The organism is Collinsella sp. MSK.8.10 (assembly GCF_019041915.1).
In the GTDB taxonomy this organism is placed as follows: domain Bacteria; phylum Actinomycetota; class Coriobacteriia; order Coriobacteriales; family Coriobacteriaceae; genus Collinsella.
Genome location: NZ_JAHPYF010000009.1, coordinates 1 through 57,671, shown reverse-complemented (window position 1 = coordinate 57,671; position 57,671 = coordinate 1). Strand labels below are relative to the sequence as shown.

The 57,671-nt window shown below is 60.4% G+C and carries 47 protein-coding genes (1 of these 47 running past the window's edge); 15 read left to right on the top strand and 32 right to left on the bottom strand.

The window, feature by feature from the left end:
- The 11 genes from KTF55_RS09250 to KTF55_RS09200 form a co-directional block, all read right to left on the bottom strand.
- On the bottom strand, nt 1-1,145 hold the 5' portion of the coding sequence (locus KTF55_RS09250) for a zinc-ribbon domain-containing protein (protein WP_117770101.1). 172 nt of this gene lie to the left of the window's left edge; the window shows 1,145 of its 1,317 coding nt (coding positions 1-1,145); it begins with the start codon at nt 1,143-1,145; the stop codon falls past the left edge of the window.
- 149 nt (nt 1,146-1,294) lie between these two features.
- Nucleotides 1,295-2,317, bottom strand: a complete 1,023-nt coding sequence (locus KTF55_RS09245) for a YitT family protein (protein ID WP_117770100.1) — start codon at nt 2,315-2,317, stop codon at nt 1,295-1,297.
- 208 nt (nt 2,318-2,525) lie between these two features.
- On the bottom strand, nt 2,526-3,047 hold the full coding sequence (locus tag KTF55_RS09240) for an Asp23/Gls24 family envelope stress response protein (RefSeq protein WP_217108401.1): 522 nt from the start codon (nt 3,045-3,047) through the stop codon (nt 2,526-2,528).
- A gap of 44 nt (nt 3,048-3,091) precedes the next feature.
- Nucleotides 3,092-3,469 carry a DUF2273 domain-containing protein gene (locus KTF55_RS09235; protein ID WP_226790767.1) on the bottom strand — a complete coding sequence of 126 codons (378 nt, stop codon included), beginning with the start codon at nt 3,467-3,469 and terminating at the stop codon, nt 3,092-3,094.
- A complete protein-coding gene (locus tag KTF55_RS09230; protein WP_217108400.1) occupies nt 3,462-4,007 on the bottom strand; it encodes a hypothetical protein in 546 nt (181 codons plus the stop codon). Before KTF55_RS09230 ends, KTF55_RS09235 begins: the two co-directional genes overlap by 8 nt.
- A 166-nt stretch (nt 4,008-4,173) precedes the next feature.
- Nucleotides 4,174-4,980 (bottom strand): YebC/PmpR family DNA-binding transcriptional regulator, encoded by an 807-nt coding sequence (locus tag KTF55_RS09225; RefSeq protein WP_006234926.1) that lies wholly within the window; start codon nt 4,978-4,980, stop codon nt 4,174-4,176.
- Between the two features lie 165 nt (nt 4,981-5,145).
- Nucleotides 5,146-7,329: a DUF6020 family protein gene (locus tag KTF55_RS09220; protein ID WP_226790764.1), complete on the bottom strand. Its 2,184-nt coding sequence runs from the start codon at nt 7,327-7,329 to the stop codon at nt 5,146-5,148.
- A gap of 143 nt (nt 7,330-7,472) precedes the next feature.
- Nucleotides 7,473-8,294, bottom strand: coding sequence for a prolipoprotein diacylglyceryl transferase (gene lgt / locus KTF55_RS09215; protein WP_217108399.1), 822 nt, complete (start codon nt 8,292-8,294; stop codon nt 7,473-7,475).
- A gap of 109 nt (nt 8,295-8,403) precedes the next feature.
- Nucleotides 8,404-8,682, bottom strand: a complete 279-nt coding sequence (locus KTF55_RS09210; RefSeq protein WP_035137589.1) for a NifU family protein — start codon at nt 8,680-8,682, stop codon at nt 8,404-8,406.
- Between the two features lie 171 nt (nt 8,683-8,853).
- A complete protein-coding gene (locus KTF55_RS09205) occupies nt 8,854-9,378 on the bottom strand; it encodes a dCMP deaminase family protein (protein ID WP_148331927.1) in 525 nt (174 codons plus the stop codon).
- An 84-nt stretch (nt 9,379-9,462) separates the two neighbouring features.
- Entirely contained in the window at nt 9,463-10,314 is an 852-nt protein-coding gene (locus tag KTF55_RS09200; RefSeq protein ID WP_022094470.1) for a type III pantothenate kinase, read from the bottom strand.
- 192 nt (nt 10,315-10,506) lie between these two features.
- On the opposite strand from KTF55_RS09200, the gene KTF55_RS09195 reads away from it, so the two are divergent.
- A complete protein-coding gene (locus KTF55_RS09195) occupies nt 10,507-12,210 on the top strand; it encodes an OPT/YSL family transporter (protein ID WP_022094469.1) in 1,704 nt (567 codons plus the stop codon).
- A 200-nt stretch (nt 12,211-12,410) separates the two neighbouring features.
- On the opposite strand, the gene KTF55_RS10170 is transcribed toward KTF55_RS09195, so the two are convergent.
- Entirely contained in the window at nt 12,411-15,647 is a 3,237-nt protein-coding gene (locus tag KTF55_RS10170; RefSeq protein ID WP_217108398.1) for a CAP domain-containing protein, read from the bottom strand.
- Nucleotides 15,648-16,157: 510 nt separating this feature from the next.
- On the opposite strand from KTF55_RS10170, the gene KTF55_RS09185 reads away from it, so the two are divergent.
- Nucleotides 16,158-17,297: a DUF389 domain-containing protein gene (locus tag KTF55_RS09185; protein WP_217108397.1), complete on the top strand. Its 1,140-nt coding sequence runs from the start codon at nt 16,158-16,160 to the stop codon at nt 17,295-17,297.
- 125 nt (nt 17,298-17,422) lie between these two features.
- Here KTF55_RS09185 and KTF55_RS09180 read toward each other — a convergent pair whose 3' ends face one another.
- From KTF55_RS09180 to KTF55_RS09135, 10 genes are all read right to left on the bottom strand, one after another.
- On the bottom strand, nt 17,423-17,872 hold the full coding sequence (locus tag KTF55_RS09180) for a hypothetical protein (RefSeq protein WP_217108396.1): 450 nt from the start codon (nt 17,870-17,872) through the stop codon (nt 17,423-17,425).
- Nucleotides 17,873-18,368: 496 nt separating this feature from the next.
- Nucleotides 18,369-23,150, bottom strand: a complete 4,782-nt coding sequence (locus KTF55_RS09175; protein WP_217108395.1) for a 2-hydroxyacyl-CoA dehydratase — start codon at nt 23,148-23,150, stop codon at nt 18,369-18,371.
- Nucleotides 23,151-23,161: 11 nt separating this feature from the next.
- Nucleotides 23,162-23,872 carry a TetR/AcrR family transcriptional regulator gene (locus tag KTF55_RS09170; RefSeq protein ID WP_217108394.1) on the bottom strand — a complete coding sequence of 237 codons (711 nt, stop codon included), beginning with the start codon at nt 23,870-23,872 and terminating at the stop codon, nt 23,162-23,164.
- A 121-nt stretch (nt 23,873-23,993) separates the two neighbouring features.
- Complete coding sequence (locus KTF55_RS09165) at nt 23,994-24,851, bottom strand: HAD-IIB family hydrolase (RefSeq protein ID WP_217108393.1); 858 nt, start codon at nt 24,849-24,851, stop codon at nt 23,994-23,996.
- Nucleotides 24,852-24,978: 127 nt separating this feature from the next.
- Nucleotides 24,979-26,229 (bottom strand): MFS transporter, encoded by a 1,251-nt coding sequence (locus KTF55_RS09160; protein WP_217108392.1) that lies wholly within the window; start codon nt 26,227-26,229, stop codon nt 24,979-24,981.
- Between the two features lie 102 nt (nt 26,230-26,331).
- On the bottom strand, nt 26,332-26,994 hold the full coding sequence (locus KTF55_RS09155) for a TetR/AcrR family transcriptional regulator (RefSeq protein ID WP_217108391.1): 663 nt from the start codon (nt 26,992-26,994) through the stop codon (nt 26,332-26,334).
- A gap of 74 nt (nt 26,995-27,068) precedes the next feature.
- On the bottom strand, nt 27,069-27,407 hold the full coding sequence (locus tag KTF55_RS09150; protein ID WP_217108390.1) for a P-II family nitrogen regulator: 339 nt from the start codon (nt 27,405-27,407) through the stop codon (nt 27,069-27,071).
- A gap of 212 nt (nt 27,408-27,619) precedes the next feature.
- Nucleotides 27,620-28,897: an ammonium transporter gene (locus KTF55_RS09145; RefSeq protein ID WP_226790753.1), complete on the bottom strand. Its 1,278-nt coding sequence runs from the start codon at nt 28,895-28,897 to the stop codon at nt 27,620-27,622.
- A 198-nt stretch (nt 28,898-29,095) separates the two neighbouring features.
- A complete protein-coding gene (locus tag KTF55_RS09140; RefSeq protein ID WP_226790750.1) occupies nt 29,096-30,115 on the bottom strand; it encodes a putative ABC transporter permease in 1,020 nt (339 codons plus the stop codon).
- Between the two features lie 3 nt (nt 30,116-30,118).
- A complete protein-coding gene (locus KTF55_RS09135) occupies nt 30,119-30,655 on the bottom strand; it encodes an HD domain-containing protein (protein ID WP_217108388.1) in 537 nt (178 codons plus the stop codon).
- 228 nt (nt 30,656-30,883) lie between these two features.
- Here KTF55_RS09135 and KTF55_RS09130 point away from each other — a divergent pair, with 228 nt between their 5' ends.
- Complete coding sequence (locus KTF55_RS09130) at nt 30,884-32,665, top strand: 1-deoxy-D-xylulose-5-phosphate synthase (RefSeq protein ID WP_217108387.1); 1,782 nt, start codon at nt 30,884-30,886, stop codon at nt 32,663-32,665.
- A 260-nt stretch (nt 32,666-32,925) separates the two neighbouring features.
- Here the strand turns inward: KTF55_RS09130 and KTF55_RS09125 are convergent, their stop codons facing one another.
- Nucleotides 32,926-34,128 (bottom strand): iron-containing alcohol dehydrogenase, encoded by a 1,203-nt coding sequence (locus KTF55_RS09125; RefSeq protein ID WP_217108386.1) that lies wholly within the window; start codon nt 34,126-34,128, stop codon nt 32,926-32,928.
- Nucleotides 34,129-34,397: 269 nt separating this feature from the next.
- Here KTF55_RS09125 and KTF55_RS09120 point away from each other — a divergent pair, with 269 nt between their 5' ends.
- From KTF55_RS09120 to KTF55_RS09100, 5 genes are all read left to right on the top strand, one after another.
- On the top strand, nt 34,398-35,393 hold the full coding sequence (locus KTF55_RS09120; RefSeq protein ID WP_217108385.1) for a glutamate ABC transporter substrate-binding protein: 996 nt from the start codon (nt 34,398-34,400) through the stop codon (nt 35,391-35,393).
- A 138-nt stretch (nt 35,394-35,531) separates the two neighbouring features.
- Nucleotides 35,532-36,191, top strand: coding sequence for an amino acid ABC transporter permease (locus KTF55_RS09115; RefSeq protein WP_138374872.1), 660 nt, complete (start codon nt 35,532-35,534; stop codon nt 36,189-36,191).
- Complete coding sequence (locus tag KTF55_RS09110; protein ID WP_022094658.1) at nt 36,188-37,021, top strand: amino acid ABC transporter permease; 834 nt, start codon at nt 36,188-36,190, stop codon at nt 37,019-37,021. Before KTF55_RS09115 ends, KTF55_RS09110 begins: the two co-directional genes overlap by 4 nt.
- Nucleotides 37,022-37,057: 36 nt before the next feature.
- Nucleotides 37,058-37,822 (top strand): amino acid ABC transporter ATP-binding protein, encoded by a 765-nt coding sequence (locus KTF55_RS09105; protein WP_302052954.1) that lies wholly within the window; start codon nt 37,058-37,060, stop codon nt 37,820-37,822.
- 88 nt (nt 37,823-37,910) lie between these two features.
- Entirely contained in the window at nt 37,911-38,720 is an 810-nt protein-coding gene (locus KTF55_RS09100) for a gamma-glutamyl-gamma-aminobutyrate hydrolase family protein (protein WP_195245874.1), read from the top strand.
- 105 nt (nt 38,721-38,825) lie between these two features.
- Here the strand turns inward: KTF55_RS09100 and KTF55_RS09095 are convergent, their stop codons facing one another.
- From KTF55_RS09095 to KTF55_RS09085, 3 genes are all read right to left on the bottom strand, one after another.
- Nucleotides 38,826-39,182, bottom strand: coding sequence for an Hpt domain-containing protein (locus KTF55_RS09095; RefSeq protein WP_199412370.1), 357 nt, complete (start codon nt 39,180-39,182; stop codon nt 38,826-38,828).
- 23 nt (nt 39,183-39,205) lie between these two features.
- Nucleotides 39,206-41,086 carry a diguanylate cyclase gene (locus tag KTF55_RS09090; protein WP_217108551.1) on the bottom strand — a complete coding sequence of 627 codons (1,881 nt, stop codon included), beginning with the start codon at nt 41,084-41,086 and terminating at the stop codon, nt 39,206-39,208.
- A gap of 211 nt (nt 41,087-41,297) precedes the next feature.
- A complete protein-coding gene (locus KTF55_RS09085) occupies nt 41,298-42,095 on the bottom strand; it encodes an alpha/beta fold hydrolase (RefSeq protein WP_217108383.1) in 798 nt (265 codons plus the stop codon).
- A 225-nt stretch (nt 42,096-42,320) separates the two neighbouring features.
- Between KTF55_RS09085 and KTF55_RS09080 the strand changes: the two genes are divergently transcribed.
- The 3 genes from KTF55_RS09080 (at nt 42,321) to KTF55_RS09070 (ending at nt 45,106) form a co-directional block, all read left to right on the top strand.
- Nucleotides 42,321-43,097: a radical SAM protein gene (locus tag KTF55_RS09080; protein WP_217108382.1), complete on the top strand. Its 777-nt coding sequence runs from the start codon at nt 42,321-42,323 to the stop codon at nt 43,095-43,097.
- 55 nt (nt 43,098-43,152) lie between these two features.
- A complete protein-coding gene (gene map / locus KTF55_RS09075; protein WP_217108381.1) occupies nt 43,153-44,040 on the top strand; it encodes a type I methionyl aminopeptidase in 888 nt (295 codons plus the stop codon).
- 130 nt (nt 44,041-44,170) lie between these two features.
- Nucleotides 44,171-45,106, top strand: a complete 936-nt coding sequence (locus tag KTF55_RS09070; RefSeq protein WP_217108380.1) for a D-2-hydroxyacid dehydrogenase — start codon at nt 44,171-44,173, stop codon at nt 45,104-45,106.
- A 231-nt stretch (nt 45,107-45,337) separates the two neighbouring features.
- Here the strand turns inward: KTF55_RS09070 and KTF55_RS09065 are convergent, their stop codons facing one another.
- The 3 genes from KTF55_RS09065 to KTF55_RS09055 form a co-directional block, all read right to left on the bottom strand.
- Nucleotides 45,338-45,832, bottom strand: a complete 495-nt coding sequence (locus tag KTF55_RS09065) for a PIN domain-containing protein (RefSeq protein ID WP_217108379.1) — start codon at nt 45,830-45,832, stop codon at nt 45,338-45,340.
- Nucleotides 45,825-46,205: a translation repressor RelB gene (locus tag KTF55_RS09060; RefSeq protein WP_118081124.1), complete on the bottom strand. Its 381-nt coding sequence runs from the start codon at nt 46,203-46,205 to the stop codon at nt 45,825-45,827. The genes KTF55_RS09065 and KTF55_RS09060 overlap by 8 nt, the downstream gene beginning before the upstream one ends.
- Nucleotides 46,206-46,423: 218 nt before the next feature.
- A complete protein-coding gene (locus tag KTF55_RS09055) occupies nt 46,424-47,809 on the bottom strand; it encodes a M18 family aminopeptidase (RefSeq protein WP_187364998.1) in 1,386 nt (461 codons plus the stop codon).
- A 161-nt stretch (nt 47,810-47,970) separates the two neighbouring features.
- Between KTF55_RS09055 and KTF55_RS09050 the strand changes: the two genes are divergently transcribed.
- On the top strand, nt 47,971-49,056 hold the full coding sequence (locus KTF55_RS09050) for a carcinine hydrolase/isopenicillin-N N-acyltransferase family protein (protein WP_217108377.1): 1,086 nt from the start codon (nt 47,971-47,973) through the stop codon (nt 49,054-49,056).
- Nucleotides 49,057-49,196: 140 nt separating this feature from the next.
- Nucleotides 49,197-50,276, top strand: a complete 1,080-nt coding sequence (locus tag KTF55_RS09045; RefSeq protein WP_217108376.1) for a 6-phosphofructokinase — start codon at nt 49,197-49,199, stop codon at nt 50,274-50,276.
- A 541-nt stretch (nt 50,277-50,817) separates the two neighbouring features.
- On the opposite strand, the gene KTF55_RS09040 is transcribed toward KTF55_RS09045, so the two are convergent.
- Nucleotides 50,818-53,583, bottom strand: a complete 2,766-nt coding sequence (locus tag KTF55_RS09040; RefSeq protein WP_226790743.1) for an FtsX-like permease family protein — start codon at nt 53,581-53,583, stop codon at nt 50,818-50,820.
- Nucleotides 53,584-53,588: 5 nt separating this feature from the next.
- The gene (locus KTF55_RS09035; protein ID WP_117766550.1) at nt 53,589-54,290 is read right to left on the bottom strand and encodes an ABC transporter ATP-binding protein; all 702 of its coding nucleotides are present in this window, start codon (nt 54,288-54,290) and stop codon (nt 53,589-53,591) included.
- A 271-nt stretch (nt 54,291-54,561) separates the two neighbouring features.
- On the opposite strand from KTF55_RS09035, the gene KTF55_RS09030 reads away from it, so the two are divergent.
- Together KTF55_RS09030 and KTF55_RS09025 are read left to right on the top strand one after the other, a co-directional pair.
- A complete protein-coding gene (locus tag KTF55_RS09030) occupies nt 54,562-55,200 on the top strand; it encodes a GyrI-like domain-containing protein (RefSeq protein ID WP_117766548.1) in 639 nt (212 codons plus the stop codon).
- Nucleotides 55,201-55,385: 185 nt separating this feature from the next.
- Nucleotides 55,386-56,621: a chloride channel protein gene (locus KTF55_RS09025; protein WP_117766583.1), complete on the top strand. Its 1,236-nt coding sequence runs from the start codon at nt 55,386-55,388 to the stop codon at nt 56,619-56,621.
- 206 nt (nt 56,622-56,827) lie between these two features.
- Here KTF55_RS09025 and KTF55_RS09020 read toward each other — a convergent pair whose 3' ends face one another.
- Nucleotides 56,828-57,406: a methylated-DNA--[protein]-cysteine S-methyltransferase gene (locus KTF55_RS09020; RefSeq protein WP_226790740.1), complete on the bottom strand. Its 579-nt coding sequence runs from the start codon at nt 57,404-57,406 to the stop codon at nt 56,828-56,830.
- Nucleotides 57,407-57,671: the final 265 nt, after the last annotated feature.

Below are 57,671 nucleotides of genomic sequence, written 5' to 3'. Positions count from 1 at the left end.
GCCGGGGCAGGCGCAGCACCAGTGGCTGCCGTGGGATTGAATCCCGCAGGAGCAGGCTTCTTCTCACCCGGGAGCACAAAAGTCAAAACGTCGTCCTTGTCCTCATCGGCCCATTCGCTTGCATAACGTGCAGCCCAATAGCCAACGGCACGGTGCTTGAGCATCTTGCCAAAGACCGTAAGGAACACCGTGACGAATGCAATCAGCACCAGGAACAATACGAGCGTGACACCACCGGCGGTAACAATCGCCTCGATACCCGTGGGGCGATAGTAATAGCCGTACGCGCCAATTCCGGCGATGGCACCAAAGACAGCTGTCAAGATCCACGTAATGGCGTTGGAAACCAGGCCCGTCAAAAACTCGGGAAGGAACGAAGCGCAGAACAGCTTGGTCTTGTTGTGCTTAAACGCCGCCCAGACCTTGTCGAGCGAAAACGCGCTCTCAACGCGCCCGGTCACCGCAAAGTGCATCACGGCAATGTCGGCGAACATCTTAAAGAAGACCCCCAAGACTGCCGTGGCAATCATAGCCAGGACAAGCAGGCCGAGCGAACCGAACAGCGCAGCCTCGAGCGCATAGGAGCCATAGTAGGAGTACGAGCCTGCGGCACCAAGCGCCACGCCCTCCACCAGCGAAAGCACTACACCGATAACGGGAATGGCAGCGATAACCTCGAGCACGACCGAAATAACGCTCGAAAAGACTCCGAGACCAAACGACGTGGAACGCATCAGCGGACGATCCATGCCGTCATCGATCTTAAGCGACAGATCGCGACCCCACTCGATGCCAAAGCCGGAACCGCACACGCTCGCAATGCAAGCTGCCAAAAAGCCGATGGCAGCCGCAATGCCGCCAATAACGGGAATAAACAACACGAGCACCGACACAACGCAAATCAGCGCCGGCAAAAACGCGATTTGGCATACACGCTGAAGCACGCCCGGGGTCTTGGTCATATCCTGGAACGCCTGAACCACACAGCCCTTTGGCGCATTCGCCACGGGCGGTTGCGGAACAAACTGCTGGGGCTGAGGCTGTCCCTGGGGAGCGGGGCCAGCGGCACCGGCATTAGGAGCACCACACACGCCGCAGAACTTGTCGTTATCGCCCATGGGGGCGCCACACTGCGAGCAGAACATAGAATCATCCCTTCGTATCTAGAGCGAATCACCTGGATCGCAAACGATGTCTTTGGCATCATTATCACCCAATGTGAGTTCAAATACTCTTAGATGACGTATTTGCAACGCGCGAGGCGCTTTTCGATTGTTTGATGAATGCGTTCGCGCTAGTTCGTGCCGCGGAAACCCTTGCCGACGATCTCGGAACTGTCGACAATCGTGATAAAGGCACCCGGATCGACCTCGCGCGCATAGCGGCGCAGTTGCACGGCCTCGCGACGGCTCAGCACGCTCATGATCACCGTCACGCACTTGCCCGAGAAGGCACCGTAGCCGCGACTAATGGTCGCCGTACGGTTGAGATGCTTGACGATAAACTCCTCGACCTTAAGGGGCTCGGAACAAATGACCGTGCAGACCTTACGAAGGTGAATGCTCTCGATGGCTTTGTCGACCACAAGCGTCTTGGCAAACAGGCCGAGCACGCAATACAGACCGACACGCGGGCCGTACAAGAAGGCCGCGATGGCCACGATGCCGATATCGACCAGCAGCAGGGCGCGGCCAATCTCGAGCGTCGTGCGGCGCTTGAGGATCATGGCAAGAATGTCCGTGCCACCCGTCGAGGCGCCGATATCAAAGACGATGGCGCTGCCGAGCGCCGGCAGAATCACGGCAAAACACAGGTCGAGCCACATATCGCCCGTCATCGAGACACTGGTCGGGATAAAGAGCTCGAAAAGCGAAACATAGGCGGACAGCGCAAACGAGGCGAAGACGCTCCACAGGATTGCCTTGCGCTCCAAAAAGATAAAGCCCAAAACGACGAGAACCGCGTTGATAATCCACATAAAGACGCCGACGGGCAGGGTCGGGAACAGCGTGGACAGAATAACCGACACGCCCGAGGTGCCGCCAAAAGCAAAGTGATTAGGGGTTTTAAACGCAACGATGGCAAAGGCCGTAAGAATCAGGCCCAGATTGAGCTCGGCGAAAAAGCGCGGGAAGCCTGGCTCCTGGCTACGCTTTTGGCCGGCACGCTCGCCGCGCTCGATATCGGTGCGATCAACCACGCGCTCCATCGGCACCACGGGAGGACGATGTACCTCCTCGGCAGCTCGCGATGCCGCCTCTGCCGCGGCAGCCTCAATCGCCCATGCCTGGCTTTCTGTTTCGTGCTCGTCAGCCATTACGGCAACCCCTCGTTAACAATTTGGAAACAATGCGCCCATTAGGGTAACGCGGAACACGACGATTGCAACCCCTAGTTAGACGAGCGGTATGCCTACATCGGGGGGCATACAAATAACGGCCGGCCACGCTTTTGCTTGCGCGGTCGGCCGTTTAACGTTTTCGCAGATAAAGCCTGCCAAAACAAACCTGTCCCTTTTTGGAAGGTTACTCGTGCTGGCTGGTGCGGTGCTCGTACTCCTCGGGGGTGATGACGTCCTCGATGCGCAGGTTGACGCCCGCCACCTCAAGGCCGGTCATCGCGGCAAGGCGCTCGGTGACACGTGCCTTGACATCGTCGAAGATCGCGGGCGCATAGGCGCCGTACTCGATAATGACGGAGATGTTGACGACCACGCGATTGTCATCGGTGACCTCAACCGTCACGCCCTTGGTCAGATTCTCGGCACCAAACTGCTCCTGCACAAAGTGCATAAGGTTACCCTTCATGCCCAGGACGTGCGGCACCTCGCGGGTGGCCATGGCGACGATCTTCTCGATCACACCGTTGGAATAGGTCAGCGAGTCCTCGGACTCGTCTGTTTCCTCATCATCCTCGTCCGCGTCATCGGCGGACTCGGCCTCGACGAGCGCCTCATCCTCGAGCGTCACATCCTCGGCTTCGGCGACGGCCGCCTCCTTCTCCTCGAGCTCGGTATCGGCCACATCGACCTTCGTATTAAAAGCCATGGTTCCTCCTTATGCCTGCCGCGGATGCGACAGTCGAATACATATTAGCGGCCGCTAAACAGACGGCCGAAGAAGTTGACGATCCCGTTCTCGCCGTCGCGAATTTGGCCGATCACGGCGCCGATCAGCACGAAGAATGCAATGACGAGCGTGTCCCACAGGCCGAGCGTGAGCACCAACACGGCGAGGATAAAGCCAGCGACGGCACCGAGCGTGGTGTTGGGATGACGCACAGCATAGCTCCAGATGGCAGCGCCCGTACCCTTGATGAGACCCATAGCCTCGTCAAAATCCGCGGCTGCCACGTCTTGTAACTCGGTTGCCTCTGCTTTGGAATCAACAGGTTCGCTCGCCGGTGTGGCGCTCTGGTCAATCGTCAGGCGCGGCGTACGAGCGGTCTTATCTTGATTGGTATCACTCACCGGAAACCTCCACGGTCTGGACGGTAGTCTTGGACGGCAAAAAACGGACGCGCGTGGTCGTACCCGGCGTGCCGAGCATGGTGTCGCAAGCTTCCTCGATGCGCCGCTGCATCGCGGTAGCCAGAGATGCCACGTCCTTATCGTCAAGCGCGATAGCCTCGACCTTAAATCGGACGTGCGAATCGTCGGGGCCTTGGACGCGGGCCTCGACATGCTCGACCATCACGCGGTCGTCGCGCTCGGCAGCAGCCCTGGCACACGAAGAAAGCGCCGCAAGGGTAACCTCGATATTGCGCTCCCCCGCCGGATGCACGCAGGACGGCTCGCGACGAGCAAACATCAGGCGAAAGAAGCTTACCAGCACGCCGATCGCCACAACTCCGCCGCATGCCGTCACGACAATGCGCGGCATGGGGTCGCGCATCAGCAGCATAAAGCGATACGTATACGGCCCCCAAAACTGGCAGACAAGCGTACCCAGCGCCACGATGGCGGCGGCAAGATACACAATCGCTAGGGCTCGTTTGAGTACGCGCACGTGGCGCTCCCTTCAAATCTCGGCTCTCGAAATGCAAAACGGTTCGCATCATTATAAAAGAGCCGGGTCCGGTGCTCTACGCACGCGGATCCGGCTCATCTATTCCACGAGGCTTGCATGCTCGCTTCATTATGCCCAGATATGCACGGCTTAACCCGTGCGGGCGCTACTCCTCCTCGAGGGCAGCGATAACCTCGTCGGTCATGTCCATGGTGCTGTAAACATCCTGGACGTCGTCGAGCTCCTCAAGACGGTCGATGAGGCGCTGAACCTTCTTGGCGTCGGCGCCGGAGACCTCGGTCGGGGTGGTCGGGACCATGGTGGTCTCGGAGCCCTTGACCTGGACGCCCTGCTCCTCGAGCGCCTTGGAGACAGCCATGACCTCGTTGGCAGTAGTCCAGACGATCCACTCCTCGCCGGCATCCTCGTAGTCCTCGCCACCGGCCTCGGCGATGGCCATCATGAACTCATCCTCGTCACCGGCAGCACCGTTGGCGATCATGGTCTCCTTCTTGGCGTTCTCGTCCAGGATCTCCTTGGCGACGACGATCTGGCCCTTGCGCTCAAACTGGAAGGCGACGGAGCCGGAGGTGCCCAGGTTGCCACCAGCGTGGGAGAAGGCGGAACGGACATCAGCGGCGGTACGGTTGCGGTTGTCGGTCAGGCAGTCGACGTAGACGGCGACACCGGCGGGACCGTAGCCCTCGTACACGATGTTCTCGTAGACGGCGGCATCGGCACCCGAACCAAAAGCCTTGTCGATAGCGGACTTGATCTTGTCCTTAGGCATGGACTGAGCCTTGGCCTTGGCAACGGCAGCGGCGAGGCTGGCGTTGTTCTCGGGCAGCGGGTCACCGCCGAGACGGGCAGCAACGGTGATGTTGCGGCTGAGCTTGGAGAAGAGGGCGGAACGCTTGGCGTCCTGCGCGCCCTTACGATGCTTGGTTGTGGCCCACTTAGAGTGTCCGGACATACGTGTCTCCTATCGGTTTCGACCTAAAGCCCAGCGCAGATGCTCGGGCAATATAAACAAACGTCGTTATGATATACCTACTGGCCTGCGAGATAAACCCCAAAATGAAGGCGTCGTGATGATGTCCCCTTTGGTGCAAAGAAACCTGACCCTCAATGCACCAAGTTAGAACCAGAAGAAGTCGCTGCGGGTGACGGTGGCGCCGATGGCGAAGGGCATGCAGGCGATGACCGGATACAGGTAGCGCATGTAAGTCGAGCCGTTGCACGGGCCAATCAGGCACACAGCGAGCACGCCCAACAGCGGCACCCAGATCGCCAGCGCACGCCATGAATGACGACGCAGCAAGTAGACCACCACGGCGATCATGATCCACACATAGGTGGCCGAGCTCATGGTGAGCGAGATAAAGGGAACACGCTGCACCGCCACACGGTACAAATTGATCAGGTGGTCGCACCAGCGCACCACGTTGCTGTCAACCGGATGGAAGTCGAAGTACTTGAGGTTGTCGGGACGCGCCATGATCTCGGCACTACGCGCCGTGCTGTAGACCCAGGCATCGCGCGCGCTCGGATAAAAATAACCATAGTAGTTATTGATAAGCGCCGAAATATAGCACTCGGGATCCTTCTTAAACATCTGAGCCCATACCTCAAAATAGGCATCGATGTCCTCCTGCGAGGCGTACTCGTTAAAGCAGTTCTTGACGGCATCGGACTTGTCGGGGTTGTAGCGGCGGCCCAGGTTCTCGTACTTGAGTACGCGATCGATCACGGCACGCTCTTCGTCGGTCACCGAACCGTCGCAAGGAGCCTCCACGATGGTGCCGTCCTCCTTAACCGTAGGGTTGACGCCCGAGTTGAGGCCGTCGTGCTTTTGGACGAAACGAGCCGTCTGCTGGAACGGAATCGAGAGGATTTCGCGCTTGGAACCAGGCGTGATATCGTGCGCCGGCATAAAGACCTTGGTGAAGTACATATTAGAGGCAAGGCAGAGCGCGAGCACCGCGAGAACGCCAACCCAGCGGAAACGCGGGATGGCGCCCGAAGGCGCAGCACCAGTCTGCTTGGCTGCACGACGAGCCACATGCACGTCCCATACGCAAAACGCCGCCGCGATTACGCATGCCGCCAGGGGAAACACCAGGCCGCCGTTGCGCAGAAACGTGGAACCCATGGCGCCCAGAGCGAGCAGCAGCCAGTCGTGGCGCGCAAAGAGCACGGGCCTCTGTTCGCCCGCACGCTCGGCATTGGCATCACGACGGGGCAAGCCACATGCCACGAGCTTGACGGTCTGTACCAGCAGCACCAAGAACGCGTCGGCAAAGAGCACGTCTTTGGTGAGCAACGCCGCGTAGTTAGAGAACATCGGCATAAACGCAAAGAACAGCAGGATCGCACCGCGAACCGGCAGGCTCACGCCCAATTTGCGCAGCGACGAAATGGAATAGGCCATGCAGGCAGCCGTGATGACAAATTGAGCGCAGGTGTAGATGGCAAGACCCGCGTTAGCGCTGTTGAACAGCGAAAGCCCCAGCTGAACGCACGAGCCGATAATGGCCGTGTGCACTACGGGATGATGCCCGTTGAGCAGCACGTTGGGGTTGAGTAGGCGCAGGTAGTCGCTCGTGCCGTTGGGATAGTTGAACCACTGGCGAATCTGCGCGCCCGTATCTCCCATAAAAAGGCCGGGCAGCGAAGCGATGAGCGTGGGCGTCCAGGCGATCATAAGCACCAGGAAGGGCCCGGCAAAGGGATGGACCGAGAGCACGGCGTGAGCCACACGCCATACGCGGCCAAAGTGCGCCTCGGAAAACGGAATGCGCCGAGAGCTCAGCCAATCTAGACACTCAAAGGCAAGGTAGAAGGCAACGACCGCCAAGGGCATCCAGCCCGCGCCGCCAATCCAGGCGCAGATGATGCGGGCTTTGTCGCCAAGGACAATCTCGGCCGAGTCGGTGAGATCGTAGCTGCGGCCGAACACCATGCAGATGGCGAAGAACAGCGACGGCAGAATGATCGATGGACGCCAGGTGTCGCCACGGCCAAAGAACACGTAGCGAAACGGCAAGGTGAGCAGGCAGGCAAGCGCAAGCAGCATGACCGCGTCGGTATGGCCGGCAAACGAGAGAAGCACCTCGTAGCACACGTACAGCATGCCCGAGGCTTTGGGGTCAATCGCCAAGACTGCGTTGCTCGACACCGGGGCGGGATCGATGGAAAACGCCGTGGTCGCCAACAGCGCGAGCAAAAATGCGATGAGCGTCTGCTTGGCGGGGTAGCGCTTAAACCAGACAATGCGGGCAGCGTCGCGCGCAGCCGTTGTGGAGAGGTCGGAATCCTTCACAGTCCGAAAGCCTTTCTAGAAACCTGCCAAAAAGGGACAGGTTTATTTTGGCAGGTTTTATCTGGGGAAACGTTACGGTTCTGTCATCGTTGCCCAGCGAACCACCACAAAGGTGCCTGTCCCCTTTGTGGTGGTTTTGGTGGCTAGGCGTCCAGGTAGACGCGCTGGGGTTGGTTGCGGCGACGAGCAAAGATGATGAGCGCCAGGCCCGCGATTACGAGCGGCAGGCTCAGCAGCTGACCCATGGTGATAACGCCACCCAGCAGATAGCCCAGCTGTGCATCGGGCACGCGCACAAACTCAATTAGGAAGCGGACGATGCCGTAACCCATCACAAACATGCCCATAAACGTGCCTTGGGGCAGTAGCGGCTTTTTGCGGCTGAGCACCTGCAGAATGCAAAAGAGCACGATGCCCTCAAGAAATGCCTCGTAGAGCTGGGAGGGGTGACGCGGCATATCGCCCGCGGTGCCACCGAAGACCACGCCCCAGGGCAGATCGGTCGGCTTGCCCCACAGCTCTCCGTTCACGAAGTTGGCGCAACGTCCCAGGCACAAGGCCAGCGGCGCGCCGATGACGGCAAGGTCTGCCAAAGTCCAGGCGTCGAGCTTATACATGCGGCACACGATGATGCCGCCGATAATGCCGCCCACCAAACCGCCATGGAAGCTCATGCCGCCCTCGTTGGTGGCAAAGATCTCGAGCGGGTGCGCCCAGTAGTAGCCATCACCGTAAAAGACGACGTAGAACAGGCGCGCACCGATAATGAGGCCAAAGACCACGCCGACCACGACACTCGTCAGGTCGTCAATCGTGATGTTAAAGCCCCAGCGACGCTGCGTGCGGTACATGACGACTGCTGTGAGCAGGGCGCCGACCACGTAGGCCAGGCCGTACCAGTAGATGGTGATGGGGCCCGCCGAGATTGCGACGGGATCAAGCATATGGTAGAGGTCGTTGAGCATATCGATCCTCCTGCTCCCTACATACAAATGCGGCCGCGGGCCTTGCGCTCGCAGCCGCATATTTGAGCGTAACGTCTATGCGGAGTATGCCGTCCGCAGCTTTCGCAGCTTAGAACGGCGCGTACTCGTCGTACAGGTCCTCGGCCTCGCCGGAGGCATTGACCTGCTCAACGCGGGTAACGCCGGGCACATGCTCCTTCAGGATACGCTCAATGCCCATGGACAGGGTCAGCGAGCTCATGGGGCAGCCGGCGCAGGCGCCCTGCAGCTCCAGCTTGACGACACCCTCGTCGTCGACGCCCACATACTCCATATCGCCGCCATCGGCCTGCAGGTTGGGGCGAATCTCTTCAAGAACCTTCTTAAGCAGCTCTTCGTTAACAGCCACAGGGGCTCCTTTCTCACAATTACGCGGGCGCGCCCGCGGACAGAAGCTATGTTACTACAGCCGTGTACCCGCTCACGAGCCGTCCATGCGCGCAGACGCGACTTTCACGAGTAGTCAATTTGGGACGGGGCTCTTTTAGCTGCTTTTGCCGCCAGCTGGCGTTGCCACGCGCTACTGCTGAGCCTGCCCCTCGGTGCCGATGTGCACATCGACGATAACCTGGCGGTAGCTGATGCCACAGGAGTCGAGGATGCGGCGGCTGATGCGTCCGTCATCGGTGTCGGCGTACTTGTTGTCCAGGTAGACGACCTCGCCCACGCCCACCTGAGCCAAAATCTTGGCGCAGTCGTGGCACGGGAACAGCGTGACGTAGACCGTGGAACCCTCGAGGTCCTTGAGCGAGCCACGGTAGTTGAGCACGGCGTTGGCCTCGGCATGGACCACGTAGTTGTGCTTGTCCTGCAGCGGGTCGTCGCTCGTACCCCACGGAAAAAAGTCGTCGTTGAGCGCCGAGGGTGTACCGTTGTAGCCCACCGAAAGGATGCGGTGGTTGGTGTTGGCGATGCACGCACCCACCTGCGTGTTGGGGTCCTTGCTGCGACGCTGCGCGGCGATGGCCACGCTCATAAAGAACTCGTCCCAGCTAATGACGTCCAGGCGCTTGCCTGACGAAGTTTGATGAAGATCGTCCGACATGGCAGACACCTCCGTAATCGCAATAGTTTGACCCATTGTAGCAGGTGAAAGGTGGAGGCGTTTGTCCCACCGGCGCCCTCACCTTTACACGCGGCGGGGCTTTTGGTTGATGCGGTAGAGCTCGGCGAGACCCCGCAACGTCAGCGCGTCGTCGACCGTCAGACTATGACCGACCAGCGACGCAAGCGCCTCGGCATCGTCGCCGGTAATGACTATGGGCACGTCGCCCTCCCCCGCGGCCTTGGTCGCGCGCATCTCGGCGAGCACCATGTCGAGCATGCCGTCGATGCGGGCCACCTCGCCCAAGACCACGCCCGAGCGCATGGCCTCGCGCGTGTTGCGGCCGATTACATGCGTGGGTGCCGAGGGCTCGACCTGCGGCAGACGCGCTGCTGCCGCCGAAAGCGAGCGGGCGCCGAGCGCCAGCCCCGGCGCGATGACGCCGCCCACAAAGGTGCCGTGCGCGTCGATGACCTCGATATTGGTCGTCGTGCCCAGGTCGATCACAATGCACGGCGAGCCGTAGACGGCACGAGCCGCCACGGCATCGGCGATGCGGTCGGGGCCGATCTCGGCCGGGTCGTCGTAGTGCACGGGCATGCCGGTCTTGAGGCCCGGCCCCACGGTGAGCACGCGCCCCGTGCAGATACGGGAAAGAGCCGCCTTCCACGGGCGCTCGAGCGCCGGCACCACGCAGCTCAGCACGGCCGCCGTGGGTACGAGCGCGCCGGGCATGCCCGCATCGGCCGCCAGCGCGGCCATGACTTGAGCGAGACGCATACGCGCTTCGTCGGCCGTAATGCTCGATGGCGTCGTGATCTCGCACGTCGCAAGCGGGCATTCCTGCGCCGCGGCCGAATCCTCTGCAAACAGACCAAAGCGAATGAACGTGTTACCCACGTCGACCGTCAATATATATGCGCACCCATTAAGCATCGTCGGCGCTCCTTTCGTCTGCCCAGCAGTATATCGCCTACCTAAACCAGTCATCCCAAAATGACTAGCTTACGGCTATACTGGTGCGCGGTCGCGCGCGAGCTCACGCGGCGGCCCTTGGTAACCCGACTTCCCGCGCCGTATCCGTAGCGGCGCTCCCGGGGGAAGCGGATATACGCAAAGGAGTTCAATATGAGCAATCCCTCGAACCGCGCTTCGATGCGCGGGCAACTCACGCTGCGCGGCGTCGTCATCGGCGTCCTTGGCTGCGTGATCATCACGGCAAGCTCGGCCTACACCGCCCTCAAGATGGGCGCTCTCCCCTGGCCGATCGTCTTCGCTGCCGTCATCTCGCTGTTCTTCCTTAAGCTCATGGGCAATGCCAGCCTCAACGAGGCCAACGTCACCCACACCATCATGTCCGCGGGCGCCATGGTCGCCGGCGGCCTAGCGTTTACCATCCCGGGTGCCTGGATGCTGGGCTATGCCGACCAGATCAGCTGGCTCGACATGTTTATCGTGGCACTCGCCGGCACCATCCTGGGCCTGCTGGCCACCGCGCTCATCCACCGTCACTTTATCGTGGACGCCGCGCTTGAGTTCCCCACCGGCAACGCCGCAGCTCAGACCCTGCGCGCCACCGAGGCCGGCGGCAAAACCGGCAAGCAGCTCTTTGGCTCCATGGCCATCGCCGGCATCTATAGCGTGCTGCGCGACGCCCTGGGCGTGGTGCCCAGCATGCTATGCACGCTCAACATCCCCGGCGTGACCTTTGGTATCTACAACTCGCCCATGCTGCTCTCCGTCGGCTTCCTCGTGGGCTTCGCCCCGGTCGCCTTCTGGTTTGCCGGCGCCCTGCTGGGCAACTTTGGCATCATCGTGGGCGGCACCGCTGCCGGTCTGTTCGACGTTATGACTGCGCAAGGCATCGTCAAGTCCCTGGGCATGGGCCTCATGATGGGCTTTGGCGTCGCCGTCGTCCTCAAGGACATCCTGCCGCAGGTCGCCGGTATCGTCCGCGGTCTTGCCGCCGACAGCTCCACCGACACCGACGAGCAGTCGCTCATCTCGGGATCGCTTAAGCTCGACGCCGGCATCATCGGCCTGGGCGCTGCCGCCATCGCCGTGATCATCGCCATCGTGCTTAACCTTGGCCCCGTTCCGGCCGTCATCGTGACGCTATTCACCTTTGTCACCACCATCATGAGCGCACAGAGCTGCGGCCAGACGGGCATCGACCCCATGGAGATCTTTGGCCTCATCGTTATGCTCATCGTGGCCGCCTTCGCGCAGATCGCTCAGGTCAAGCTGTTCTTTATCGCCGGCATCGTAGCCGTGGCGTGCGGCCTTGCGGGCGACGTCATGAACGACTTTAAGGCCGGCGCCGTGCTGGGCACCAACCCGCGTGCGCAGTGGATCGGCCAAGCCATTGGCGGCATCGTGGGTGCCCTGGTCGCTGCCGCTGTCATGGTCGCGCTCGTCACCGCCTATGGTCCGGACGCCTTCGGCCCCGACAAGAGCTTTGTGGCCGCGCAGGCAAGCGTGGTCGCCACCATGGTCTCGGGCATCCCGAGCGTGCCGTGGTTCGCAGGTGGCTTTATCGCCGGCATCGTCATGTACTGGCTTGGCATTCCGGCCATGATGATCGGCCTGGGCGTGTACCTGCCGTTCTACATGTCACTCACGGCATTCCTGGGCTCCTGCGTCAAGCTCGCCTACGACAAGTGGTCCGCCCACCGCGACGCCACCGCTGGTCTTTCTGACGAGGAGAGGGCTGCCAAGGACGCCGCCTTCCAAGAGCAGGGCCTGGTTGTCGCCAGCGGCCTGCTCGGCGGCGAGTCCATCGTCGGCGTTATCCTGGCGTTTGTCTCCGTGGGCTTGAGCCTGCTGGGCTAAGTCGAGCAGCTGCTCGACAGCAACCATATTGCCTACGGCTTGCCCGGTCGGTAGCTTTCGCGGCTGCCGACCGGGCTTTTTGATACCGAAACAAAGAAAGGCCGGCGCGCTGCGTATGACAGCGCGCCGGCCTTATCGTTTGGCTAACGAGACGGTCCCGCTATGAATTGAAGTTCGTTGCAGAATCTACGCTCGAAACGCTACATCTGCTTGCGACGACGATCGCTCAGCGTCACACCAGCGGCCACGAGGGTGATACCGCCGATGACGAACACCTCGCCCGCAAGAGCGGAATTGTCGCCAGTCTGGGCGAGCGCAGCGTTCGCAGCCTTCTTCTTGGCGACAGGAGCCTTTGCAGCAGCCTGCGCAACCTGAGGCTTGGCCTGCGGCTCGGCCTTGGGATGATACTTGTCGTACTCGGCCTGCGCGGCAGCCAGGGCATCCTTGGCATCGTCAAGCTCGGCAAGCGCGGCGGCATAGGCGTCGTTGGCGTCGGACAGCTTGGCATCGGCATCGCTCAGGGCAGCCTTGAGACCAGCGGCGGCATCGACGGCAGCCTTATAGCGAGCGTAGGCAGCGTTCAGCTTGACCAGCTTCTCGTTGCCCGTCGTGCCCGCGGCAAGGGATGCCTTGTGATCGACAGCCTCAAGATCGGCCTTGAGTGCCTCGTCGTTGGCAAGCTCTGCCTTGGCCTTGAAGATATCGAGGTTCGCATCGACGACGGCTTCGTTGGCGGCCTCGAGCTGCTTCTGGGCATCGGCGACACTGGCCACGGCAGCGTCATAGGCGGCCTTGGCGTCGTCGACCGCCTTCTGGGCGCCGGCAAAGCGCTCGAAGGCCTTGTTCGCGGTAGCCAGCTCACCCTCAGCAGCCTTGGCCTTGGCCTGCGCATCGGACACAGCCTGCGCCTTGGCGGCAACCGCCTGCTTGGCGTCCAAAAGAGCAGTCGCGGCCTGGACATCTGCGGCCTGGGCCTTGTCTACACCAGCCTGGGCGGCATCGTCGGCCTTCTTTGCCTCGTCAAGCGAGCCCTGCTTATTCGCAAGGTCCGCCTGGGCGGCATCGCGCTTGGCAGCAAGGTCCTTGACCGAAGCCGTGGCGTTGTCATACGCCTCATTGGCCTGTTCGGACTTTGCCTTGGCGGCATCGTGGGCGCTGCGAGCCTTCGCCTTGTGAGCAGCGGCCTCGGCTGCCTTCGTCTTGCTGTCAGCAAGCGTGGCGTTTGCCTTATCGAGAGCCGCCTGGGCAGTAGCGGCCTCGGCCTTGGCGGCATCGAGGTTCTGCTTGAGGGACTCGATGTCGATTCCGCCGAGCGCATCCTTCGCTGCGTCGTATGCCGTCTTAGCGGCGGCGGTGCCGGACTTGGCCTTCTCGTACTCACCCTTGGCGGTGTTCACGTTCGTGTCGGCCGCGGTATAGGCGTCGCGCGCGCTTTCTTGCTTATCCAATGCGTTAGAATAAGCCGTTCCAGCAGTCCCGAAGTTCTTCTGCGCATCTGCCAGCTTGCTCTGAAGCTGCTTCAGCTGCTCCTTCTGCTCCTGCGTGCCGCCTGCATTGTAGGCGGAATCGATGTAGTCGTTGAGGAGCTTCTTGAACTCGGGGACAGTGAAATCAGCCTGAGTGCTATCAGCGCTGTAATCGAAGATGGTTACCTCGGAATCGGTGTTCTTACCGCTACCGGTCGCGATACCGATGGCTTCCGTGGCTGAATCGATGATGTTGAGATAGTGCCCGCACTCGTGATAGATGCTGTTGTAGTTCTGGTAGATGTAATAGGAATCATATCGGTGGCTGCCGAGTTCGTCGCCATACTGCGCGACGTACTTATCGAATGCCTCCTTCTCCTGTGTGTAGAGGCCGGTGTAGGGCCAACCGAGTGTATCCTCGGTCTCGCCGCCGGTATATGCGCCGCCTCCGCCGGCAAGATTCTCCCCGTTGTCGAAATAGCAGTTCGAGTGTCCCCAGATGTTCGATGAATATGATGTATTAAGGGCTGCCGCCACAGTCATGCGGAGGCTGACGCTGAGCGCCGACTGGCCGTTCGCCTTGCGGAGGTTGTTCTGGGTGTCGAGATATGTCAGGGCGTTGCGCATCTGCTCCAAGGAGAGCGGGTTGGTGTCGCGGGACATGTCCTGATCGACGTACTTGTCATACCATTCGGCCTTGTCAGCGGCGCCGGTCAGCATCGATACGGCGTCCTGGGCGTTCTTTTTCTGCGTGGCTGTGAACTGGCTGCCGCCGATGATGTAGTTCATGAAGCCGAACATACCCTGACTGATGACTTCCTGGTCAACGGTCATGTTGGACTTTAGGTCTGCAATCTGCTGGTTAAGCTTCTCGACCTCGGCGTTTGCGGCGTCGTATGCATTGTGCGCGTCGGTTACTTCAGCACGAGCCTGATCGAACTCGTTGCTCTTCTGCTGACGAATCTCGACGAGTCGGTCGTACTCAGCCTTCTTGTCGGCCTCGGTCTGCTGGGCCTGCTCGTATGCCGTCTTCGCGGCGTCACGCTTACTGGCCGCGTCCTTGTACTCCTTGTTTGCCGCATCGTATGCAGACTGGGCAGATGCCACGGCAGCGTTGGCGGCGTTGGCCTTCTCCTGCGCGGCAGCGACGGCAGCCTGGGCGGCCTGCAGATTTGTCTGTGCGGTGGCGTCGGCATCCGTCGCGGCATTGAGCTCCGCCTGCGCGGTCTTGAGCTCACCAGCAGCAGCTTTCTTGGCGGCCTCAAGCGCACTCAGGTCAACACCCGTACCCGAGACGGCAGCATCGAGCGCGGCCTGCGCCTGGTTGAACTTCTGCTGGGCGTTATCGCGCGCGGTGGTTGCGGCTGCGAGCGCAGCGGCAGTCTCCTGCTTCTTGGCCTGGGCAGTCGTCAGAGCGACCTCAGTGTCCTTCTTTTCCTGCTGGGCGCTAGCCTCGGCAGCCTTGGCCTGGTCCAGATTGGCCTGTGCAGTAGCAACGGCCTTATTGGCGTCATCGAGCTTTGTCTGCGCGTCCTCGACGGCCTTCTTGGCGGCCTCGTACTCGTCCATATCCATGGCCTCGAGCTTGGCCTGGGCATCGTCGAGGGCCTTCTTGGCCTCATCCTGCTTTGCCTTGGCGTCCTTGAGCGCCTGGGTCTTATCCTCGACACTCTTGTTGGCTTGATCGAGCTGATCGTTCAGGTCGCCCAGCTTCTTCTGCTGCTGCTCGGTCTTTTCGACGGCGGCTTTGAGCTCGTCAATCTTCTCCTGGAGCGCGGCGACTTCTGCTGCGTTCTGCTCGATTTCGTTGTCGCTCACAGCCTGCGAGGCCTGATTCTTTTGCTGCTGCGCCTGCTTTTGAGACTGGCCCGCCGCATCGGCGTTCTTCTGGGCGGCATCGTAGGCGGCCTGAGCGTCCTTGAGCTGCTTTGCCGACTCCTCGGCCAGCTGGGCAGCCGTCTTTACGACCACTTGGTTACCGGCGGCAACGGTGTTCTCTACAGAACTACCCCCCCCCTGAACAGAATCGCCGTTATCGGTTGACGGTGCGGCGATATGAGCGGCTGAGCGATGAGGCCCGCCGTCAAAACGGTTGCGACGGCGCGGTTGGCAACGCCCTTGACGTTGACAGTCTTGGCCCGAGGCTCAAAGTGTTGTGGACTGTAGTTTGCCATGGCTTTCTCCCTTTGACACGGATGTATCCATACGTATCAAACGGTAGCTGTCGATTTTTGAATTCTGTTGCGCAACATTGGCGACCAGCGTATTTTTTGAAATTCACGCTCTCGTGCTTCACAGTTTCGTCACATTTGAAGGAGCTGGTGCATCATATTCTCGCGGGATGGAATTGAGCCTGTGATTTGCATTTGCTCCCGCGTCATCCGCCCTATCGGATTCCGCATCCAACAGACACCCCGCCCGCCACGGTGTAGAGTTAGGACAACGGGCGCGTTGCGCGGACCGCGCTGGAACGAGGTGGACATGGAACTCGACAAACAACAGATCAAGCGACTACGCGAACGCCATCACCGGCGCCACGGCATCCGCCCTGCTCATAGCGAGGCCATGGAGAACGCCACCCGCTTCCTAAAGCGCGCATTCAACATTCGCGAGGGTCGCGCGTCCTACCACGTAATCCGCAAGCGTTTTGTAAACGGGGCGCGTCTGACTGGCTCTCACCTGTGTATCCTCATCATCGCCATGCTCATCGCAAGCATCGGCCTCGATATCGATTCGGACATTGCCATCGTGGGCGCCATGCTCATCTGCCCGCTTATGGGCTCGGTCCTTGCCATGGCATACGGTATTGCAACGCTCGACCGCGAGATCACCGTCGAGGCCATTGCCAGCCTCGCACTGCAGATGGTCTTTTGCCTGGTCACGTCCACGCTGTACTTTAAGCTCTCGCCCCTTGGCACCACCACGGCGGCCATCATCGACAACTCGACACCCACCATATGGGACCTTGCCGTCGCGCTCGCGGGCGGCTTTGCGGGTGGCCTGGGCAACTCGCGCGACCAGGAACCCGCCACGCTCATCGCCGGCGTGGCCGTGGCGACCGCGCTCATGCCGCCCCTGTGCGCGGCGGGCTATGGCATCGCCATCGCAAGCGGGTCGCTGTTTCTCTCGGCGCTCTACGAGTTTGGCATCAACGTGGTCTTTATCGCACTGGCCGCCGAAGCCGTGCTGCTTCTTTTGCGTGTGCCGCTCAAGCGCGACCTCAACGGCGACGGCATTGTGACCGCCGAGGAAAACGCTGAGGTCAACGAGCTGTCACGCAAAGTGCGCCGCCGCATTATTGTGGGCACGGTGATCTTTGCCATCCCCTGCATCGTTATGACCGCGGGTTCCATTGGCTCGGCGCAGGCCGGCGTGCAGGACGGCTACGGCGTCACCGAGACCACACGCGAGCTTGCCGCGGTGCTGCCGGGCTTTAAGGATTACACCGTCGCCGTCGAGACCTCGGCCACCGAAGGGGACGAAGAAGGCATCGTCGAGCGCGAGATTGTCGCCCATGTGACGACAGGCGAGGCGCTTGGGGCGCACGACCGCCGTGTCGCCCGCAAACTCATCGACCTCAATGTGCCCGAGCTCGATCGCGTGGAGTTCGATGTGAAGTGATGCCGGCGCGGGATGAATGCTCGCACGGACGCAAGTTACGACGAGGCGCAGACGCGATACGGACACGAGCAAATTGCGGGGTGCAGTTCACACCCGAGCCCCGCTCGCTGTTTTATTGCCGTGAATCAACTGTCCGGATCGACATCGCCAGACTCCACCGTAAACGCCGGATCGGTGCTCACAAGATAAAATCGGGTCACCTCAGTATTTCTAATTAGGTAAATCTGCCCCTGATTGCGTCGGCGCGATATATACGCAACGTGAACCGTGCCGAATTCTTCGCCGTTTTCCTTCTTTATTATCAGGATGTTGGGGTCATCCGTACGCTTAAACTGCCCGCCAACGCAGCTGCCGTCTTTGTCGACCAGTTGCCACCGATGGTTATCCTCTTCAAGAAAGGCCAGGGTTTCCAGACTCGTCTTGTCGTCCCGATAGTAACCGTCAATGGCAAACCCTTCGGAAGCGCATTCCTGCATATAGGACGTTTCTCGGCTTATAGCAAACAGCCCTGTAGCGCCCAAGAGCACAGCTAGGCAGACCACTGCAAGGGCTATCGAAATGGCACGGCGACCCATGTTAGCCCAGCCGATAGTTGCTTAACGGAGCGTGAAACATACCTGGAACCTCCGATATCAGGGGGAACGTCGCCAGCAGGCTGGCGACAACTATATGTTTCTGACATCAAACCATATGGCCGCCACTCGCGGAGGGGGCATCGGCGAACGGCGTGTTTTCATACTCCATTGGTCAAACCTGAGCGCGGCCCTACAGCTCGTACTTGTACACGCGGTAGATGTACTTTTCGGCTTCCATCTCGCAGGTGGCGATGGCCAGACCGTAGCGGTCGTCTCGTCGTTTGGCAGATAGGTCACACTGTGCTGGCCTGCGTTGAGCGAAAAATCGCCTTGGGCCTGCAGCAACTTGTCTTCAAAGCCCGAGCCGGCCCAAAAATCGGACAAGCCCACGGAAGGCTGTAGCAAGGTCATTTGCGCAACATATGTACAGCAAAAACGGGTGGTAGCCGGTACGGCTACCACCCGTTCGTCTCATATCCGGCTCGAAGTAGGCCGACTACTTCTTAATGCCGCGTCCCAGGCGCTCAGCGACCGACGCCACGGCACTCTCGTCGACCGAGCCGCAGCTCACGCAGCCATCGTGGGCACGCATCTGGCCGGTGACCTCGTCCATCGCGAGCGGCGCGACCTTCTCAAGCTTAAAGCCCTTACCGGCGCGCATGTTCTCCTTGGCCACGCTAATCATGAGCTTAATGCGGTTGAGCTGGTTGACCTCGGACGCACCGGGGTCGTAGTCCACCGCAACGATGTTGCTCTCGGGATGTTGACGGCGCAGCTCCTTAATCACGGCCTTGCCCACCACGTGGTTGGGCAGGCACGCGAAGGGCTGCGTGCAGATGATGTTGGGCGCACCGTGATCGATCAGGTCGAGCATCTCGGCCGTGAGCAGCCACCCCTCGCCCATGTTGTTGCACACCGAAAGCACCGTACGGGCCTTGTCGGCCATGGTGCCGATGCGCTCGGGTGCCTCAAAGCGGCGGGACTTCTCGAGCATCTCCTCCACCGGCGTGCGCATCCAGTCCACGAGCTTGATGAGCGCCTGCATACCAGCGCGCGTAGTGGCAGAGCTTCCCAGCTCGTCCTTCTGCAGCTCGGCGTTGCTCATGGAGTACAGGAAGAAGTCGAGCAGGCCCGGCACCACGGCCTCGCAGCCCTCGCGCTCGATAACGTCGACCACGTGGTTGTTGGCCGTGGGATGGAACTTGACAAGGATCTCGCCGACCACGCCCACGCGCGGCTTGGTGCCCTCGCCCGCAAGCGGCATGGTGTCGAACGCGCGGATGGCCTCGCGGCACAGCTTGGTGTAGTTGTGGCGGTTGAACTTGGGCGCCAACTTGCGGGCGCGCGCCATGTACTCCTCGTAGAGTGCGTTGGCGGCACCGGGCGTGGCCTCGTACGGGCGGCAACGATAGAGCATCTGCATCATGACGTCACCAAAGAGCACTGCGTAGACTGCCTGCTTAAGCAGTGCCGGCGTAATCTTAAAGCCGGGGTTGTCCTCACCGAGCGCCACGGCCGAAAGCGAGATCACCGGGATCTCGGGGTGGCCGCTCTCGCGCAGGGCCTTGCGGATGAGTGCGATGTAGTTGGTGGCACGGCAGCCGCCGCCGGTCTGGCTGATAACCACGGCCGTCTTGGACAGGTCGTACCGACCGCTCTCGATGGCCTCCATAATCTGGCCCGTCACCAGGATCGACGGATAGCAAATGTCATTGTTCACGTAGCGCAGGCCAGCCTCGACGGCATCGTGGTCGGTCGAGGGCAGCAGCTCCAAGTTGTAGCCGGCACCGCGGAACACCTCTTTGACCAGGTCAAAGTGAATCGGCGCCATCTGCGGGCACAGGATGGTGTAGCCCTCCTCGCGCATCTGCTCGGTAAAGGGCACCTTGGGCCACGCGGTCGAAGCACTCTCGCGCTGAGCCTCGAACGTGTACTTACGGCTCGCGAACGCAGGGGCATCCGTGGAAGGCGCCACCGGCGCGGCGTCGCCTTGCTCGTAGGCCTCGCCCGCGGCCGTGGCATCGGCCAGGCGCTCGGCCTCCTGGTCCTTGAGCGCTGCCATGAGCGAGCGGATGCGGATGCGCGCGGCACCCAGGTTGGATACCTCGTCGATCTTGAGCACGGTGTAGATCTTGCCGCTGGCCTCCAGAATCTCCTGCACCTGGTCGGTGGTCAGGGCGTCCAAGCCGCAGCCGAAGGAGTTGAGCTGAATCAGGTCCAGGTCGTTGCGCATCGTCACAAAACGGGCGACGGCGTACAGACGGCTGTGGTACATCCACTGATCGACGACGCGAATCGGACGCTCGGGCTTTACCAGATGCGCAAGCGAATCCTCGGTAAAGACCGCAAAGCCAAAGCTCGAGATAAGCTCGGGCAGGGCGTGGTTGATCTCGGGGTCGTTATGGTAGGGACGACCGGCGAGTACGATGCCGTGGCCGCCGTGGTCCTCGACCCACTTGAGAGCCTCCTCGCCCATGGTCTGGATGTCCTCGTGGAAACGCGCATCGGCCTCAAAAGCAGCGTTGACGGCGGCATCGACCTCGGAGCGCGTGATCTTGGGACCGCGCACGCGACCGCGACCGGCCTCAGCATCGGCCACACGGTCGACGGCGAGTACCTGGTACAGACGGCGCTTGAGCTCGGTCTTGTCGTGATAGGGCACAAACGGGTACAGGAACTCGATGTTCTGCTCGCGAATCTCGTCGATATTGAGCGCCAGCGCCGTGGGGTAGCTCATGACGATGGGGCAGTTATAGCAGTTGCCGGCCGTCGGATCCTCCTTGCGCTCCCAGCGCACGCACGGCATCCAAATAAAGTCGACATCGCGGTCGATGAGGTTCATCACGTGGCCGTGGCTCATTTTTGCCGGGTAGCACACGCTCTCGGACGGCATGGACTCGATGCCCGCCTGGTAGGTCTTCTTGCTCGACTGGTCGGACAGCTGCACGCTAAAGCCCAGGCGCGTAAAGAACGCGTGCCAGAAGGGGTAGTTCTCGTACATGTTGAGTGCGCGGGGGATGCCGACGGTGCCGCGCGGGGCGTCGTCGGGACTCAGGACCTCGCGGTTAAAGAGCAGCTCGTTTTTCTTTTTGAAAAGGTTGGGGGCCTCGGTCTTCTGCTTTTTATGGCCGGCGCCCTTCTCGCAGCGGTTACCGGTAATGAAGCGCCTGCCGCCGCCAAAGTCGTTGACGGTAAGCTGGCAGTTGTTGGAGCAACGACCGCAGCGGACATGCTTTTGCGTCACGGTGAGGTGCGCGATGTCCTCGGCCGAAAGGATGGTCGAGGTGCCGTCAGCGCCGGCGCGATCGCGGGCGAGCAGGGCCGCACCGTAAGCGCCCATGCAGCCGGCGATGTCGGGACGCACGGCGTGAACGCCCGTGAGCTGCTCAAACGCGCGCAGTGTGGCATCGGACATAAAGGTGCCGCCCTGGACGATCACCTGGTTGCCGATCTCCTTGGGGTCGCGCAGCTTAATGACCTTGAACAGGGCATTCTTGATGACGGAATAGGACAGGCCGGCCGCGATGTCGCCCACCGTGGCGCCTTCCTTTTGCGCCTGCTTAACGCGCGAGTTCATAAAGACCGTGCAGCGGCTGCCCAGGTCGACGGGAGCCTTAGCATGGATGGCGGCATCGGCGAACGCGCGCACGTCCATGTTCATAGACACGGCGAAGCTCTCGATAAAGCTACCGCAACCCGACGAGCAGGCCTCGTTGAGCATGATGTGCTCGATAACGCCGTCCTTGACGCGCAGGCACTTCATGTCCTGGCCGCCGATGTCCAGAATGAACTCGACGCCGGGCAGGAACGCCTTGGCGCCGCGCAGGTGCGCGACGGTCTCGATCTCGCCGGAGTCGGCCTTAAGGGCCTCGATGAGCAGCGCCTCGCCGTAGCCCGTAGTGGTCACGTGGCCGATGGTGCAACCGGCGGGGATGTGGTTGTAGAAATCGGCCATGATGACCTTGGCCGTGCCCAGGATGTCGCCGTTGTTGTTACCGTACCAGGTGTGCAACAGCTGGCCGTCCTCGCCCACGAGCGCGGCCTTCATGGTGGTGGAGCCGGCGTCGATGCCGATGAACACGCGGCCGGTGTAGCCGTCGAGTTTGCCCTTGGGGACGACTTCCTGGTCGTGGCGGGTCTTGAACTCGGCAAAGTCCTCGTCGGTGGCAAAGAGCGGATCCAGACGCTCGACCTCGGCACCCTGCGTGTCACCCAGGCTGTCGATAGCCTCGATGAGCTGCGGGAACGTGCTGAGCTTGTTGGACTCGTGCGCCATGGCGGCGCCGCTCGCCACAAACAGGTGAGCGTTTTGGGGCACGATACGGTGCTCCTCGTCCAGGTTGAGCGTGAGGTAGAAGCGGTGGCGCAGCTCGGAGAGGTACTGCAGCGGGCCGCCCAGGAAGGCGACGTTGCCGCGGATGGGACGGCCGCATGCCAGGCCCGAGATGGTCTGGGTCACGACAGCCTGAAAGATGGAGGCAGCCACGTCCTCGGGGCGGGCACCTTCGTTGAGCAGCGGCTGGACGTCGGTCTTGGCAAAAACGCCGCAGCGGCTGGCGATGGGATAGATGGTGGTGGCGTTGGCCGCGAGTTCGTTAAGGCCGCTGGCGTCGGTGTGCAGCAGGGTTGCCATCTGGTCGATGAACGCGCCCGTACCGCCGGCGCAGGTACCGTTCATGCGCTGCTCGATGCCGTTATCGAAGTAGATGATCTTGGCGTCCTCGCCGCCCAGCTCGATGGCGACGTCGGTGGCCGGGATGAGGGTCTCGACGGCACGCTTACTGGCGATGACCTCCTGGACAAACTCCAGCTCGAGCCACTGGGACAGCAGCAGACCGCCCGAGCCGGTAATGGCGCAGGTCATTTGGGCCGTCGGCAGCACGGTCGCAGCACCCTCGAACAGGTCGCGGGCGCAGGCACGGACGTCGGTGTGGTGGCGCTGGTACTTGGCGTAGACGATCTGGTTGTCGTCGTTGAGCACGGCGAGCTTAACGGTAGTGGAGCCCACGTCGATGCCCAGGTGCAGGTTGCCACGAGCGTTCTCGGGGTTGAAGATCGCGCCTTCGGGGGCGTGGGCGGCGGCTACGGACTCAGCGGCGGTAGCGGGCTCGCTAGCGATGGACGTCTCCCCTGCCGCGTTCTTGGCATCGGCAACTGCCTCGGCAACTTTCTCGGCTGCCGCGGTCGCGGCCTTCTGCGCGGCGTCCACCACGGCGGGCGCAGCCTCGCGTGCGGCAGCAACCATACGATCCTTGATGCCCTCGACGAGTTTGCTCATTGTCTCTCCTCTTAGTTGTTGGACTCGACGGTTGCGGCGGTGTCGGCCGCGTCCTCGAGCTGCAAGTTCAATAGCTTCATGCCGTATTCCGGCACGTTGATATCGATGGGTTGGCCATACAGGTCACCGGGGCGCACAAAAGCGAGCACAGTCATAATGCGCGCCATGGCCTCGGGCGATTCGGTGAGCCCACGCTCAAACCAGCGCTGAATCATGCCGACCTCGGCGCTCACGACGTAGGTGACGTAGTAGTCAAAGAACGTGCCCAGCGCCAGGCCCAAAATGCCCGTCTGCGCACGCGGCACTACAGCCTCACGCGCGGTGTCGATGATCCTTTTAATGAAGGCCTGGTCGCCGCCCGGACCCAGCAGCGCACCGATTAAGTCGCGGTTGGCCGCAAGATAACGCAGCAGCTCAACCGAACCGGGCGCCGGCTCGAGCTCATCGATATTGTGATAGAGATCAGGCAGCTGAGCTGCGGTGATGAGCTCAATGCGCTCACGGATCTCGGTCAGCAAGCCGTCCTCGATTTGATTGATAAAGTCAGGGATATCGCGGTAGTGCGAATAGAACGTGCGGCGCGTAAGGCCAGCGCGCTCGGTGAGCGACGCGACATTAATGCGCGAAAGGTCGCCGCTTTCGGCAAGCTCGCTGGCAAGTGCCTGGCGAAGGGCACGCTGCGAGCGAAGGGACCGGCGATCGCATTTCTCGAGCTGGGACAAGCGTCCTCCTTGTTACTCAGCCTGTGCGCTATTGCACAGTGCGAGTATTATTGCACACCGTGTGCATCAACACGTAAAGGCAATATTTAGATTGTGGCAAAGGGGCTGTCCCTTTGTCACATTATTCGATGACGGTGCGGGAGTTTTGCTTGTACATGGTGGCAAGCATGTGTTTGGGGACAGCATGGACCATGCAGCTGCCGATGGTCGCGCTCGCGGCGGCCTTAGCTGCATCGCTTGCGTTTTTGGTCGCGTAGCTGTGGCGGAAGCGTTTGAGCATGACAATGTCATTGCCGCCGTCGCCGTAGACCGCGACCTCGTCCTCGGCAATGCCGTAGTAGCCCGCCAGCCAGACCACGCTCTCGCCCTTGTTGCATGCCACATCCGTGATCTCGAACATCACCGGGTCAAACGGCGCGTTGACCACGCGGTCCGAGCGCTCGGCAAGGTACGCCTTAAGGTCGCGCTCCAGCTCGGACGAGATCACACGGCAGTTGATCTTGCACACATCGTGGCGCAGGATGTCACCGATCGACTGGTCGAAATACTGTTCCTCGTGATAGCCGCCACGTGCACGCATGCCGCGCATCACGATGCGCTTGATAGGACTGTCCTTTTTAAAGCCCGCCTGATGCATCTCGAACGAACCGCTCGAGTACATGCCATCGGGCGTGGAACAGTCAAAACAGATATCCGGAAACTCCTTGAGCAGCTCCTCGGTAACTTGTGGGTCGATGGTCCAGGTTTTGAGCACCTCGCCATGGCTGTCGCGCACGATGGAGCCGTTAGAGCAGCAGGCATCGAGCGCCAGCCCCGTGAAGCCATGCTCGCCGATTGGCAACGTCGAGCGCCCGGTCGCGGGAACCACATGCAGACCAGCCTCGGTCAGCTCACGAATGGCACGACGGATGGTCCCATCCGCCTCATGCAGGGCGTTCAGCAGCGTTCCGTCTAAGTCACTCGCAAACATCTTGATCATGGGCGTGCCTCTCCTTCGTCTGCACGATATTGTAGACGAGAACGAGCGTGCCCATGCAAGGGCGCTCCAACGCGCCGGGACATTCGCTCCCGCAAAGCCACAGTGCCCCAGCGCGTTAAATCAATCGTTACGAGCGACTTTTCAGCCGATAAAACAGCGCCGTCGTCAACGTCAGCACCGCCAACATGCCTGCGAATACAATCGCCGGTGCCCATCGATCATATGCAACCCCGTATGTCAATTGGCCGATAGGTATTGCGCAGGAAAGGACCATGTAAACGACCGAAAGCACTTTTCCGCAGAGCTCAGTCGGCGCTGCCCGCTGAACAAACGCGATGATTTCAACCGACGCAATGCTTGCCCACACCATGACCCATGCCGAACCAACCGCAAACACGGTGAACACGCATGCATCTGCGCCGAACAGTTGCGCGACAATAATCGATGCGACTCCAAAACAGATCATCGCAACATATCGACATATGTCATTGAAAGAAAAGCGATGCGGCCAAATGCCGACCAAGCCACTGCCGGCAAGACCACCCAAGCCCATAGCAACCTCAACTATCCCAACGCAGGACGATTGCATGCCGAGATGCTTTGTAACAATAATGGGAGCGCCAATCGTTAGCCCAACCAACGCAAGGTTCAAAACGGCCGCAAGCAAAATCACAGCGACCAATGATGCATTTTGCAACAGATACCGAATCGACTCCCGAAAATCGTTTCGGCATGTCGTGCGAGTCGCGCCGTCTCCCATCGTTTCAGATGAGGCATTTTGCTTGAGTGCGACCCCAAACAAGAGGGCTGAAATCGCAAACGCCACTGACGCGGTTGTGCAAAGAGTATCGATGCCAAAGCACCCATAGACTGCCGTCCCGACCACAGGGCCCAAGATATTGCTCACCATGGTCATCTGCGAAACCAATGCAGTGGCCCGCTCAACCTTCTCTTCACTCGCCATACGCACCGTCTCAATTTGGAGCATTGGCTTCAGCAGCGATTGAACACCATATTGAACACAAAGTATCGCTACTACGACGACCGCAAGAGGCAACGAGCGCTTCATGGGGATAGACAGCAGCGATGCAGTCATCAGAGCAATGCCAAGGGCCACGAGGACCTCGCGATGTCTTCCCCTATCCGCCAAGATTCCGCCAACCGGAGTTGCGAGTACGCCGGGTATGAACGCCGTCGCCACGACGACGCCATATAACGTTGACGATCCACTGCAATCGAACAAGTAAAGTGGATACGCAAAACACAGCGCCGACAGCATCGAATACGTGCACAGCTGCGCAACCAGAAGTTCCGCGAGCCTGATTGACCGCACTGTTTTTGATTTCAACGAGACGCCGACGTCTCTCAGCCCAGCCATAAGTCCGCCCCCCCCATACATACCGCTAGTATGTATTTATCGACTTGAAAAGGGCAACCGGAGCTGCCCTCTCAAATCTATTACATACCGTTGGTATCTATATTACCACCCGGCGCGGTCCCATACGTCCCAAATCTGCGCCGTTGTCTGAAGCACTTCATTACCCAAATCGAGCCCCACCGCGGCCGCCATCTGCGCCAAACATTGTGCGCGAGCGAGCATTCGCTCCTTGGGCTCGAGCGGACGGAACAATGGCAGCAGCCAAAGATTCGCCAACAACGATACGGCCTCCGCCGCTTCGCGCGGGCATTCGCACGCAATGGAGCCGTCGGCGATGCCCTCCTCGATCACCGGCAAAAGATAGCCATCGGCAGACTCGTTAAACGAGCCCTGGTACTGCATCGCCAGTAGACGCGAGCTTTTTACCGGATCTGCCGCAGGATGTATGCGTGCCCATAGTTCAATTTGCGGAACGACGGACTCGGGCGCGTACAGCCGCCTGAGCTTTTGGGCTCCGGTCATATTACCGACGCCAAGCATCGAGCGGCGGTGCTCAACAATCGGAGTCATCGCCCGATCAAACGCGGCGTTGAAAATCTCTTCTTTGCTCTTGAAGTGATGATAGACAGCGCCCTTGGTCATGCCGTCGAGACGGTCAACGATATCTTGAATACTCGTCCCCTCATAACCATGTGCGCAGAATAGCTCCAGTGCCGCGTCGAGAATCTTCGCGACCGTCTCCTCGGGATATTTATTGCGACCCATAATCCGCCCATCCGCAACGCAAGTCTTGTGCCTCATTGCAGCATTTTAACGTTGCGGATGGCAGACGGTCGATTCTACACCGCGGCCGGGCCGTGTTCGCCGGTGCGAATGCGGATGACTTCTTCGACCGGCTCGACCCAAATCTTGCCGTCGCCGACGGCACCGGTGCGGGCGGCATTGCAGATGATGTCGACAATTCCGTCAACGTGCTCATCAGCGCAGATGAGGGTGAACTGCACCTTGGGGATGGTATTGACGAGCAGTTCGTTGCCGCGCACGTATTCCTTCCAGCCATGCTGTGAGCCGCAGCCCTGCACCTGGTTGATAGTCATACCGCGAACATCGGCAGCAAACAGCGCGTCTTTAAGAACCTCAAGCTTCTCCTGGCGCACGATAGCCGTAATTTTCTTCATAGTGAATTCCTCTCTTCAATAAAAGAAATGAATTGTCCTTCACATGGCACGGGTTTTCCAGGTGCCGCAAACCAACCTCAGAGATCAATAAGTTCAACTGACTGGTCTTAGCAGGTTTCCCAAGTGCCGCAGATTGCCGTGAAAGAGGAGCGAAGCGTACTTAAGTACGTGAGCGACGATTGAACGGCAAGGTGCGGTGCTTGGGGAAGCTGCTAATCGAGTCCGGAGAAAGAAGGATAGGCGCTCTCGCCGTGTTGACTCGCATCCAAGCCCAGCGCCTCGTCAGCTTCGTCCACGCGCAGGCTGCCGTGGAACAGCGCCTTGACCACCGCAGCGATCACCAAGTCGAGCACCATCACGATGACGACCGTCACCACAATGCCCAGAATCTGCGAGACGAGCAGCGACATGTCGCCCGTGTAGAACAGGCCACCCTTACCGGTCCACGAGAGCTCCGGCACGCAGAACAGGCCTGTGAGCACGCCACCCAAGATGCCGCCAATGCCGTGGCAGCCAAACGCGTCGAGCGCGTCGTCGTAGCCAAACTTGGTCTTAAGATGGCTGATGGCCAGGTAGCAGACGGGCGATACGATCAAGCCCATGACCAGCGCCGCCCACGGCTCGACAAAGCCCGCGCCCGGCGTGACCACCACGAGGCCCGCGACCAGACCGGTGCTGGCGCCCACCAGTGTGGGACGACCAGTGTGCACGCGCTCGACGGCAAGCCACGAGACCATGCCTGCCGCGCTGGCCGTCACGGTGTTGAGGATGGCGAGTGCCGCCACGGCGTCGGCCTTAAACTCGCTGCCGCCGTTAAAGCCAAACCAGCCAAACCAAAGCAGGCCGGCGCCCAGCGCCACAAACGGTACGTTATGCGGACGATAGCTCACCATGCCAAAGCCGCGACGACGGCCGAGCATTAAGCAGAGAATCAGGCCCGTAAGACCGGACGAGATGTGCACCACGTCGCCACCGGCAAAGTCGAGCGCGCCGATAATGTCGCCGATCAAGGAGCCATCGCCGCCCCAAACCATGTGGGCGAGCGGCGCATAGACCACGAGCAGCCAAATGCCCAGGAAGGCCGTCATGGCACCAAACTTAACGCGACCGGCCAGGCTGCCCGTGACGATGGCGGCCGTAATCATGGCAAATGCCATCTGGAAGGCGATGTTGATAATCTGAGGGTAGACGGCACCGTCCGCGGCATTGCCCTCGGCCGCCTGTAGCACTTGGTTGAGCACCGGCAGGCACAGCAGCTGGTCAAGGCCTCCAATAAACGGGCTGGAACCGTCGCCGCCGTAGGCCAGCGACCAGCCGGCAACAATCCACAGCACACCAACCAGGCCAATGGCGCCAAAGCACATAAGCATGGTGTTGATGACATTTTTGCGCCTGGACAGGCCGCCATAGAAAAACGCCAGACCCGGTGTCATTAAAAACACGAGCATGGTGCAGATGAGCATAAACGTTGTCGATCCCGTATCGTACATTCGCTCCCCCTTGGTCGCATGAACGTTGTCGGCGCCCATAATGCGGCCGAGGGGTAACTGGTGTAGACCAGATACGGCGTTGTTAAACGCCGCGTTGTCGAATGGAAACGGTGCCGCAATCTTGGAAACGGCGCGGCAACGGGCGCGAAACGAACGGGAAACGTGCAAACGAGAAGGGCGCGCTTGGCCCCGCTCTGGCTAGCGCCGGAACAGCTCGCGGGCTCGGTCGCGGAGGTCGGTAGCTCGGATGACGCCCTCGTAGCGATTGATGCGCAGACGCGGGAAGGCGTTAAAGAAGCGCAGGTCGCGGCGGCTGAGTGACACGCTCGGCACCGGACGGCTCATGCGCTTGCCGGCAAGGCGACGACTGAGCGACGGACGCGGCATGCTCGGCGCGGCATCGGCCACGCGGCGGGCAGCGAGCGCCAGGCCGCGAGCACCATCCGAGATAAACGTCGGCATCGAAGCCTTCTCGCGCAGAGCATCGAGCGCGGCGTCACCCAGCTCGGCCAGCCACGCGTTAACGGCACGGCTACGGATGTGCGTCTGCGCCACCGAGTCAATCGTCGAATCGGGAATGCGTTCGAGCATGGAGTCGGAGGCATCGGCAAGCGACTCATTGATGCGATCGGCAAGGTCGGCGCGCACACGCTCAAGCTGATCGGACAGGCGGCGCCAGCTGGCCAAAGAGCACACCGCGTCGACCATCATCGCGACCGCGACGATAAAGGCGGACAGCCGCACAATCAGCACCGGCAGATGGCCAAGCAGCCCCAGCAATGCCGGCTCCACTAAACGGCAAATGCACAACGCACCCAAGCCAAACGCGCAAGCCCAGTACAGACAGACGCGTCCATGCAAATTAAACGGCAGGTGCGAGTAATCCCAAAAGCGCGCGCCTGTTGTTTTTTCCAATAGAAGGCCCACGCTATATTCAATCACGCTGCATACGAGCGCTGCAGCGACAAACTGGCTCGAGGCATCCGGAATTCCGCGCAACAGCAACCAGCAGGCTATGCCGCCCACACCATAGATAGGGCAACACGGCCCCAGCAAAAAGCCACTGTTGGCAAATCGTCCGTGATTGAGCATGGCGCAAACCGTCGACTCCCACGCCCAGCCGCAAAACCCGTAAAAGGCAAACGAGAGCACCAGTGCCGAGAGTGGGCAGGCGGCAAGCGTCGCGCCGCCAAAAGCCATATCAATCGCGGTTTCCACCGTCTACCCTCTCCTCTTTTCGCTCGATTCGCTGCTCACGTCATCGTCCGCCTCGTCCTTGCGCCGCAGACAGCCGGCGACCGTCTCACGCAGCGCGCACCATTTATCTGCCAGGCACACAATCCAAGCCTCACGACACGTCGGCGGCACCGGCACCAGCGGAAACATATGGCGCACGATAATATTCCGCTCGCGCGACGTCAGCTCAAAATCTTCCTCCGCACGCGCCAGGGCAAAAAACGGGTGACGAAAGCCATGCAGTCGATGGCTTGGGTCGGGATCGTGCCAGTCATAGAGAAAGTAATCATGCAGCAGGGCCCCGCGCAGCAGCGACAAGCGGTCGACGGAGATACCGACGCGGCCCAGGCGCTCGGCAAAGGACAGACTTGCCCGCGCCACCGAGGTCACATGCGTATACACCGTCACATCGCCATGTTGGATAAACTCGCGCGTCAGGTCCAGACGGCCCGCCTGTGCCAGTTGACGGGCAGCATGGTCTACTTCGCACGCGATTTTCTCGGCACGAACGGTATCGGACATGCGGCCTCCTTCCGGCGGCGCTCGGCGACAAGCCACAGCCTGCACGCAATGAATAAAATCATCATGGAACTTATCAGTATGGCATCGGACAAAACGTTTTGCCCCACCAGTTGGCGAATTACCGCGCCGCCGTCACATATCAAACGCCAAAATGTGCGAGACTGTTTTGTGCAATTGTGCCGGCCGAGGGAGCGCCGGCGCTCGATTCGCATGGAGTAACCCACAACGATGCTGCTTACGCAAACGACAACGCCCGAGGACGTCAAGGCTCTCGACCGCGCCGAGCTTCCGCTGCTCTGCGGCGAGATCCGTCAGGCAATCCTCGAAAGCTCCGCCGCCGTCGGCGGGCACGTTGCCCCCAACCTGGGCGTCGTTGAGCTTACGGTTGCGCTTCATCGCGTGTTTAACTCCCCCATCGACAAGATTGTCTTTGACGTTTCGCACCAGACCTACGCCCACAAGGCGCTGACTGGGCGCGCGTACACTTATATCGATCCGGAGCGTTATGGTGAGGCTTCTGGCTTTGCCAATCCCGACGAGTCCGAGCACGACCTGTTTGCCATGGGCCACACCTCCACGTCGGTGAGCCTGGGCTGCGGCCTGGCGCACGCTCGTGACCTGGCGGGCGATACGTACAACGTAATCACCATCATTGGCGACGGCTCGCTTTCGGGCGGTCTGGCGTTTGAGGGCTTTAACAATGCCGCCGATCTCGACAGCAACTTGATCATCATCGTCAACGATAACGACCAGTCCATCGCCGAGAACCACGGTGGCCTGTATCGCAATCTGGCCGAGCTGCGCGCCAGCAACGGCACCTGTGAGCGCAACGTTTTCCGCGCGATGGGGCTCGACTACCGCTATCTGGACGCCGGCAACGATGTGTTGGCCCTAGTCGACGCGCTGCAGGAACTGCGCGATATCGATCACCCCATCGTGCTGCACGTCTCCACCGCCAAGGGCAAGGGCTTTGAGCCGGCCCAGAGCGACCCCGAGCGCTGGCACCACGTGGGTCCCTTCGATATGGCAACCGGCCGCAAGCTTTGCCCGGGTCACCCGAGCGAGCCCGCACCGCGCACCTATGCCGACATTACGGGCGAGGCGCTCAGCGCCGCCATCGAGCGCGATCCGCAGGTCGTGGGCATCACGGCCGCCACGCCCTACATCATGGGCTTTACACCCGAGCTTCGCGCTGCCGCCGGCAAACAGTTCGTCGATGTGGGCATCGCCGAGGAACACGCCGTGACCTTTGCCACCGCACTCGCCCGCTCGGGCGCAAAGCCAGTCTTTGGCGTGTACGGTACGTTTTTGCAGCGCGCCTACGACGAACTGTGGCACGACCTGTGCCTCAACGATGCCCCGGCGACGATCCTGGTGTTTGGTGCATCAATCTTTGGCACCACATCCGAGACGCACCTCTCGTTCTTTGATATTTCCATGCTGGGCGGACTTCCCAACATGCACTACTTGGCGCCGGCCTGCATGGAGGAATACCTGTCCATGCTGAGTTGGTCGCTCGACCACCGCGAGCATCCCGTAGCGATCCGTGTACCGGGCATTGGCTTGGTAAGCCGCCCCGATCTGGCGCCTGCCGAGGACACTGACTACAGCGCCGTTCGCTACAACGTGGTGCGTCAGGGCCGCGACGTTGCCGTGCTCGCGCTCGGCGATTTCTTTGAGCTGGGCGAGCGCGTGGCAAACCGTCTGACTGCCGAGTACGGCATCGAGGCCACGCTCGTCAACCCGCGCTATGCAACTGAGCTCGACCGCGAGTTCCTCGACAGCCTTGCCGCCAAGCATCGCGTTGTCGTCACCCTCGAGGACGGCATCTTGGACGGCGGCTGGGGCGAGCGCGTGGCGTGCTACCTGGCCTGCACGCCCGTGCGCACGCGCACCTTTGGCATCGCCAAGGGCTTCCCCGACCGCTACGACCCCAACGAGCTGCTCGCTCAGAACGGCATGACGGTCGAGAACATGGCCGCCGAAGCCGTAAGGCTACTCAACGAGTAAAAAACCTCCGCAAGGAAAGCACCCCTGCGGAGGTTTTTGTTTTCGCGGCGCGATTATCTCGATCTGTAACATCTAGAGGACAAATCCTCGCCCAATTGTTACAGATTGAGACAAACCGTCTTTGCCCCTAACCTTTGTCTCAATCTGTAACAGTAAGAACCCATTTCCTCGTCTACCTGTTATAGATCGAGACAAAACAGTATGGCATACCGCCGCATCGGTCAAAACCACCACGAAGGCGCCTGTCCCCTTTGCGGTGGTTAGCGGTAGCTTTGCTTGAGAATCTCGACGACGTCGGTTTCGGTCAGCGTCACGGGGTCGTGGCTGAACAGGACACCGTTGGTCGTCAGAGCATTATGCGCGATGGCCGGCAGCTCTTCGGCCGCAATCCCCCATTCGCTCATGGCAAGGTCGGCCACATGGCAAGCCTCCATCAGGCGCGTGAGCTCAATTACAAAATCGTGCGGATCATCCGCGGCAGCATTGCCCATCAGGCGCGCCATGTCGATATAGCGCTCGGGCGCGGCGCCGTGATCGATCATCCACGTGTGGTAGGCACAGGCAATCATGATGAGGCCGGCGCCGTGCGGCAGATCGTGATGATGCGCACTCATGCCATGTTCAAGACCATGCGAGCCCGTGGTACCCGAGGCATCCATGGCATAGCCACCGAGTGTGTTGGCAAACGCAAGGCTCGAGCGCGCCTCCAGGTCATCGCCTTTATTGACACACGTAGGCAATGCCGCGGCGGCACGGCGAATGCCTTCGCGGCAAACCATGTCACCCATGGGCGTGTTGGTGTTCGACACATAGCACTCAACGCAATGAAACAGGGCGTCGAATCCCTGATAGGCGGTCAGACGCGCCGGGACGCTCACCATGAGCTCGGGGTCGACGATTGAAAGCACTGGGAACAGACGCGGATCGCCCAGACGGAGCTTCTCGTCATTGTCCTCGCAGGACAGGACACCGCCCGCATCGACCTCGGAGCCGGTACCCGCCGTGGTGGTCACGCAAACAAGCGGCAGCGGATCGTTGGGGATGGGCAGGCCGAGCGCAGTGCCACCATTGACAAAGTCCCAAATGTCACCGGGGCATTCGTTGCCCTCGGCATCGGCGTGTGGGTTGGCCGCCACCGCGCAGATCCCCTTACTGCCGTCCATGACCGAACCGCCACCGAGTGCCAGCACAAAATCACAGCCATGGGTACGCGCCATCCAGCCACCCGCGTTAACGGTCTCGCGCAGAGGGTTGGGCTCAATGCGATCGAATAGCTCGTGCGCCACGCCGGCGCGATCGAGCTCGGCCTCCACGCGTCTCAGGTATCCAAAGCGCTTGACCGAGTTGCCGCCGGTTGTAACGATGAGCGCTTTGGTACCGGGCAGCTTCTGCGCGCCCAGTTCGCCCAACTTGCCCGCGCCAAACAGCACCTTTGTCGGCGCGAAAAACGAATAACCGTTCATACGCGATCTCCTTACTTATATATGTGTCGCGTTGCCGCCATTATAGCGACCGCTGCGAGCGATCATGCCGTCGGCAAAACGCTATCTCAGCTGTAATAATCAACGTTTGCCCAGATAAAACCTGCCAAAATAAACCTGTCCCTTTTTGGTAGGTAGAATAACCCATAAGGTCAGTATGTTTCTGAGTTATTTCGTGTTGACCCATTTGAGCGCGATAGGGTATAACTCTACTCAACCGCTAGGGATTTTATTGAGAAAGGTGTTCTACCATGAGCAAGAACCTCTCCCAGCAGGTCGTTCTCGACCGCCGCGGCTTCGTTGCCGCCACCTTCGCAACCGTCGCCGGCCTTGGTCTTGCCGGCTGCTCTGACACCAGCGCCGAGACCGACAAGGGTTCCGCCACCGGCTCCTCCAAGGGCTCCGAGGATACCGAGGCTTCCACCACGCTCGATGCCAAGGCATTCGACAAGCTCGTCGACAACGGCCCCAAGGCCGATGACGACGCCATCGCCGCCAGCACCTGGGCCACGGCCGTCAAGGACGCCGGCGTCTTTAAGATCGGTGGCGTTCAGACCTCCACGCTCTTCTCCCTCCTCAACGAGAAAGACGGTCAGACCCGCGGCTTCGACGCCGGTATCGCGCTGCTTCTGTCCAACTACATTCTGGGCGAGAACAAGGTCGAGATCACCCAGGTGACCTCGGACACGCGCGAGTCCGTCCTGCAGAACGGCCAGGTCGACGCTGTCTTTGCCACCTACACCATCACTGACGAGCGCAAGAAGCTCGTCTCCTTTGCCGGCCCCTACTACTACACCCAGCAGGCTATCCTGGTGCTCGCCGACAACGACGACATCAAGAGTGTCGACGACCTGGCCGACAAGAATGTCGCCGTCCAGTCCGGCTCCAACGGCCCCGCCATCCTGGAGGAGTTCGCCCCCAAGGCCAGCCAGCAGGAGTTCAAGACCGACGAGGAGGCCCGCCAGGCACTCCAGCAGGGTCGCGTTGACGCCTACGTCATCGACAACAACATGCAGCAGAGCGCCCTGGTCCGCGAGCCCGGTAAGTACAAGATCGCCGGCAAGCCCTTCGGCAGCAAGGAGCCCTATGGCATCGGTCTGCCGCTCGATTCCGACGGCGTCGCCTTTGTCAACGACTTCCTTAAGAAGATCGAGGACGACGGCACCTGGACTGAGCTGTGGCAGATCTGCATCGGCGACCGTACGGGCGACACCAATGTTCCCGAGCTACCCGAGATCGGCGCCTAGGCAGCGAGCCTGGTAACGGCCGCAACGAAACCATATGGAAACGCATGATGCGCTTTATTGCGCTAAACTGTTTCCTCACTGAGTTGTCGGGGCTTCCGTACACACGGGAGCCCCTTTCCTTACCGGCGGGAGGTCCGCATGAGTCTCTCCGAACTCTGGTCGCTCTATGGCCAGAACTATATCGACGCCCTGTTAGCAACCTGGGGCATGACACTTGAGTCGTTTGTCATCGCCATGGTGCTGGCCGTCGCCGTCACCGTGATGCGCGTGTCACCGCTCAAGCCGCTGCGCGTCTTTGGCGACCTGTATGTTCAGGTCTTCCGTAACATCCCCGGCATCGCGCTGCTCATCATCGTCGTCTACGCACTGCCACCGCTCAAGGTCGTCCTGCCCTACCGCACCTGCGTTATCGTCGCCACGGTCCTTTTGGGCTCAGCCTTTGGCTCCGAGAACTTTATGAGCGGCATCAACACCGTCGGCGTCGGTCAGGTAGAAGCCGCACGTTCGCTCGGCATGAGCTTTAACCGCATCCTCGCCAAGATCGTGATTCCGCAGGCGCTGCGCTCGAGCGTGCTGCCCATGACCAACCTCTTTATCGCCGTCATGCTCACCACCGCGCTCGGCAGTCAGGTGCCGCTTAAACCGCAGGAGCTCACCGGCGTGGTGAGCTACATCAACACGCGCTCGCTCGGCGGCGTCGCCGCGTTCTTTATCTCGGCGCTCGGCTACCTGGGCACGGCCTTTGTGGTGAGCCACATTGGCAACTACATCGATAAGAAGGTGAGGATCCTCCGATGAGCAAGCACTCCACCTCCGCGCTCACCATGCGCGATGCGCTCTACGAGGCTCCCGGCCCCAAGATGCGCGCCAAGATTCGCATCGGCACCGCTATCTCGCTTGTTGCCGTGGCTGCGCTCGTCGTCCTCGTGCTGCAGCGCTTTTATGTGACCGGTCAGCTTTCGGTCCACTATTGGTATTTCTTTACGCACCTCACCACCTGGAAATTCTTGCTTGCCGGTTTTGAGGGCACCGTTAAAGTCGCACTCACCGCCGGCGCCATCGCGCTGGTACTGGGTCTGGCCCTCATGCTCGGCCGCACGAGCGACATCAAGCCGCTGCAGCTGGTCTGCCGCGTGCTCACCGATTTCTTCCGTGGCGTGCCGAGCCTTCTGTTCATCTACTTCTTCTTTTTGGTGCTGCCCCAGTACAAGATCGCACTGCCGTCGTTTTGGATGCTCACGCTTCCCGTCGCGCTCGCTGCGGCCGGCGTACTGGCCGAGATCTTCCGTGCCGGCGTCAACGCCGTGCCGCGCGGTCAGGTCGAGGCCGCCCAGGCACTCGGTCTCTCCAAGGCTAAAATCACCTTTAAAATCGTGTTGCCGCAGGCGATTCGCTTTATCATTCCGTCGTTGATTTCGCAGCTCGTGGTCGTAGTCAAAGACACCACCGTCGCCTACGTGGTGAGCTACCCCGACCTCATGCAAAATGCCCGCGTGCTCATTACCAACTACGACGCCCTCGTGTCGGTCTACCTGGTTATCGCGGTCATCTACATCCTCATCAACGTCGCGATCAACAAGGCCGCTGTCTACGTTTCGCACAAGACCGGCGCGACCATCATCCGCTAACGCTTTACCATTTCGAGTCATAAGGAGCCGAGCACCATGGCACAGAGCACCTCTTCCACCGGCAATCAGCCGCTGATCGAGCTCAGACACGTCGATAAGCACTACGGCGATCTGCACGTCCTCAACGACATCAATCTCTCGGTCGACCGTGGCGAGGTCGTCGTCGTGATCGGCCCCTCGGGCTCGGGCAAGTCGACCATGTGCCGCACCATCAACCGCTTGGAGACCGTCGACTCGGGCGAGATTCTCATCGAGGGCGAGCCCCTGCCGCAGGAAGGCAAGGATCTTGCCCGCATGCGCGCCGAGCTGGGCATGGTGTTTCAGCAGTTCAACCTGTTCGCGCATATGACGGTGCTGCAGAACGTCATGCTGGGACCGGTCGACGTGCTGGGCGTCTCCAAGGACGAGGCCCGCGAGCGCGCCATGGATCTGTTGAGCCGCGTGGGCGTTGCCGAACAGGCCGATAAGGTGCCCGCACAGCTTTCGGGCGGCCAGCAGCAGCGCGTGGCCATCGCCCGCTCTCTTGCCATGCAGCCCAAGGCCATGCTCTTCGATGAGCCCACGAGTGCCCTCGATCCCGAAATGATCAACGAGGTGCTCGAGGTCATGGTGCGCTTGGCCCAGCAGGGTATGACGATGATCGTCATTACGCACGAGATGAACTTTGCCCGCCGCGTGGCCGACCGCGTCGTGTTTATGGCCGACGGCCAGATCGTGGAAACCGGCACGCCTGACGAGTTCTTCGACCATCCCCAGACCAAGCGCGCCCAGGACTTCCTCAACTCCATCAAGGGCCACTAACCAGCCACCCCGTGGGACAAAATCCATCGGAAGTGTTGTCCCACGTCTCTCATGCGCCCTGTCACCTTCAGATTCGAAAGCAACACCTATGATCGGAACTCGCACTTCATCGTCCTACACCCCACATGTCGACGTCGCCCCCGCCGACCGCCCACTCATCCTCGTCGCGCCGCGTTGGGAAGAGGCAAAGCCGTTTTTAAGCGAGACGCTCTCCCCCAACGAGGAAATCGCAAGTGTCTTTGTCGATGCCATTCTTGCCGCCGGCGGCCTGCCACTGCAGATGTCCATCACCGAGGACATTGAGGTCATCCGTCATTACGTCGATATCGCCGACGGCATCGCCATTCCCGGCGGCCCCGATGTCAATCCCAAACGTTGGGGCGATGATCGACCCTACGACCCCACCCTCTGCTGCGAGATCCGCGATAGCTTTGAGTTTAAGCTGGTCGGCGAGGTGCTCCGCGCCAAAAAACCGCTCTTTACCACCTGCCGCGGCACGCAGTTGCTCAATGTCGCCACTGGCGGCACCCTGTGCATGGACGTGCCGAGCCTGGGCGCTCGCGAGGGCCGCACGCAGTGGCGCCATACCCACGTGCTCAACGACCCTGTGCATCCCGTCGAGGTCGTGCCGGGCTCGCTGCTGGAGCGCGCACTTGGCGGGCACAGGCTGATCCAGACCAACTCCGCACACCACTGCTGCGTCGATCGTCTGGGTAAGAGCACGCGTTTGGTCGCCAAGGCAACCGACGGCGTTCCCGAGTGCATCGAAGTCGAGGGCCAGCCGTTCTGCCTGGGTGTGCAATGGCATCCCGAGTACACCTGGCAGACGCTCGAAACCGACTTTAACCTCTGGAAGTCGTTTGTCGAGGCGGCAGCCAAGGTCAAGCAGGCCCGCTAGCACGCGAACCACAAAACAGATAAGGGCGCCCCGCCGGCCACATGGTCCGGCGGGGCGCCCTTTCACCTATATGTGGCCGGCAAGCAGCCCAAGGCTCGCAAGCTCTTATTCAGCCGCCTCGCGCAGAGCCGACATCGTTGCCGCATATTGCTGCTGCAACGCATGCATTCCCTCGCGAGCGCCGTCAACGGCATCGGCGCCGCGCAGTGCTTCGGTCACCACGACCGCCGGCTCGTACAGATTATCGAATCCCAGGTTCTGGCTCACGCCCTTGAGTGTGTGCGCTGCCATAAACGCACCTTCGGCGTCTCCTGCCGCCATGGCGGCCTCCAGCTTGTCCATGCTCTCGTCATCCAAAAACTTGAGGGCAAAGCGGCTAAGCATCTCCTCGCCCATCAGCCGAGCGCACGCGTCATCATAATTAGCGCCGATCTTCTCATACGCCTCACGCATGGAAATCATGGATTAAAACTCCTTAGGTCAAACTAAATCGTGGGAAACGCGACAACGTCGGCGGGGCGTGCCAACGTCTCGGCAATACGGTCTTGCACCTCGAGCAGACAGTCGAGCAACAGCGGGTTAAAGGTGCCGCACTTACCGTCCAGGATCATCTGGATCGCCTCCTTGTGCGGAATAGCGTCCTTGTACACACGCACGCTCGTCAGAGCATCATACACGTCGGCCACCGAGACCACCTGCGCGGCAATGGGAATCTCGTCGCCCTTAAGGCCATCGGGATAGCCCTTGCCGTCCCAGCGCTCGTGATGCCAACGCGCAATCTGGTACGCATATTCCATAAGCGCATTGCCGACGTGATGGCGGCCCAGCTCAAGCAACATGTCGGCGCCCATCGTGGTATGCGTCTTCATAATCTCGAACTCCTCGGGCGTAAGGCGCCCGGGTTTGTTGAGAATTGCATCGTCAATCGACATCTTGCCGATATCGTGCAGCGCCGAAGCCAGGGCAATCGTAGAGCGTTCCTCATTGTCGAGGGAGATCGTGCCGCTACGCTGGACCAGACAGCCAAGCAGCAGCTCGGTCAGCTTCTCGATGTTCGTAACGTGCCTGCCGCTCTCGCCATTGCGAAGCTCCATAACGCCGGCCATGATGTCGATGAGCATGCGACTGTTCTTGACGCGCTCGTTGTACTGCTGGGACAGCAGGTTCGTCAGGCGGCGCTGTTTGGCGTATAGGCGGATGGTGTTGCTTACACGGCGGCGCACGACACGGGAGTCAAACGGGCGGTTGATATAGTCCGAGGCGCCCAGCTCGTACGCGCGCAGAACCGCATCATCGGAATCTTCGCTCGAAATCATGATGACAGGCAGATTATCGATACCCGATCGGCGCGACAGATCGGCCAGCACCTCAAAGCCACTTATGCCCGGCATGACAATGTCCAGCAGCACGAGCGATAACTCATCGCCATAGCGGTCGACCATGTCGAGCGCCGTACGACCGTTGTCGGCCTCGAGGATGCAATACTCGTCCTTGAGCATCTCGTTGAGAATGGCTCGGTTCATCTCGGAGTCATCGGCGATAAGCACCAAAGGCCTTTCGCTTTGGAAGGCCTCGATGGAATCGGCATCGGTCACGACCGTACCGGCTTTTGCCTTAGCGCGGCTCAGTAACTGGACAGCACGGCCAACGCCCTCATCGACCGTCTCGCCATGAATGCGAACGCCACCAACACATGCCGTCAAGCTCACGTACTCATGGCCCGGAATAATCGTGGAATGAACGGCTTCGGATACCTGATGCAGGCGACGGGCGAAGTCATCGGAGGGAATATTGGGCATGACGACCACAAACTTGTCGCAGCCATAGCGCACAAGCTCGTCAGTCGAACGAATTCCGCTGCGTATGGCTGTCGCCACAGCACCGAGCGCAAGGTCGCCGGCATGACGGCCACACGTATCGTTGAAGACCCTAAAATCATCAAGGTCGATCACCGCAACGCCGGCATTCATGCGGGCGCTACGGAGCTTTTCCTCGTAATATCGGCGATTGCGCACACTCGTCAGCACGTCGGTGTAGACGAGGTCCTCTTCTGCAGCCTCTTGCTCATCGATCGGACGCACCATCAGCAGGACGTGAGGCTCGCCCTCGACCTTCAGAGGGCGCAGGCGAGCGCGGTACTCGGTACCATCATTGAGCAGCTGCTCCGATACATCATCGGAACCTGCCAAGGCCTCAAGACTCGACTGACGCAGACAAGGGCAGCGATCGCCGGCGAGCAAGCAGTTAGGCTCGCTCTTAATCTGATCGGCCGACAACAAACGCACCACGGGGTAGGTCTTCGCGACGCGGGCGACCTCGGCGGCAGCCTCCTCGTCGGTTAGATTGACCTCGTGATTATTGAGCATATGGGGCCCTTCCTATCGTTACGCACGGCAACGGTGCATATCAATTGGTACAAGGGTAGCATCTAACAGCTGAAGGCAAACGCGCGATTATCGTTACATTTTTATGACCTGGCAAACGGCGGTAATGGAGCCGCGGGCGCGCGGTTATGGGCGCATTCGTTAACAATGACGAAACGCTAACAGCCCCTCTCCCCGCAGGTCATCGAGCGTGCTAACGCTCCAAGACATCGCGAACGGCGTTTGCCGCCGTAACGGGGCGATCGCGCAGACCGTTATGCGCGCCCGGGATCGTCACAAGGGGGCAATCGAGATATTCGGCAGCCGCTCGCGTGCCAGCCTCGCGGGGTGTATCGACCGAAAGCTCGCCCAAAAACACGGCCGACACCGCCTTTGACGCGCGGACGCGCTCCCAGTCGGGAGCATATGTCATATTTGTTCCGTATTCATTAGCCATAAAGCAACGACCATTGCGCAGGGCATGTTTGGCTTCCGCTTCGGTCGTCCCGGGAGCTTCGGGGTCCAAGTCGCCGAGGGCTCCCAAGAAAAGCCGGAGCGCCCTTGAAACCTTTCCAGCCGCAATCATATCGAGCAAAACCGGAGCTGCGCCCATGCCGACGCCTTCGGCCGACACAGCCGGCTCATGCAGAATCGCACGGGCGACGAGATGGGGTTCGGCGCGAAGAAGCTCCAGCGCCACCAACGTACCGGCGCTATGCGCAAGCACATTTGTCGGAGCGCCAACGTGTTCGATCACGGCTTGCAGGTCGGCGGCCTGAGCGGCAAGATCATAGCTGCCGTCTGCCGCATCGCTGCTGCCACCGCAGCCGCGGCGGTCGTAGGCAATTACGCGGTAGTTGCGGCTGAGCTCACAAGCGATATCGTCGAAAAATGTGCCGTCGACACAAGCGCCGTGCACGCACACCAAGGCAGGAGCATCAGGCGACACATCTGGGCCGGCATATTCGCGACAGGCAATCGTGGTGCCCGCATTCTCGACCGTAAAATTCATGTTGTGCCCCCATCATCAATGCTCATCCAGTTGCACGTCAGCGCGGTTGGATGGACCCACATTGCCTTACACCTTGTTAACAGATTAACTTTACCCGACCCGAGGCTTTTCATGGCGCGGCATAATGGGCGACGTGAAAAAACGAAACTTGTAAAGCAAGAGCCCGCACCTTGCTTTGGAGCCGATGCTATGCTTAGGCACAATTGTCTTGAGGAGCATATGCCTATGTCTACGTTTTTGAATGCCAGCCCCATCTTTGGGCCCGTTCGCAGCCGTCGCCTTGGTCTCTCGCTCGGCGTCAACATGATGCCGGCCAGCGGCAAAATCTGCACGTTCGACTGCATTTACTGCGAAAACGGCCTCAACGCCGAGCGCCCCTGCCATGAGCCGTACAACACAGCTGCCGTGGTACTCGACGCGCTCGAGGCAAAGCTGCGCGAGATGGCAGCCGAGGGCGAGCTCCCCGATGTGATCACCTTCGCAGGAAACGGCGAGCCCACCGCCGCACCGGAGTTTCCCCAGGCGATTGCCGGCGCCGTCGCGCTGCGCGATCAGCTGGCCCCAAACTCCAAAATCGCCGTGCTCTCCAACGGTACGCGCGCCGACCGCCCCGAGGTGCACGATGCGCTCATGATGGTCGACGACAACATCCTCAAGCTCGATACGGTCGATCCGGCATTTATCCAGCTGCTCGACCAGCCTGTTGGCCCCTACGACGTCGAGCACCAGATTGAGACGTTCGCAAGCTTTGACGGTCACGTTATTATCCAGACGATCTTTTTGACCGGTGAGTATCTGGGCAAGCCCATCGACAACACCGGCGAGGAGTACGTTGCCCCCTGGCTCGCGGCACTTGAGCGCATTCGCCCACAAGAAGCGACCATCTACACGGTGGCTCGCGAGACGCCGGTCGCCGGCCTTGCCAAAGCAGCGCCCGAGGCCCTCGACGCCATCGCCGCGCGCGTGCGCGCCCTCGGCATTCCCTGCCAGGTGAGCTACTAGCGCGCAGCTGCCCTGTGAGTGGGCTATACTAGCTGCGGATGAAAGGAAGTTAGCCATGTATGACAAAGGACCCGTACCCGGCCGCAACGACGCTTGCTGGTGCGGCAGCGGCAAAAAATATAAGAAATGCCATAGCACCTTTGATGAGCGCCTCGAGCGCCTGTGGGAGGAGGGCTGGGAGGTTCTGCCCCGCACGCTCTACAAGACGCCCGCCGATATCGAGGGCATCAAGCGCTCCGCCGCCATCAACGTGGGCGTGCTCGACTACGTAGGCGAGCACATCGCCGCGGGCATGACCACCAACCAGATCGACCAGATGATCTACGACTACACCGTCGAGCACGGTGGCACGCCGGCCGACCTCAACTACGAGGGCTACCCCAAGAGCGTGTGCACCTCGATCAACGACGTGGTCTGCCACGGCATCCCCTGCGATACGGACGTGCTGCACGAGGGCGATATCATCAACGTGGACTGCTCCACGATTCTTGACGGCTACTTTAGCGACTCGAGCCGCATGTTCTGCATCGGTGAGGTCTCTGCCGAGCGCCAGCGTCTTGTCGAGGTCACCCGTGCCAGCGTGGAGGCGGGCCTGGCGGCCGTCAAGCCATGGCTGCCGCTGTCCGTTATGGCCGAGGCCGTACAAAAGACGGTCGAGGACGCCGGCTTTAGCGTGGTGCGCGAGTACGGCGGGCACGGCATTGGCAAAGAGTTCCACGAGGACCCATTTGTGGGCTTTACCACCGAGGCGCCCGATGTGGACACCATCATGGCTCCGGGCATGGTCTTTACCATCGAGCCCATGGTCAACGCCGGAGCGCCCGACATCAAGATTAGCAAGGGTGACGGTTGGTGCGTGCGCACCAAGGACGGCGGCGACTCGGCCCAGTGCGAGGTACAGCTCGTGGTGACCGAGGACGGTTACGAACTGCTGAGCTGGTAGCCGTGGATGCGCCGGATGCTGACGGGCACGCTCGTCTTGCATCCGGCGTTTTTATTTGAACGTTTTGCCTGATAAAACCTGCCAAAATAAACCTGTCCCTTTTTGGTAGGTCGAGCGGAGAGGACTGCTTGTGAACATCCTGGTTTTGTTGCCCGTCAACGACCGTCACCGCGCGATCCTTGAGTCGAGCGCTCCGGGCGAGGACTTTATCTACACGAGCGCCGATGCCGTCACGCGTGAGCAGGTCGCCGACGCCGACGTGATCTTGGGCAACATAGACCCCGCCCTGCTTACCGCGTGCGAGCACCTCCAGCTGCTGCAACTGCAGACCGCGGGCTATGACGATTACCTGGCCGCCGGCACCGTGCCAGCCGACGCCAAGCTTTCCTGCTCGGTGGGCGCCTACGGCCAAGCCGTGAGCGAGCACATGTTTGCCATGGTCCTTTCCATGATGAAGCGCCTGCCCGGCTATCACGACTTGCAGCGCGAGCATCGCTGGGAGGATTTGGGGTCGGTCACCTCGCTCAAAAACGCCAATGTGCTGGTGCTGGGCGCAGGCGATATCGGCGGCCACTTTGCCACGCTATGCCGCAGCATGGGCGCGCACGTCCGCGGCATCAAGCGCCACCCGCTCGTCTACCCCATTGTGTTTGAGGACATGGACGGCATGGATGCCCTGTCTGAGCGCTTGGCCGAAGCCGACGTCGTCGCATCCTTTATGCCGAGCACACCCGAGACCCGCGGCCTGGCAAACGCCGAGTTCTTCGCCGCGATGAAGCCGGGCGCCTTCTTTGCCAACGGCGGCCGCGGCGATCTTGTGGTCGCCGACGACTTGGTTGCCGCCTTGGAGTCGGGACATCTCGCCGGCGCCGCGGTCGACGTCACCGACCCCGAGCCGCTGCCTGAGACAAGCCCCCTGTGGGATGCGCCCAACATGCTCATCACGCCGCACGTCTCCGGCTGGTTCCACCTGGAGGCCACGCTCAACAACGTGGTCGACATTGCCGCGGAAAATCTGCGTCACCTGCAAGCGGGCGAGACGCTTCGCTGCTGGATCGAGCATTAGGGTTCCGCCGTTCTAACGAACGGCGGATCAGTCGACGCTGCGAGCCCGCCGTTTGGCCAATCTGCCGTTCAATTTCAAAGGCGCGACCAGAAGGTCAGCGCCTTTTCATTTCACGGCACCTTGGCTCAAACGGCGGGCTCTCGCTGACTTTTGTTCAACCTGCGGCGCTTTGCTGGCGCGGCCCTACCTGTGGGCTCTCGCTGACCGTTATTCGACCAAAGGGGTCTAGCGCTATTTAAGCGTTGTTAGATAGCTTCTTGCATCTTCTACGTTCATTGCTGCGACGGGCGCATGCGAACAGAGCTTGACATCGTTGGTGACCAGTAAATCTGCTTGGGAGCGCATCGCTGCCGCGATGATTAAATCGTCTTCGTAATCGCTATGGAGCTCACGCTGCTTACTCGCCATCCATATGTCGCTCAGGTCGCAGGGCACGGGCGTAGCAAGTTGCGACAACACATCAAGACAATCCCATGCGAGTGATGTCGCCGCCGAAGCGGCATCTTGAGACAGCGAACCGCGCTCTCGCCGATACCATGCCTTATGTTCACTTGAAATCAAATAGAACAGGTCTTTGGACGATGTCGCCGCATACAGCAAATCCACCTGCGCCGTGCATGCATCGCGTAAAAACTCAATCGCCGCCGAACGACCACGTCGTGAGGGAATGAAGTAATCGAGCCACACGTTGGTGTCAACCAAGATGCGCTTTAGAGCCTCACTCATAGAGCCAGCTCATCTCCTCGCCATAGCGATCAGCATAGGCGTTCCGTTTGAGCTCTTCGTCGTCCGATGGCTGAGCCCTGACCATATCGATTCCCGACTCACGGCAAGCGGCAGCGAACAGCTTCGATCCCTGATCCATGAGCTCGAGTTTACGTTTGGCGGCCTTTTCGCGCTCGCGCTGTTCCGCCCGGGCACGACTGGGCAGCAGGATATCCTCGAGCGCACCGGGGCGATCGGCCAGCGACGCTGCAAGCTGCCAGAGCGCTCGCACCGCTTGGCTCGGCGTCATACCGGCCCTGGAGAGAGCGGCGTCCCCACTCCTTTTGAGATCGGCATCGAGACGTACGTTGATCTGAGCGGCTGTTGTGGTCATGACCCCTCCTTAATACTTCAGAATTATCATAAAACACTATGGTAGATACGTAAAGCATGTATAGCAATAAATTAGTATTAGCCGTGCTCCGTGCACAAAAAGCCGCCGAGGCACATTGCACCTCGGCGGCTACGCATCACCAATCTAGTTCGGTTTCATCCTTTGCATTTGCCCAGATAAAACCTGGCAAAATAAACCTGTCCCTTTTTGGCAGGTTTTTAGAGCTCCACGCTTTCGGCGCCGTTGATGGTTAGGTTTCGCTCGTAGAAGGCGGTGAGGGCACGGATGGCGTACATCACGTCGCGTACGCCGCCGGTCTCGTAGCTTGAGTGCATGGCCAGCTGCGGCAGGCCCACGTCCACGGCGTGCATGCTCGCCTGCATGTTCGACAGGTTACCGAGCGTGGAGCCACCCGCCATATCGCTCTTGTTGGCGAAGGCCTGCGTGGGCACGTCGGCGTCATCGCAAATAGCCTGGAACACCGCGCGGCTAAAGGCATCGGTGCAGTAGTGCTGGTTGGCGGCTTCCTTGATGACGATGCCGCCGTTGAGTACAACCTGATTGCGGGCATCGCACTTCTCGGCGTGGTTGGGGTGCACGGCATGTGCATTGTCGCAGCTTACAAGCATCGAGGCGGCAAGGGCGCGATGGTACGACTCGTCGTCAAAGCCCAGCGATCCGTTAATGCGGCGCAGCGCGTCGGCCAAGAACGTCGACATGGCGCCCTGCTTGGTCTCGGAGCCAACCTCCTCGTTATCAAAGCAGCAGAAGACCGAAACATCGTGCGCGTTCTCGGCACCCAAAAATGCCTGCAGCGAGGTATAGGCGCAGGCTAGGTCGTCGAGCTTGGGCGTCGAGATAAACTCGTCGGCCCAGCCCCAAATGCGCGCATCCTGACGATTGACCAGGAACAGATCGCGGCCCAGGATCTGCTCGGGCTCAACGTCCAGCTCGTCGGCGATCAGAGCATCAAAGTCGCCCTGCTTAAGATCACCGGCGCTGATAAGCGGGCAAAGGTCGACGGCTCGGTTGGGAGCAAAGCCCTCGTTAACGCCGCGGTTCATGTGGATGGCAAGGCTCGGGATAATAGCGACCTCGCGCTCGGTAGCGAGCAAACGACTCTCGATACGGTCGCCCTCGCGTACCAGTACGCGGCCCGCGAGTGCCAGCGGACGGTCGAACCAGGTGTAGTCGATCATGCCGCCGTAGGCCTCGGTGTTCAGGCGCAGCGTCTCGCCTGCGCCATCGAGCTCGGGCACGGCCTTGACCTTAAACGTCGGCGAATCGCTGTGCGACGCCGTGAGCTGAAAATGATAGTCACCGGCAACGCCGTCCTCGCCCCACGTCGCGGCCAGGTCCTCGCCCACCTTAAAGGCAACAACGCTCGAGGTGTTGCGCTGCGTGTAATAACGCCCGCCCGGCTCGATGTCCCACGCCGCGTTCTCGGGCAGGTAGGTAAAGCCCGCCTCGTCGAGCTCGGCCATAATGGTCGCCGCCGTATGGAACATGCTGGGGCATGCCTCGATAAAGTCGATAAGGTCGTTGGCGGCCTCGATATCATCGGCCGTCACATGCGCGCGCTCGGGCGTTTCCTGATCCGTCATGCTCTCCCCTTTCGCTGGGTTGATGGTCCCTTCCAGCATACCCCGCCGCGCCAGCGCTGCACTCTTCATTCCGTGTTTAATCCCGCGCCGCTCACCAAGTTGAGCCATCATGCCCGCGCTCCTTTTGCGACAATTACGCTAACAGGACGAGAGGAGCCGTCATGAAGCCACGTAACATTGCCATCGCCTGCGGTGTCGCGGGCGTCGCCGTCGGCCTTGCCGCTGCCGCCGGCATCGTTTACCGCAAGCAAATCAAATCCGCTGCGTCGCTCAAACGCTTGACCGGCTACGCGGATGGCTATGACCTGTACGCAATCGACATCGTCTACGACTACGACCTCGACTGCATCATCGCCGCCGATGTGCGCGACGACCAGGCCTACATCGATGCTGTGGTGGCACAGGTGTTGCCCGGCGTGCCAGCACATGTCCAGGCGCCCCAGTTTGCCTGCAGCGCTTTTATCGCCGTAGATGCCGAAGGCCGCGTGCGCACCGGTCGCAATTACGACTTTAAGGACGACACCTCGGCGCTGCTGGTGCGCAATCACCCACGCGGCGGCTACGCCTCCATCGGGTTTGCCGCCCTTAACAACCTGGGCGCCAACACTCCGCTTGATTCCGTCGCCGGACGTGCCGCCGCACTCATGGGCCCGTTTGCCCAGCTCGACGGCATCAACGAATGTGGCGTGTCCATTGCCGTACTCACCCTGGATTCCAAACCCTGTGACCAGGACACGCAGCGCCCCGTCATCAATACCTCGCTCGCCATCCGCCTGGTGCTCGACCGTGCCGCCACCACGCAAGAAGCTGTCGACCTGCTTTCCGCCTACGACATGCACGCCATGGCAGGACGCGATTACCACTTCTTTATCAACGACGCCGCCGGTGACGCGCGGGTGGCGGAGTGGGATCCGCGCGATCCGGACCGCGCTTTCAAAGCGACTCCTGTACGCCAGGTTACGAACTTCTACGCCTGCTATGGTGACGAAGTGCTGCCCAACCAAAAGAATGGCGAGCTGGGCCATGGTAAAGAGCGCGCCGTCGCAATCGCCGATGTCCTTGACGCCCATGTCGGTGCCCAGGACGAGGCAGTCGCTTGGAAGGCCCTACGCGCTGCGGCGCAAGAGCCCAATCCGGAAGACATCACCAGCAACACGCAGTGGTCGGTCGTCTTTGACAACACCGAGCCTGCTGCCGCCATCACGCTGCGCCGTCACTGGGGCGATGTCGACGCCTTCGCACCGTAAGGAGCCAGGCCCGTCGACCTTACGCTCGCCTGACGTTGTTTACATTTCTATACGCTTGAGCTAACTCGTTTTGCCCCCGTACCAGCAGTGTGCGGGGGTAAACTTATGCGCATGTTATAACTTGCCCGGAAGGATTCATCATGCTTAGGATCGGTCTTCTTACCAGTGGCGGCGACTGCCAGGCGCTCAACGCCACCATGCGCGGCATTGTCAAAACGCTTATGACCAATAGCGAAGAACCTATCGAGATCTATGGTTTTGAGGACGGCTACCAGGGCCTTATCTACAGCAGGTTCCGTGTCATGACGCCCGCCGATTTTAGCGGCATCCTTACCCGTGGCGGCACTATTCTGGGCACAAGCCGTACGCCGTTCAAGCGCCTGGATATTCCCGAGGCCGACGGCGTCGAGAAGGTGCCGGCAATGGTCCACACCTATCATAAGCTGCAGCTCGACTGCCTGTTTATGCTGGGCGGCAACGGCTCCACCAAGACCGCCAACCGTCTGCGCGAAGAGGGCCTCAACGTTATCGCCCTGCCTAAGACCATCGATAACGACACCTGGGGCACCGAGCTGACGTTTGGCTTTACGAGCGCCATCGACGTCGCCACCAAGTGCATCGACGACATCCACACCACTGCCTCGAGTCACGGCCGCGTGTTCGTTATCGAGATCATGGGCCACAAGGTCGGCTGGATTCCGCTGTACGCCGGCGTCGCGGGCGGCGCGGACGTCATCCTGATTCCCGAGATCCCCTACGACATGGACAACGTCATCAAGACCATCGAACATCGCATGGAGACCGGCAGCCGCTTTACCATCGTGGCCGTCGCCGAGGGCGCTATCTCCAAGGAGGACGCGGCTCTGTCCAAGAAAGAGTACAAGAAGAAGCTCGCCGAGCGCACGAGCCCGTCGATTGTCTACGACATCGCCAAGGAGATTGAGACCAAGACCGGTCGCGAGACCCGCGTCGCCATCCCCGGCCACACGCAGCGCGGCGGTCAGCCCGATGCCCAGGACCGCATCTTTGCGACCCAGTGCGGCGTCGAGGCGGCGCTCGGCTGCCTGCGCGGCGAGTTTGGCTACATGATTGCCCTGCGTGACGGCAAGATGTGTCACATGCCGCTCGAGGAGGTCGCCGGCAAGCTCAAGTATGTCGACCCCCAGAGTGATCTGGTGCGCGAGGCCAAGGCGCTGGGCATCAGCTTCGGCGACGAATAGCCTCGGCCGAAACTGCTCTCATCGGAGACCCCAGGGCTTACCTCCCAAATCGTCCTCGGACATGTCAGGATCCCGCCGTGCGCTTCGCGCGGCGGGATCCTTCCGTCCTGCGGAAAGATTTGGGAGGTAAGCCCTGGGGCCTCCTACGGTGACTGGGGAGGCCGAGACTATTCGTCTTCTTGCTGCGGGTGCCTGGGGTAGGATGCGGCGTGCATTTTTGGGAGTATTCAGCAGCCGAGGGTGCCTGCATACTGGATTTTGGGCGAAAGGCAGGCACCATGGGCCGCATCCTGTAAAAAAACGAGCGGCTCTAGAGGCGTTGGGGCTCAGAATCGGGGCTTTCAGCGCAGTTTTGCACCCCCGCCCCCGCGCCCGCGGACCCCGGGACGCTGAATACTCCGGAATTTGCACGGCGCCCCCTGGGGTACCTGTGGGCAAAAAGCAACCGTCCCGTCAAAGTATGCATTTGGCGGGGCGGTTTATGCAAAAATGCTGCTGCGGGCGCGTCGGCAGCTCGCTAGAACTTGAATCCCAGGACAGGTTACTCGGCGCTTTTGAGGGCGCCGACCATGTCGATCTTGTTGAGGGTACGATTGGTGGCGAGGTTGACAATAAACGTAAAGCCAAAGGAAAGCACCACGGCGAGCACGTAGCTTAGCGGCTCGACCTCAACATCAAAGTACAGCGACGGCATCTGCAGGATGTACGTAAAGCTCTCGGCAAGCAGGCCACCCAGCGGCACGCCCAGTGCGGTGCCAATCGCCGTGAGGATCAACGTCTCCTTGTTGACGTAGTGGTGCACCTCGCCACGGCGGAAGCCCAGCACCTTGATGGTCGCCAGCTCGCGCTCGCGCTCGGAGATATTCGTGTTGGACAGCGTAAACACCACCACAAACGATAGGCACGCCGCCATAAAGGTCACGAGCACCACGACGGAATTGATGATAGTGAAGTTCGCCTCGAAGTTCTGCCAATGTTCAGCCGTGCTCGAGATGGTGAGCCAACCGTCGCTCTTAAGCTTCTTGCTAAACGCAATCTGATCGGCCGACGAGCCCTTAAGCAGCACAAAGACGCCGTTAAGGCGCGCGCTTCGACCGAACGCGCGCTCATAGGTGCCCTGCGTCATGTAAAGCGTGTTGCCCAGATAGTTGAGCGAAATGTCACTGACTTTGACCTTGGCAACATTGAGCGACGAATCCTGGACGTGCGCCGTATCGCCCGGCTGAATCCCCAGTACCAGCTGTGAACTTTTGCTCAGATACACGTCTCCGTCACGCAAAGACAGCGGTTCTTTGGACTCATCCTCCAGGCGCACGTAATCGCCCAAGTCACCCGTGCGGTCGTCGGGAATCACGATGAGCTGCACAGTCTCGCTCTTGCCACCAAACGTAAAGGTGACGTTGTCGGTCATAATCGGCAGGGTTGAGGTCACGGTCACGTTGGAATCATTGGCCGCGCTGCGCTCATCCAATGCCGCGCACGTCTGCGAAAAATCGTCGGGATTGGCGACCGCCAGCAGGTCGTAGCGCGTGATATGCCCGTACTGTTTGGGCGAAAGCGCCACCGACGTGTCACGGATGCCCATACCGCAGATCACGAGCGCTGTGCAGCCGGCGATACCGAAGATGGTCATAAAGGCGCGCTTTTTGTAGCGGAACAGGTTACGCGCCGCCACCTTGTTTAAGAAGCCCATGCGGCGCCAGATAAATCCGATACGCTCGAGCAGAATGCGTGAGCCGGCACGCGGCGCCTTGGGACGCATGAGCGAAGCCGGCGTCTCGGCCATCTCGTGGCGGCAGGCGATAATCGTGGCGCCCACCACGCCCACGGCAAACAGCGCTACCGACACGAGCGACGACACGATATCGTACGAAAGCAGCATCTGGGGCAGCGAGTACATGTCGTCGAACACCGTAAACAGGAACAGCGGCAGGCCCACAAATCCGATGATGTTGCCAAGCACGCCGCCGATCAGACACGCCCACAGCGAGTAGTCCACGTATTTGGACAGGATACGCCCACGTGAATAGCCGAGCGCCTTGTACAGGCCAATAAGTGTACGCTCCTCCTCAACCATGCGCGTGGCGGTGGTGAGGCTGATGAGCACAGCGACGACAAAGAAGATAAATGGGAACACCGTGGCGATGGCCTCGATCGAAGAACTGTCGCTCTCGACGCTCGAGTAGCTTGCGATGTTACCGCGGTCCTGGATGTACCAGGAGCATTCGCCCAGATCGGAAAGCTCGGCGCGGGCATCGGCAAAATGCTGGTCAGCGGCGGCGCGGCGCTGGTCCAACTCGGCCTGAGCCTGGACGCGCTCCTCGCTGCCCTCGGCCATGCGATTGATGTTGCCCTGTTCAATCCCAAAGAGCATATTCGCCTCGCGCTCGGCCGTATCCAAGCTTGCCGGCGTGTCGACCATCAGCTCCTGAGCACGCGCCTTCTCACGCTCCTCACGGATTTTCTCGATATTGCCCTTGACCTCATTGATCTTTGCCGCGTAGGCATCCGAATAGGAGTTGAGACTCTTGGCTCCCTCGACGATCACGTGGACCGCGGAGTAGGAAGAAGATGTCGCGGCGTCCTCGCTCACATAGAACTTATAGTCCGCCGCCGAAGCAGCGCGAAAGGCGTTGACTGTCGAGTCGGAGCTCACATCAGTGGGATCGAGGACCTCGGCCGTAATGGTGTAATCGCCCGCGGCAAACTGATCCTTGGCGCTTTGGTTCGATGAACTTGCGTCATTGGCGGCAAAACTCACCGTATCGCCGAGCTTTTTGCCCGAAGCCTTCAGGAACTTCGAAGTCACCGCAACCTCATCGGCGCTCTCGGGCAAATCGCCGCTCACCAGCACCGGCTGATCGATGTTCTCCTTGGAGAGACTCTGCACGACCACGCGCTCGCGCGTTGTGCCCACGGCGGTGTAGGCGGTCTCGGTGTAGATACCCTCGGCCGTCTCGACGCCGTCGACCTCTTGGATGGCCGCGAGATCGTCGCGCGTAAGGCCATAGGTCGACTGCACGTTAATGTCATAGACATTCTGCTGGTCAAAATAGGCGTCGACCGAATCGCGCAGGTCCTCGCAGCCCGCCTTAAGGCCGCACATCACGCTCACGCCGAGCGCGGTGATGACCACGATGGACAAAAAGCGCTTAAGACTGCCTCGGATTGTGCGGTAGATGCCGCGGCGAAAAACCGTCGGCACCATATCGTTTGAGCTTTGAGCGGTACGGTAGGTCGTAAAATCCTGCTCGCGCTCCGTATTCTGCGCGTCGTGGCGTAGGCTGTTTTGGCGATCTTGGTCCATGGGCGCTACCACTCGATCGTCTCGATAGGCACGGGATTTTGCTGGACCGTCTCGCTCTCCACGCGGCCGCTCCTAAAGCGGATCAGACGATCGGCCATGGGCGCCAGCGCGGAGTTGTGGGTGATGATGATGACCGTAATGCCCTGCTTGCGGCAAGTGTCCTGCAGCAGCTGCAAGATCTGCTTGCCGGTTTTATAGTCAAGTGCGCCCGTGGGCTCGTCGCACAAAAGCAGCTTGGGGTTCTTTGCCAGCGCGCGGGCAATGGACACGCGCTGCTGCTCGCCGCCCGAAAGCTGCGCGGGGAAGTTGGCGAGGCGCTCACCCAAGCCAACCTGGCAAAGCGTTTGCTCGGCATCGAGCGAATCGGGGCAGATTTGCGCCGCAAGCTCAACATTTTCGAGCGCCGTCAGGTTGGGGACCAGATTGTAGAACTGGAAGACAAAGCCGACATCGGCGCGGCGGTATTCCACGAGCTGAGCCTCGTTGGCGGAGCTCACGTCGCGCCCGTCCACCGTCACGGTGCCGGAGGTCGCCGTATCCATGCCGCCCAGAATGTTGAGCGCCGTGGTCTTGCCGGCACCCGAAGCACCCAGAATGATGGCGAGCTCGCCGCGCTCGACCGTAAAGCTCGCGCCGTCGAGTGCGTGAATGCGGGCGTCGCCCTCGCCGTATGCCTTGATGACGTCTTTGAATTCGATATAAGCCATCGATCGGTTCCCATCTGGTCGGATAACTCTTTAGTATTACCCATTTCGCACCGACTAAAAAGGGACGGGTTTATTTTGGCAGGTTCTATATGGGGAAACGGCAGCTATAGATGAGGCGCCGGGGAGGCAGAGAAATCATCGATGGGGTCAGGCCGACCGCCAAACACAACGCACGCATCTCAATCTGTCAGCCAAATCATTCGAACAACTGTTCGTTTCTATGATATGATTCCGCTATCTAAGCAGGCCAATACGCAGAAAGGCGGCCAACATGGCGTTCGACTTTAAGAAGGAATGCAAGGAGCTCTACAGACCTGCAAGCAAGCCGAGTATCATAACTGTCCCGCCTATGAGCTACGTTGCCGTTCGCGGAAAGGGCGACCCAAATACCGAAGGTGGCGAGTATCAAAATGCCCTGCCGCTGCTTTACGGCATCGCCTATACCGTCAAGATGTCAAAGAAAGGCTCAAGGAGTATCGAGGGCTATTTCGACTTTGTGGTACCGCCGCTCGAGGGCTTCTGGTGGCAAGACTCCCCGAGCGGCGACATCGATTATGTACGCAAGGACGATTTCAACTTTATCTCGTGCATCCGCCTGCCCGATTTCGTCACTCAGGATGACTTTGACTGGGCGGTCGCGGAAGCCACGGCCAAAAAGAAACTGGACTTTTCTGCCGTCGAGCTGCTTAAAGTTGACGAGGGTCTCTGCGTTCAATGCATGCATACCGGACCCTACGACAGCGAGCCGGCAACCGTAGACGCCATGCATGAATATGCGACCGAGCAGGGCTATGTCCCCGACTTCTCAGATACCCGTTTACATCACGAAATCTATCTCTCCGATCCACGCAAGTGTGCGCCGGAGAAACTTAAGACCGTGGTTCGTCATCCTATCAAGCGCGCTGAATAGCGTGGAGCGTCATTTCACGCGCTAGGTTTTAAGCCAGCCAACCAGCCGCCTCCTAGGCTGTCAAGCAATTATCTTGACGCGGCCCGTCGCATCTTATAAGTTTGTTTTGCTAAAGCTGGAAAGCCTCTCAACGATGCGCAACTCCAGCTCTTTTTCTATCAAGAGAGCAAGTGTCGGAAAGCAAAATGTCGGAAAGCAACGCATCGAGCAGAATCAAACGCTTGCTCAACACCTATAGCGGCCTCGTGCTTATGGGTGCCGTCGGAATCCCTATCGGCATCATCGTTGGCGCCATCTGCGCACTCTTTGGACGCGTGCTTCTGGCAATCGGCGCCTTCCGCGACGAACACATCGCACTGCTCCTTCCCTTCCTCGCCCTCATGGGCTTGGCCATCGTATTTGCCTACCGCACCTGGGGCAAAGGCACCGATCGGGGCATGAGCCTGGTATTTGACGTAGGTCACGGACGCGAGGATGCCATCTCCCCGCGTTTGGTGCCGCTCATTATGTTGAGCACGTGGGGGACGCACCTCTTTGGCGGCAGTGCGGGGCGCGAGGGCGTGGCCGTGCAGATTGGTGCAACCGTCTCGCACTGGATCGGCAGGCGTCTACCTTTCCGAAACCCCGGCAACACGTTTTTGCTCATTGGTATGGCCGCTGGCTTTGCCGGACTCTTTCGAACGCCGCTCGCTGCTACGGTCTTTGCTATCGAAGTGCTGGTCGCCGGACGCATGGAATACCGCGCGTTGCTCCCCGCGCTTACGGCTTCACTTGCCGCAAGCATGACCTCCGGCGCCCTGGGGCTCGAGAAGTTCGAGGTCGCCGTTACCGCCTCGTATGCGCTCGACCTCCCCGGTCTTGGACGGCTGGCACTGTTGGGCATCGCGTTTGGTATGGTGGGCGGCGCCTTTGCCTGGTGCCTTGCACATGCCAAAACACTTGCGGCGCGGCTGTTCCCCAACCCCTATGCACGCATCGCCGTTATGGGCATCGCGTTATCGGCGATTCTGTTCGCACTATGGCAGGGTCGATACTGCGGGCTTGGCACCAATCTGATATCCGCGGCGCTCGACGGTGACGGCAAGGTCGCCATCATACCTTGGGACTGGGCACTCAAATTCGCACTCACCATTACCACGCTTGCCGCAGGATATCAGGGTGGCGAGGTGACGCCGTTGTTCTCCATCGGAGCCAGCCTGGGTGTCGTACTCGCCGGGATTCTCGGCATGCCCGTCGAGCTCTGCGCCTCACTGGGCTACGCAGCCGTCTTTGGCAGCGCCACCAATACGCTGCTCGCACCCATCCTTATTGGCTGCGAAGTCTTCGGCTTTGGTAACTTGCCGATGTTCATTATTGTCTGCGTTGTGGCTTACCTGTTCAACATGGATAAGTCCATCTACGCCCTGCAGGAGCGGGCGTAGATCGATGTCCAGGCAGGTGGTCTCAGCCGGAAACGGCGTCCCACTCTGAGGCTGTATTCCGGGACACGGTTTCCGCTTGGAACGCCATTCGGAAAGCGCATCCCGCTTTAAAACGGAATTCCGGGACGTAGTTTCCGTCTGAGCCTCCATTCGGAAAGCATGTCCCGTTCTTTCACGGCATCTTGGCTATGCAAAGTGCTCGAACGTTAGTCCTCGTACGCGCCCTCAAGCCGAAGCAGCCACTCCTTGCGGTCAAGCCCGCCGGCATACCCGTTAAGCGAACCATCGGCGGCAACCACGCGATGGCACGGCACAATAATCGAAATGGGATTGCGCGCGACCGCGGCCCCCACGGCACGGGGAGACGCAACGGGTGCTTCGTTTCCCGGTACACGATGTCGAGCCGTAACACGCTGGGCGATCTCACCATACGTAGCGACCTCGCCACGCGGGATAGAAAGCAGCTCAAACCAAACCTCGCGCTGAAACGCCGTACCAATCATATGCAACGGCGGCGTAAACCGAGGCTCCTGCCCCGCAAAATAAGCATTCAGCCAAGCCCAAGAACGCTCAAGTACCGACGAGGCAGCACCGTTTGTCGGATTCACCGAAGACATGCCGCCAGCACCAGAAACCGCATCGGCGCCTTCAACATGTTCGGGATCTTCTTTGAGAAGCGTGGAGCCAAAGTGCTCCTGCCCCTCAAACCAAAGCCCCGTCAAACCGCGGCCATCAGCGGCAAGCAGGATTTCGCCCAAAGGCGAAGCAAACGTCGTCGTGACCACCAGCGGCTCCTTTCAAAACTCCGCAACATAATACCGCGAATTGTGCAGACAACCCCAATCGACCCCACAGTCCCCAAAGGCGGCAGGCGCAAAGCGCCGAGGCCGCCGCCGGGACCAGGGCTCGCAACAGCCACGCGCCCCCACATCAGCCCAGCGGCCTCAACCAACAACAGCCCCATCGCAGGCCGCTCGCAGCAGCGTCACCGCAGGCGGGGGCCGGGCTTAGTTTTCAGAACACTCCGCAGACCAGTGTGGCGCCTTGTCC

Coding starts and splice junctions, on each gene's coding strand:
- KTF55_RS09245 (WP_117770100.1), bottom strand. CDS start 2,317: ATGGCTGACGAGCACGAAACAGAAAGCCAGGCATGGGCGATTGAGGCT.
- KTF55_RS09240 (WP_217108401.1), bottom strand. CDS start 3,047: ATGGCTTTTAATACGAAGGTCGATGTGGCCGATACCGAGCTCGAGGAG.
- KTF55_RS09225 (WP_006234926.1), bottom strand. CDS start 4,980: ATGTCCGGACACTCTAAGTGGGCCACAACCAAGCATCGTAAGGGCGCG.
- lgt (WP_217108399.1), bottom strand. CDS start 8,294: ATGCTCAACGACCTCTACCATATGCTTGATCCCGTCGCAATCTCGGCG.
- KTF55_RS09205 (WP_148331927.1), bottom strand. CDS start 9,378: ATGTCGGACGATCTTCATCAAACTTCGTCAGGCAAGCGCCTGGACGTC.
- KTF55_RS09200 (WP_022094470.1), bottom strand. CDS start 10,314: ATGCTTAATGGGTGCGCATATATATTGACGGTCGACGTGGGTAACACG.
- KTF55_RS09195 (WP_022094469.1), top strand. CDS start 10,507: ATGAGCAATCCCTCGAACCGCGCTTCGATGCGCGGGCAACTCACGCTG.
- KTF55_RS09185 (WP_217108397.1), top strand. CDS start 16,158: ATGGAACTCGACAAACAACAGATCAAGCGACTACGCGAACGCCATCAC.
- KTF55_RS09180 (WP_217108396.1), bottom strand. CDS start 17,872: ATGGGTCGCCGTGCCATTTCGATAGCCCTTGCAGTGGTCTGCCTAGCT.
- KTF55_RS09175 (WP_217108395.1), bottom strand. CDS start 23,150: ATGAGCAAACTCGTCGAGGGCATCAAGGATCGTATGGTTGCTGCCGCA.
- KTF55_RS09165 (WP_217108393.1), bottom strand. CDS start 24,851: ATGATCAAGATGTTTGCGAGTGACTTAGACGGAACGCTGCTGAACGCC.
- KTF55_RS09160 (WP_217108392.1), bottom strand. CDS start 26,229: ATGGCTGGGCTGAGAGACGTCGGCGTCTCGTTGAAATCAAAAACAGTG.
- KTF55_RS09155 (WP_217108391.1), bottom strand. CDS start 26,994: ATGGGTCGCAATAAATATCCCGAGGAGACGGTCGCGAAGATTCTCGAC.
- KTF55_RS09150 (WP_217108390.1), bottom strand. CDS start 27,407: ATGAAGAAAATTACGGCTATCGTGCGCCAGGAGAAGCTTGAGGTTCTT.
- KTF55_RS09145 (WP_226790753.1), bottom strand. CDS start 28,897: ATGTACGATACGGGATCGACAACGTTTATGCTCATCTGCACCATGCTC.
- KTF55_RS09135 (WP_217108388.1), bottom strand. CDS start 30,655: ATGTCCGATACCGTTCGTGCCGAGAAAATCGCGTGCGAAGTAGACCAT.
- KTF55_RS09130 (WP_217108387.1), top strand. CDS start 30,884: ATGCTGCTTACGCAAACGACAACGCCCGAGGACGTCAAGGCTCTCGAC.
- KTF55_RS09125 (WP_217108386.1), bottom strand. CDS start 34,128: ATGAACGGTTATTCGTTTTTCGCGCCGACAAAGGTGCTGTTTGGCGCG.
- KTF55_RS09120 (WP_217108385.1), top strand. CDS start 34,398: ATGAGCAAGAACCTCTCCCAGCAGGTCGTTCTCGACCGCCGCGGCTTC.
- KTF55_RS09115 (WP_138374872.1), top strand. CDS start 35,532: ATGAGTCTCTCCGAACTCTGGTCGCTCTATGGCCAGAACTATATCGAC.
- KTF55_RS09110 (WP_022094658.1), top strand. CDS start 36,188: ATGAGCAAGCACTCCACCTCCGCGCTCACCATGCGCGATGCGCTCTAC.
- KTF55_RS09105 (WP_302052954.1), top strand. CDS start 37,058: ATGGCACAGAGCACCTCTTCCACCGGCAATCAGCCGCTGATCGAGCTC.
- KTF55_RS09100 (WP_195245874.1), top strand. CDS start 37,911: ATGATCGGAACTCGCACTTCATCGTCCTACACCCCACATGTCGACGTC.
- KTF55_RS09095 (WP_199412370.1), bottom strand. CDS start 39,182: ATGATTTCCATGCGTGAGGCGTATGAGAAGATCGGCGCTAATTATGAT.
- KTF55_RS09090 (WP_217108551.1), bottom strand. CDS start 41,086: ATGCTCAATAATCACGAGGTCAATCTAACCGACGAGGAGGCTGCCGCC.
- KTF55_RS09085 (WP_217108383.1), bottom strand. CDS start 42,095: ATGAATTTTACGGTCGAGAATGCGGGCACCACGATTGCCTGTCGCGAA.
- KTF55_RS09080 (WP_217108382.1), top strand. CDS start 42,321: ATGTCTACGTTTTTGAATGCCAGCCCCATCTTTGGGCCCGTTCGCAGC.
- map (WP_217108381.1), top strand. CDS start 43,153: ATGTATGACAAAGGACCCGTACCCGGCCGCAACGACGCTTGCTGGTGC.
- KTF55_RS09065 (WP_217108379.1), bottom strand. CDS start 45,832: ATGAGTGAGGCTCTAAAGCGCATCTTGGTTGACACCAACGTGTGGCTC.
- KTF55_RS09060 (WP_118081124.1), bottom strand. CDS start 46,205: ATGACCACAACAGCCGCTCAGATCAACGTACGTCTCGATGCCGATCTC.
- KTF55_RS09055 (WP_187364998.1), bottom strand. CDS start 47,809: ATGACGGATCAGGAAACGCCCGAGCGCGCGCATGTGACGGCCGATGAT.
- KTF55_RS09050 (WP_217108377.1), top strand. CDS start 47,971: ATGAAGCCACGTAACATTGCCATCGCCTGCGGTGTCGCGGGCGTCGCC.
- KTF55_RS09045 (WP_217108376.1), top strand. CDS start 49,197: ATGCTTAGGATCGGTCTTCTTACCAGTGGCGGCGACTGCCAGGCGCTC.
- KTF55_RS09040 (WP_226790743.1), bottom strand. CDS start 53,583: ATGGACCAAGATCGCCAAAACAGCCTACGCCACGACGCGCAGAATACG.
- KTF55_RS09035 (WP_117766550.1), bottom strand. CDS start 54,290: ATGGCTTATATCGAATTCAAAGACGTCATCAAGGCATACGGCGAGGGC.
- KTF55_RS09030 (WP_117766548.1), top strand. CDS start 54,562: ATGGCGTTCGACTTTAAGAAGGAATGCAAGGAGCTCTACAGACCTGCA.
- KTF55_RS09025 (WP_117766583.1), top strand. CDS start 55,386: ATGTCGGAAAGCAACGCATCGAGCAGAATCAAACGCTTGCTCAACACC.